This window comes from Halobacillus dabanensis, assembly GCF_900114165.1.
Classification (GTDB): domain Bacteria; phylum Bacillota; class Bacilli; order Bacillales; family Halobacillaceae; genus Halobacillus; species Halobacillus dabanensis.
The window spans coordinates 115,344-173,014 of sequence record NZ_FOSB01000009.1 but is presented as its reverse complement, the minus strand read 5'-3'; the positions used below and the strand labels follow the sequence as shown (position 1 = coordinate 173,014).

Sequence of the window (57,671 nt, the reverse complement as noted above, 5' to 3'; positions counted from 1 at the left end):
CATTAACAAAGGAATGGAAAATTTAACAACACCAATAAGCACAGTCAGTATGATTTTCCCTTTATAGGGTTTCACAAAGCGTAAATATCGTTTAATACTGCCCAAAAAAACACCTTCTTTCTTAAACCATTCAAAAAAACAATGAAGCGCACTTTTTATAAGTGCGCAATCGCTTATCATCTATACGTCAAGTATCTTTCATACCACTGATCAATGAATTCCGGGGAAAAAGGTCCCTTCCGCTGACGAATCCATCTGATCAATATATCGATGTTATTATAGAGGATTCTGTCTAATACATAAGGATAATTCATCCTCTTTTTATGGATCTCATACTCATCCTCATCCAGGATTTTATATGTCATGTCCGGGAATATTTTGACATCCAAATCATAATCAATATATTTGATCGCCTCCTCTTCATAAACAAAAGGAGAACTGATATTGCAATAATAATAGACCCCGTCATTTCTTAACATCCCTATTATATTGAACCAATATTTGGAATGGAAATAACAGATCGCAGGTTCTCTGGTAATCCACCTGCGACCATCACTTTCGGTAACTGTGGTACGATCATTAGCTCCGATGATGACATGTCTTGTCCCTTTCAAAACCGTAGTACTATCCCAAACTCGGTGTAACTGCCCATTATGTTTATAACTTTGGATTTCAATCCGTTTTCCTGCTTCTGGGCCGGGCATAAAATCCCCCCTTCCCTTCTTTATCCGTTGCACCTTCTGTCTATTATAACGACAAATGGGCTGGAATGAAAACAAATTGACCGCTTTAAAATTACAAAATCCCCCTCCCCCACTAAAGCTCCCTATTCTGTAAGACACAGTTTCGAGATGTTTCCGGGGTTCGTTGCCCTGTTGGGCGTCAGGGGTGGTTGGGAAGCTACTCGCTTTCCTGTGGGGGAGCGCCGAGCTCCCTCGGACTGCGTCCTGTGGGATCTCGCCTATCTCCTTCTCCCACGGGAGTCTCCCAGCTTCCCCACAACCCCATCCGATGGAGGTGAGAAACGAACCCCTCTACCAAGATGGGACGTCTTCCCCACTCATAATAAATATAAAGCGCTCTATTTCAAACTGTGACGCTTGTAAAGACCATTGGGGCGATTTATATTATCCCCTTCGCTTGAGCATACAAGCAGAGTTCCCCAGAAGTGGTTTCGAGACACTGATATGGCAAAGAAGCGGAGGGGAATGGCGAGACTCTTGCGGGAAGAGAGTGCTTGGTGAGACCCCGCAAGGCCTGCGGAGGCTCACGGCGCTCCCTCGGAAAGCGAGTCATTCCCCGCAGCCCTACCAACTTACCAAAAAGTCTCGAAACCGAGTCTTCCAGAATACTGCCAGTTAGTTGAAGATGGAGGAAATATGTAAATAAAAAAAGCCGCCCGCTTCAGGGGCGACTTCTTCATTCGGGGGATTGATACAGGCTAATAAAACAGCCTGGCCAACCTACCAACTACTCAGGTTACTTTTTCTTAGCCTGAGACTTTTGGTTCTGCTGCTGTACTTGCTGAGCGTCAGTTTGTTGAGCGAATTCAGCACCGTATTGGGACTTCCCTTGAGCAGCTTGTTGGTTTTGTTGTTTCACGTGATTTACGTCTGTACCAGAAGCTGTTTTGTTTTGTTTCGGTTGCTTAGCCATGTTTATCACCTCCGCAAAAATTATTGTGCGCAGGAGGTCTATATTTCATTCCAAAAAAAATATTTTTTCTCAAAAAGATAAACCGCACCTAAATAAGGAGCGGTTCATTGTTATTAATGGGATAGTCGCTTTGTACCGATGTAACGTTGACTCCAGTAGTTACTGGATAATGAACTGATTTCTACACCGTTGGTAGAACCTGTATGGATAAATTGATTGTCACCAACATAAATACCAGCATGAGATGCACCAGGCTTGTACGTTTCAAAGAAGACGATATCCCCTACTTGGCGATTGGATCCACTTACAGAACTCATACGGCTATCCGCATAAATAGAAGCTACCGTACGTGGGATGCTGACACCCTCTTGAGCGTATACATACTGAAGGAAACCACTGCAATCAAAACCAGCAGGAGATGTTCCAGCCCAACGATAAGGGGTTCCAATATGCTTTTTAGCTTCTTGAATTAATCCATCAACAAATCCTGAGTTTGAAGATGATGTATTCGTGGTAGAAGTATGACTAGAGTCGGAAGAAGAGTTAGAAGAGGAAGCTTCTCCACTCACTTTCAACTTTTGACCAACATAAATGGTGCTGCTGGACAATCCATTTATATTCTTCAAATTTGAAACAGAAGTTCCATGATTATTTGCGATTAACCATAGAGAATCGCCACTCTTCACAGTATACGTACTTGTTTGTGAAGGACTTGCAGAGCTTGAACTATTGCTGGAAGATGATGTATCCGTGCTGTTTGAACTTGATGAACTACCTGTAATAGTAAGCTTTTGTCCGGGATGAATGATGTTACCTGTTAAGTTGTTTAAGCTTTTCAGTTTGGAAACCGACAGGCTGTGACGGTTTGCAATTACCCATAAACTATCCCCCGATTTAACAGTATATGTACTATTAGAGCTAGAAGAATTTGAAGATGAGTTTGACTGAGTTGTAGCTGATGTTCCTTTTTCAACAATCAAAGTTTGGCCAACATATATAATATCTGAATCAATATTGTTCCACGATTTGATTTCTGAAATAGAACCATCATATTGAGAACTAAGTTTCCACAGTGTATCTCCAGACTTCACTTTATGCAATTCATCAGCAAAAACAGAAGTTCCCCACAAAGATGCCCCAATCAAAGCCCCACTGACAGTTGTTGCCAATTTCTTTTTATTCATTTATTTTTATTCTCCCCTATGTATAAATTGTTAAAATTGTTTGGTCAAATAACCTATGTCCTATTATTCCTAAATGCCAACAATTTGTAAATACACCAAATCTTCTACAAATGCCTACAAATTGCCTTAAAACCTTGTCTGATAAGTGTTTACCCCGTTTCGTTACATTTGCGTTACAAGTTTGTTACTTGCAAGCGTGGTATAACTTTTCCAGGTGGCTTCTTTATGTATTAGAGCAGTCTACATACACATATTAACTATGAAGGAGGCAGGAATCATGTATGTAGGAAGAGATTTATCAGCATTGACAATGGAAGCAAAACAAGATTGGAAAGAAAAGGAACTGGGTTATTTCCACTACGCTCTTTCTCAGTCCTCTCCCTATTTAAATGCAGAAGGTATTACCCTTTTAAGGGAAATCAATGAAGAAATAAAGCGCCGTGGTGGCCTGCAGCAGCAAGAAGCTACATGGACCAGCGGCACTCATCCTGTCATTGATTAATATAAGGAATGGGCTTTTTGGTGGGAAACAGGGAATGGATAGTCCTCTATGTCTGAGTTGTTCATCCATTTTGCACGACCATGGTCAAGGTTGCCACTTACAACTTTAGCTTTGACGACTTCCATTTCCCAAATCAAATGAGAGAAAACATGTTTAATCTGTCCCGAAGATTCTCCCAGTTCTATATTTAATCCATATTCTCCATAAAACCAATGAGGGACGGAGTCTCTATCAATGTCTTGTAAAGGGACCATCGGATATTGCCAGAGGCTTGCTAAGAGCCCATCCTCCGGTCTTTGTTCTATTAAGATATCTCCTTTCTCATTCTGTATCAACAGCAATAAATAGGGGGATTTTTTCTGTTTTTTCTTAGATGATTTTACCGGTAACTCGGTTTCTAACCCTTCATCAAATGCGCGGCAATGTGATTGAACGGGACACAACATACAGGATGGTGTTTTGGGTGTACATATAAGAGCTCCTAGCTCCATGAGTCCCTGGTTGAAAGAAGAAGGATCCTCATGTGAAATAATTTCGCGTACAAGTTCTTCAAATAACTTCCTTGTACTTTGCTTGCTTATATCCTCCTCGATACGAAGGACTCTTGATAATACTCTCATGACATTACCATCCACCGCGGGTTCCGGAGTGTCGTAAGCTATACTCAAGATAGCACCTTTTGTATAAGGACCGACACCTTTCAATCCCCCCAGGTCAACAGGGTTCGCGGGGACAACGCCATTATATTCTTCCACTACTTCCCTGACTGCGTTTTGCAAATTTCTTGCACGGGAATAGTATCCTAGACCTTCCCATGCTTTAAGCACTTCCTGCTCATTTGCTTCCGCTAAGGTCTTAAGGTCAGGGAATTTTTCTAAAAAGTGATGAAAATAAGGTATTACAGTATCAACTTTTGTTTGTTGGAGCATAATTTCTGATACCCATACTCGATAAGGATCTTGATTTTCTCTCCAGGGAAGGATTCGCTGTTCTTCCTTAAACCATTTAATAAGGTCCCTGCTGTAAGAGTCTTTATCGAAGTCATTTAAAATAAAATTAACTCTATCTGTTCTTTTCATCTTTCTTCACCTTTCGTGATAAACTACTGATGAACGTCCGGTCAAAGGAGGTATGGTTACTTGGATACTGGAACACATGTTGTCATGGGAGTCGCCTTAGGAGGAATCGCAACGCTTGACCCTGTCGTCAACTCAGACCCCGCTCTTTTTAATGCTGTTCTCATCGGGACATTAGTGGGGTCTCAAGCACCAGACTCAGACACAATACTTAAACTAAAGAATAATGCTGTATATATTCGCCACCACCGTGGCATCACACACTCGATCCCTGCTGTTTTTTTATGGGGGATCAGTATTCCGAGCCTCATTTACCTTTTCACACCAGAAGTAAACTTTTTGCATCTTTGGCTTTGGACTTTCTTAGCTGTCATTTTACATGTCTTTGTAGATGTATTTAATGCTTACGGTACCCAGGCTTATCGTCCCTTTACAAAAAGGTGGGTAGCCTATGGGTTTATCAACACATTCGACCCTTATATTTTCACCCTGCACATCGCCGGTATTGTGGCTTGGAATTTAGGTGCAGACCCTGGGATCATGTGGTTGATCATTTATTTCGTCATTGCGTTATATTATGTGAAGAGGTATTTCGACAAAAGAGAGCTTGTCAGGTTGATTCATGAGTATATTGAGGATGTCGAGCAAATTGCTACCTCCCCGACAATGAAACAAAATGTATGGCGTATCGCGATTACTACGCCAAACCATTATTATGTGGGACGAGCAGAAAATGGTCATATAACAATCCTTGATAAATTCAACAATAAACCGATTGATTACGATGATCCAGTGGTTCAAAAAGCCTTAACGGACCATAACATCAAAGCCTTTTTATCCTTTTCTCCGGTATACCGTTATGAGATGAGTTATTATGATGAATACACAGAGGTAAGGTTCATCGATTTACGGTACCGATCCCGTGGTCGCTATCCATTTGTGGCACTTGCACAAATAGATGATGAACACGGAGACGACTTGAAGGTGCTAAACTCCTATACAGGATGGGTCTTCACCGAAGAGAAATTGCAAAATAAACTTACCCCTGCCAGAGAGTTGGAGTGAACATAAAGAAGGAGTCTCTCACTATTGAGAGGCTCCTTCTTATCGATTCCATGAGCACCTAAGGCGCGGATGGATTTACGATTCACACAACACAGAGATGCTTAATGAAGATATCCTTTCTTTTCAAGCATTTTCTTGTATTTAGGATTTGTAGCTACAAATTCATGTAATTGGGGACCATAATGATCGATCCACTGGTTAACGATTTGTTCTGTCAATTTTTTCCCCTGGTAATCATGTCCCGCTTTTGCGCGAGTGGATTCAAAGTCCTCCCACAACAATTCCACCCATGTTGTCGCCTCTTCAATTGTCATCTGTGGGTTTTTTTTATATAATTTCTCAGCTAGACGCTGGTAGATCTCATTCATAGGACCACTCCATATTTGGCAATGTTTACACAACCATTGTACCACATAGTAATGGTGAATAGGTACACACTAACAATGTCTCTTCATTAGAGACACGAGGAGGATAACTGATGCGTAATAAGGCTAAGAATTTCCCTAATGTGAAGATGACGCATGCCCCGGATGATCAAAGTGAATATCTCGCGCTCCGTCCAAACGGCCAAATTAACAGCAAACCTCAAGAAAGAGCTGCGAGGTCGAGACACCGGGACGTCAACGATGTAGGGAGGAATTACCATGGGTAAGCGTAAATTCAAAGCTAATGCTTTTGCAAACCAATCACACCGAAGCATCAAACATATGAGCAGTCGGGTGAACGGTGAAACAGAACAAACGCAAGCAGACCAAATCACAGAAATCCAAGCACGAAAACGCAACTAATAAAATCGGGCACACCTGTGCCCGATTTATTACTTGATTTTCTCTCCCAGCATTGCAATAGGTAAAGCTTCCTCTTCTTCCCCTACCTTCTCCTTTTTACTATTTTGTCGATACCCCCAGGCAAATACACCATTCATATATTCTATATAAAAACTGTGACCAGGGTCTCTGTCAATAGCATAAGTTTCTCCAGCTTGGAAATCGCCCGGATTTAACATATAAGATCTTGCCATTATAATTTTACGTTCGTGGACCGCAAACTCATTCACCATGCCCAGCTGTTCAGCCTTTTGAGCTTTTTCTGTCAAATCAGCAATTTCATTCCTTAACTCTTCTTGAGTGTATTCACTATATCTTTTTTCCACATTTAAACCTCCTAATATCCTGCTCTCTTTACATTTTAGCAGGGTTTTATCACAATGAATATGAAGATATTGTTTAATTTAAGGAGCGAAAATGATGAAGAATGTTTGGATTACAGGAGCTGGTACAGGGCTTGGACGCGCCTTAGCCCTTACTTATGCACAAAAAGGATATAAAATATTTCTATCTGGAAGAACTACGAAGCAATTACAAATCACTCAGAGTGATATTCACGAATCTGGTGGTAAAGCAGAAGTAATTGTTTGCGACATTACAGAACCTGCTTCCATAAAAGAAGCAATGAAACAGATTGACACCCTCCATGTCGTAATTAACAATGCGGGTCTGGGATATTTCGGAGAGCTAGCCAATTTCACAGAGGCACAAGTGGACCAAATATTAGATACGAATATCAAGGGCACTATTTTAGTAACTCAATATGCCCTCCCATTGCTCGAAAAGTCTAGTGGACGGGTTTTGAATATCATTTCCACCGCTGGCCTTAGAGGGAAAAAGAACGAGAGCATTTATTGTGCAAGTAAATTCGCTGTTCGTGGCTTTACTGAAAGTTTACACAAAGAATGGGAAGAAACGGATATGTCTGCTACAGCGGTTTATATGGGAGGGATGAACACTCCTTTTTGGGCTGATACAGATCATGTGGGAAATCCAGCAAAACTTAAAGGCCCAGAGGTCGTAGCTGAAAAAATCTTTGCCCAGGATGATGGACGTAAAGAAATTTTTATCGACCGTTAAACTAATCTAATATACCTCTTTTCGGGGATAATCCAGGGATACGTTTGCCATATTAGGAGTCAGTAGTGGTCAAGAGGCTACTCGTAATCTATATAAATTTATATACATGAAAGGAGCTTGCCAAATGGCAAGCTCCTTTCATGCGGTAGTCTGGAAATTACTCTCCAAGACCTTCTTCTTTCGCTTTAGCAACAACTGCTTCTACAGCTTCTGCTTCGTCAGAACCTTCAGCTTTGAACGTCACTTCTGCGCCACTTGGAATTCCAAGAGACATAACTCCCATGATGGATTTCATGTTCACGGATTTTCCGTTATATTCTATATTGACGTCAGACTGATATTTACCTGCTACTTGCACTAGAGATGTTGCTGGACGAGCGTGTACACCGTCTGCTGCTGTGATTTTCATTGTTTGTTCTGCCATGTTAAACTCTCCTCTTTATTCTTTAATTTCAATGATATCTGGGTCATTGTGATTAACTTCACCTGTAGCCTTGATGTTTACAGACTGTCCTTCTTGAAGGTTTGTGAAGACAATCGGTGTAACAACGGATGGTGCATTTTCTTTAACGTAATCTAAGTCCACTTCCATTAACGCTTGTCCTTGCTTCACTTCATCACCTTCAGCAATTTTAGCTGTAAACCCTTCCCCTTTAAGACCTACCGTATCTATTCCGATATGGATGAGAATTTCCATTCCATTATCGGCCTCAAGTCCGATAGCATGCTTCGTAGGGAAAACGTTCAAGACTTTACCGTTTACCGGCGAATTAATATTACCATCTTTCGGCTCAATTGCAAAGCCATCCCCCATCATCTTACCAGAGAACACCTGGTCTGGCACTTCTGAAATCGGCATGATTTTACCTTTAATCGGACTTACAAATTCCAAGTCACCTGCAGCCACAGGTGCTTCTGCCTGCTTCTCATCATTCTTGACTTCAGAAGCATCATTTCTGGATCGAGGGGTTTTACCATCGATGATATCTTGCATTTGCCCACGCAAAGTGTCAGAAACTGGTCCGAAAATCGCTTGTATATTGTTACCAACTTCCATTACTCCAGAAGCTCCGAGTTTTTTCAGACGGTTCTTGTTTACGTTTTCCTTATCATTAACAGATACACGTAATCTTGTAATACAAGCATCAAGGTGATCAATGTTCTCTTGCCCACCCATTGCTTCAAGAATTTCAAATGGTAAGTCACCGACTTCTCCGTCTTCTTCATTATCCTGTGCTTCGTCTTCCCGTCCAGGTGTCGCCAAGTTGAACTTGAGGATTGCCCAACGGAAGCCGAAATAGTAAATCACAGAGAAAATCAGACCAACAATGATGACCCACCACCAGTCGGTACGGTTTGGTAATATACCGAACAGAATAAAGTCAATGAGACCACCTGAGAAGGTTTGACCAATTTTAACTCCAAGAATCTCCATAACCATGAAAGAAAAACCTGCAAAGACAGCATGAATCGCAAATAATAATGGTGCAACGAATAGGAAAGAAAACTCAATTGGTTCAGTGATCCCTGTTAAAAATGAGGTCAAGGCAGCTGAAGCCATGATTCCACCCACAACCTTTTTACGTTCAGGCTTCGCTGTGTGATAGATCGCAAGTGCGGCAGCTGGTAATCCAAACATCATGAATGGGAATTTACCAACCATGAATGTCCCAGCAGTGAATTCGACACCATCTTTCAATTGTTCGAAGAAAATCGTTTGGTCCCCCCGAATAATATCACCTGCGGCGTTTGTGTAGGAACCAAACTCAAACCAGAACGGTGAATAGAAAATGTGGTGTAGACCGAACGGAATCAAAGAACGCTCAATTAAACCGAAGAAAAATGCAGAAATTGTCTGATTCCCTTCTAGCATTAAATGGGAAAGAGCATTCAAACCATTTTGAGCAAATGGCCATATCCATAACATAATAATCCCAAGGAACAGGGAACTAAAAGCTGTAATGATTGGTACGAAACGTTTACCAGCAAAGAATCCAAGGAATTGCGGTAATTCGATATCAAAAAATCGATTATAAAGCGAAGCAGCTAATATACCGACGATAATACCACCAAACACTCCTGTTTGAAGTGTCGGTATCCCAAGTACCTCTGCATATGCAGGATCTGAAACCATATCGGCATCGACATTCCCCAGAACCCCCATGACGACATTCATAATCAAATAACCGATTATAGCTGCAAGACCAGCTACTCCATCACCTTTAGCAAGACCGATGGCAACACCGACAGCGAATAGCAGCGGCAAGTTATCAAATACAACTCCACCGGCTTCAGCCATTACCTGGAGCAATGTTTGCACCCATGGAGTTCCGAAAAATGGCACTTTATCAACAAAATTGTCTTGTGCAAAGCTTGTACCAAAGGCTAGTAAAATCCCGGCCGCCGGTAACAATGCGACAGGAGTCATCAAAGCTTTACCGACTTTTTGCAAGGTGCCGAAAGCATTCTTGAACATTTTGTCTCCTCCTTTATTTTGTGACACAACAGTCAACCCCATAAAAACATTTGTCAGAAAAATAAAACGTTTGCAAAAGTAAAAACTATATGCCTGCATATAGACACAACTATGGATGAAAGCAGCGTGACTAACCGGTAAGACGTAAAAAAGACATGAGCACACGAGGTTATTAGTTACTAAAGGATAGACCTATCCCTATGATAACCAATTCACCTTCATGTACTCATGCCTGATCGTGTCAGTAACACGTACGTATTAGGGTTTATGGGTTAAACGTTGCAGATGAATCGTCAAGTAAATAGCTTCCGATTCATCAACAGGTTTATTCAACTGTTTTTGCATCACTTTAATCAATTTCCAGGCTAAATTATAGCATACTGGATATTCTTCTTTCAACATGTTAGCTAAGCGAATTTCATCACCGACGTGTTCATTTTGGTAAACCCGGTCAATTGCACGATGTAAATGTTGAACAAGTCTGTGATAATCAACACTGTTTTTATCTATTGTTATATCCATCGTTTCTTCCACTAGCCGAACGAGATGTGTAATGAGGTAATTGTGTTTGTTTATCTCTCTCAATGTCTTGTCCGTAACTGCACTGTGGATATGGAGGGCAATGAATCCTACTTCTCCTTCTGGGAACTGAATCGCCATTTTATCATAAATCATTGTTACGACTTCCATGGCGATTTGATATTCCTTTGGATAGAGGGACTCTATCTCTAATAAAAATGGATTCGAAAACTGAAGGTCCTGCTTCGCGCGCTTAATGGCAAAAGCCAAGTGATCGGTTAGCGCAACATGAATGTGTTGATTTAATTCCTGCCCCATCCGTGCTTCTATATGCAAAAGAATGTCGTTCATAAAATCAATCAAGTTTTCATCAATATAGGGCAACAAACTCACATACTGTTCTTTCTCCTGCTCATTACTTAACAAAAAGGTTTTATCTGCTTTGTCAAATGAGATTTCATCGCCATGTTTACGATTAAATCCAATGCCCTTTCCAATCAACACCACTTCCTCGTAGGTTGGGTGGGCAGCTATGACAACATTATTATTGAGTACTTTTTTTATCTTTAACTGCTGTTCCATATGGGTCCCCCACTTAATTACATTAAAAGCGTTTTCAGTCATCTCATAATTTATATCCTATATTTGATTTGTATTTTTTACAAGAGGTTAGACTATATAGGAGGCTTTCTCCTTTGTGTGAAAGCGATTACGTCGTGTACAATCATTTAGGTGATTTAAAATCGTCATCTATGGAAGGAGATTTATTATGATTAAACTGTTTGTTACAGACCTTGATGGTACACTACTCGGTGTAGATCATTATATAAAAAATGAAGATATCGACGCACTGAAACGGATGATTGAACAGGGAACTCCTCTCGCAGTAGCATCTGGTCGAATGGACCACGAGATTGCTGAAGTACTTAAGCGTGTAGGGGTTAATGGCCACCGTGTAAGCCAAAACGGTGCATATGTATTTAATAATCAAGATGCACCAATCCATGAAAAGATATTTGAAGATGAATTAGCAAAACGCATCATTGACACGATTGATGACGAACCAATGATCAAAACAGTCTCTACAGCTGACCAGACGTTCACTAAAGAATCAAATGAATTCCTTAAGTTGATTTCTGAACAAATGTTCCATGATATTCTTGTCACTCCTGATTTGAACGACAAAGTCGGTAAAAGTGTAAAACCTTCAAAAATTACATTGCACGGCAAAGAAGAGGATGTCATAAAGGTCGCAAAAAAGGTCAAAGAAACCTTTGGTGAAGAAGTCGACAGTTTCATCTCTCACGAAACATGTGTTGACATCATGCCAAAATCCATTAATAAACAAAGTGGCCTCCATAAATTGATAGAAGGACTAGAAATTAAACCAGAAGAAATCGCTTGTGTTGGAGACTCTTTCAATGACGTGAGTATGTTTGAAATGACTCCACACAGTTATGTAATGTCAACGGCACATGAGGATGTCAAATCACATGCAGGCACAGTCGTTGCTCACGTCCATGAAGCTATCGAGGACCTTGATAAAAAAGGGCTATTAACCAAAAAAGAGCAAGCTGCTGACATCTAAGTCAACGGCTTGTTCTTTTTATATCCTCAAAAATCCAATTCAACTATAGGGCAGTATTCTATAAGACTCAGTTTCGATACTTTTGTGGATGGGGCTGCGGGGATAATATATAAGCCCCTATGGTCATCCAATGCGGGAAAGCATGATATAGAGCGCTTTATATCTGCTGATGAGTGTGGGGAAGGCGTCCCATCTTGGTAAAGGGGTCGTTTCTCACCTCCATCGAATGGGGTGGTGGGGAAGCTGAGACTCCCGTGGAAGAAGGAAGCTCGCCAGTTCCCCCACAGGAAAGCGAGTAGCTTCCCAACACCCCCTGACACCCAACACGGCAACAACCCCCGGAAACATCTCGAAACTGAGTCTTCCACTAAAGGGCCTATATGGAAGAGGGGGATGATAGAGAGTCCTTGTTTTAAACGTCAATATACTCTTCTATAAAACGGTCAATCAAATCAAAGGGAAACCCTTTTCTGTACAATCCAGACTTAACTTTCTGTTTCAACTCATACCCTTCCGTCTTAGGTTGAAACTTACGGAGTAACTTTTCCCCTTGATAAACGACCGCTTCCCATTCCGTATTTTCATCCTCCTCTTCAGGCAGGTTAACAAGTACTTCCTGGATGACGTCCCCCTGGAAACCTTTTTGCATCAAGGTCTGCTGGACATTTTGAATTTGTTGGCGGTAGGATTTCCGCCCATCATTCCTCATTTTTTTTTCCGCAAATTTCAAAGCCTTTTCATACTGTTTGTCAAATGAGTATAGGGTGATGGCTTCGTCTGCCTTTAACGCTGATACCCCTTTATCTAACAACTCTTTCTTTAACAAAAGCGGCCCTTTACTTGAAGTCATGATCCTTGTTCTCACAAGCGAATTTGCAAACTCTTGATCATCAAGCAACCGTTCCTGATGTAATTTTTTTATAATTTCTTCTATATGTTCAGGGTCCGCTTCTTTGTCTTTTAAATAATCACGTATTTCTTTCTCGGAGCGCATACGATAGCTTAAATAATTGATAGCAAGGGTATAGGATTTATGAAGCGTGTCTGTTTGAACCAAGGCATTAATCGTAGCATCATCAAGGTCCATATTTTTCTGAAGCCGATATTTAACGAGAACATCTTCATCAACACTGAAACCATACTCTTCTCCATTGCCTTTATCTAAAAAAATGTTGTAGCGACTTTTGTGCTTTTTCTGAGTAGTTATTTTCGTAAGTTTAGCCATTCGCTTCACCTCTTGTTCATTTTACCATGTGGAAGCGATCGGGCACATGAATAATCACCGTAAAATAATCAAAGGTAGAGTAAAGTGTTGAAAAACTATTACCGCAGGAGGAATGACGATGAAAATAGCAATTACAGGCGGCACAGGCTTTGTGGGTACTGTATTAACGGAGCAGTTAAAAAGAGAGGGACACCATGTGTACATACTGACCAGAAGTCCTGAGGACCACACAAATTCGGAGCAAGTTACGTATGTTGGTTGGTTGAAAAAGGAGCACCATCCTGAGAAAGAACTCCCCGTTTTAGATGCCATCGTTAATTTAGCTGGTGAGTCATTGAACAGCGGACGGTGGACCGAGGAAAGGAAACAATCCATTATCAATAGTCGCATCCAGGCGACTGAAAGTGTAATCGATTTGATTGATGCTCTTCCAGAAAAACCAGAAGTACTTGTAAACGCTTCAGCTGTTGGTTACTATGGCCAATCTAACACAAAGACCTTCACAGAAGAAACAACAGAACCAGGAAAGGATTTCTTGGCAAATGTGGTGGTGGAATGGGAGGAACGGGCTTCCCAAGCAGCTGAAAAAGGTGTGCGGACTGTCTTTGTGAGGTTTGGCATCATTTTAGGCAAGAAGGGTGCCTTACCGAAAATGATGTTACCCTACAAGCTTATGATCGGCGGGAATCTAGGTTCTGGGGAACAGTGGATGTCCTGGATTCATATAGAGGATGTCGTAGGTTTACTGGATTATGCAATTCATAATAAGGATATTAATGGCCCCATAAACGGCACAGCCCCCAATCCAAAAAGGAATAAAGACTTCGGCGAAGCATTAGGTAATGTATTGCAAAGGCCACACTGGCTGACCGCCCCCTCTTTCGCCCTTAAGGCGGCCCTTGGGGATATGAGTACACTTCTTTTGGATGGTCAATGTGTCATCCCTAAAAAAGCAATGGCCCACGGTTATGCCTACCTCTATCCAGAATTAACACCAGCCTTGAAATCTATAGTAAAGGAATAAATGTCGAAAGGAACAAAGCCAATTCTGATGCTTTGTTCCTTTTTAATGCTCCAAACTTTAAAAATCAAGTATAATAAGGATATATTGAAGGAAAGGCTGTATGTCTATGAATACTGTCATAAAAAATGTCCATATCCACCCCATTACATCTGCTTCTATCAAGAATGGCTATGTCCATATCGTCGATGGAAAGATTTATGATTACGGAAAAGATATCAAATTGCCAGAACAGGCTGAGTATATCGATGGTAAAGGACTCGACTTATATCCGGGGTTTATTGATGTCCATACACATCTTGGACTTTATGATGAAGGAACAGGATGGGCAGGGAGCGATGCAAATGAAACGATTGAGGCAATTACTCCTCATCTGAGAGCGATTGATGGCGCCCACCCCCTTGATCCAGCTTTTTTCTCTGCTCGAAAAGCAGGCGTCACTACGGCACATATTATGCCAGGCAGTGCGAACATGATTGGAGGTACAACCTCAGTAATCAAAACCGTAGGCCACACGATTAACCATATGATCCTTAGACAGACAGCGGGGTTAAAGTTAGCTCTTGGTGAAAACCCTAAACGAATTCACTCCCAATCGAAGAATGCATCCATTACCAGGCTTGGAATCATGGGTACATTAAGAGAAACATTTTATGCTGCGATGAAAGATCCTGAACCTAATTTACGGGTCAAACCGATACTTCAAGCTTTAAATAAAGAGATCCCTGTGCGTATTCATGCTCACCGTGCAGATGACATTATCACAGCTTTACGTTTCGCTGATGAATTCGACCTTGATTTAAGAATAGAGCATTGTACAGAAGGGCATTTGATAGCAGATGAATTGGCTGGCAGAGATCTGCAGGTATCTGTTGGACCGACATTCACCCGTGCATCAAAAATCGAACTTCGTAATAAGACGTGGCAAACGTACAAAGTATTGCATGATTACGGTATTCGCGTCTCCATTACCACAGACCATCCTTACACACCGATACAATACTTGAATATATGTGCAGCCTTAGCTGCCCGGGAAGGATTGGACATAGAAGATGCCTTGAGAGGAATCACGATAACTCCTGCTAAAAACCTTGGCGTGGATGATCGTGTCGGGTCCATTGAAAAAGGGAAAGATGCTGACCTTGTTTTGTGGAGCGGTCATCCTTTCGAATATTTATCTAAGCCTATCTGGACGATGATTGATGGAAAAATGGTATATTTCCAGGAATAAAGGAACAACCTAAACACCGGAAAAGCTTCCGGTGTTTTCTCATGTTGGAAAAATTCCATGTCCGTGTTAATAAACAAGAATCAACAAAAAGATTATGCGTGTAAAGGGAATAATATAAAACTTTCCCGATCAACTACTTGTCGGTCATCCGGTTTTTTATCGTTTAAAAAACGTTACCTATTCTACAAAAATTTCCACATAGTTTTTACAAAAATTTCGTTCACTTTTTTTGAGGTTTGGATTATTATAAGTTTAGATGATACTTTATAAGTTTTTCGCGTAGGGAAGGCAAATGGTGCGCCACCAGTAATTACACTGGTTCTAGTGGGTTCGATTCCCACCCCGAATTTTTGTGTGCAATTGATAAAAATTCGAGGGTGGCCAAAACCGGCCAGTAGACGCCTATTTCCTATGCGTTTTGGATCACCCTCCTCATTCAAGGAGGGATTTTTATGCTAAAAAAACGTGATTTACATGACGCCCCGGTTTTATTTGATTTAATGATTCACCCAGAAGTTTTCCCTTATGTACGCCACAAAGCGGCATCAAGCGATGAGTTTTATTTTTTGACTAAACAGACGATAGAAGCAGAAGATCGGGGTGAGCTGATTTCACGAACCATCCTTGATGAGTGGGCACAACCGATCGGCACAATTAATTTATTTGATATTCAAGATAACAAAGGTTTCTTAGCTACATGGATTGGTCGTCCTTTTTTCGGAAAAGGCTACAACCAGATGGCTAAGGAAGCTTTCTTCGAAGAGTTGTTCTTTCAGTTGGGTATTGAAGCGGTATTCATGAAAATTCGCAGGAGCAATATTCGTTCATTGAAAGCAGCATTGAAGATTCCTTATGTATCACAGGGTAATGTCTCCTACCCAGATGTATTTTCGTGGATCAATCGTGACGAAGATGTATATGACCTATATGTTATTACGAAAGACCAATACTTGTTTCATTATTATGGTGAACAAAAAGAGGAAGAAATGTTAGAAGCATAAGCAGTAGCTCATGCTTCTTTTTTAACAAATAAACAGATATACTTTCCCGTGCTTTCTCATGTCACTTACAAGGAACCAATATGAATCAATAGGTTAAATCCTATTGGATGATGTAAAAAAAGGAACCGTACTCCTATCAATATTCCACCTGTGGATAAGTAGTGTAAGATGGTAAAGGCGCTTCCTTTTTATCCATCTCCTCCTTTAATATTCCTTTTAACGGAATTGGTATTTCCGGTGTGCCATGTACCCCTGCCGCTACTTCAAACTTGTTAAACACAAGAACGATTTTATCATCCTCCAAATAAAAAGCGGTATTGTCACGAACACCGGCAAATGGCTCCTTTGAATACAAATCAGGATCGGTTTCCAACACCTTTTTCACTTCCTTATTGAGACGATCGATGTGAACGATATCTGCCAATTTCTTAACGGCTCCCCCTCTTTCATCATTAAAATTGATGGAAGTGACCGTTGAATTATAACGCTCCCCTCTTGATATATGAGAGGTCATGACGACAGAATAAAAATCTTCCTCCTTAAAAACAGAGGTCTCTTCATAATAAAGATAAGGCATCCCCATCATTTCCCCCGCTCCCCTCTTCACTCTTCGGAAAGTTTCTTCAAGTTTTTGAACAATTTGATGATTTACTGTATCTTGAAGATCCTTACTTTCCAGACCTTCAAATAACGGATAATCCACATGAACTTCCCAATCTTCAGCTACTTGATCTTTATGGACAATTTTATATGGATTAACTGCTGCCACCGGTTGAGACTGAATGAAAAGCATCGTAAGTGCCACGAAAACAATAAACCAAGGTTTCAATGCTTATCCCTCCTGTACTTGTTAGTCTCACCTATTTATTGAAAACTAATGGGCTGGAAGGAGAATTTTTTCGAGGCTTTTTCCAACGTTTTTATATTACAACTAAGGGAATTTCGGATAAATCCCTCGAAGGTTTATTTCCGATACATTAAAATGCCCGCCTTATTTCACTTTGCATTGCGCAATAGAGAGGTTTAAAAATCGGTTTTGAAGGAGTCAAGAAAAAAAGCCTTCACTAATTAAGGCAAAAAAAAAGAGACGAAAGGAACACCTTCGTCTCTTTTTCATTTATTCTTCGATGAAACTTGTATCTACAAGCCCAGTCAAATCAGGCTTTTCCTTCAAAAATTCAAGGTCATAAGAGGAGTTAGCAAATTCTTGCAAGTGTTCTTCCTGCACATCATAAGTGAAGTTGATTCTCTCCCATGCATTGTCAATAACTTCTTTAGAAAGTTCTTGGTCTGTTATATCCTTGATTTTATCAATAGCGATTTGTTTAGCTTCTTCTGGGTTTTCATTAATAAAATCTGTCGCTTTTTTATGTGCTCCTACAATACTTTCAACAAGTTCTGGATCTTCATCCACCAACTTTTGTGAAGTAACGAAAACAGCTGCAGGCAACGTCTCACCATAAGCTACATCAGGAGTATCCACAAGGACTTCACCGCTGCCTTGTGCTTCAATGGAGGAGGCCCATGGTTCCGGGACTGTGGCTACATCGACATTACCTGTTTCAAACAAGCTTGCATATGTCGCAGGTTTTCCAGTTACATGCTTCATTTCGCCACCAATACGATCAGAAGTCAATCCGTATTCTTCTTTCATCATCGTTTCAAATTGCACATCATGGGTACATCCGACACGCGGAGACACAAATGTTTTACCAGCTAAGTCTTCAGGAGAATCAACCCCCGCTCCTTCTCTAGCCATGATCACAGTACCACCAGTAGAACCAGCCGCCACGACATTTATTTTCGCACCGCTCGTGAAGTGGTTCATCGCAGGTCCAGGTCCAACAAGCCCGCCTTGAATATCTCCGGTTTCAATCGCTGTCATGAAAGAAGAACCATCAGGAAAGTATTGATACTCCACTTCGGTTCCATCTGGTAGAGTTTCTGTATACAAATCCTGTGTTTCGGCAACCATACCTGCTACGTGGTTAATATTTGGGAAGTATCCAATGGTAATCTTATCTCCCTCTTCACTTTCTTCTGATGCACCTGCATCACTGCCACAAGCAGCCAACACCAAACTTAACAAAGGTATAGCTAAAAAGGACAACCATTTTTTCATTTCTCCTCATCTCCTACTTTATGATTTCGCTAATCCCCAACGTTTTCTAACATTTCTCTCAAGTCGTGAAAAGACAATCTGATCGACGACCGCACCAATGACACCAATTATGATAATGATGGCAATAACTTGATCCATACGAGCGTAATCCTGGGCATAACGTAAAGAGTATCCCAGTCCAGGGCCATTACTTAATAGTTCCCCTGCCATAAGCGCTCTCCAACTGAACGCCCACGCTAAGCGAATTCCAGTCATAAAATAAGGTATACTGGAAGGGATCTCCACACGGAAAAACAATGGAATCCCGTTCGTCCCCATGGTTCTTGCCGCGCGGACCAATTGTGGAGGGACACTGTGAATCGCTGTTCGAACATTCAGAGCCATAACGAATGTACCACCTAGCACAACAACAAAGACGACAGCGAATTCCGAAAAACCGAAAAGCATGATAGCAAGTGGCACCCATACAATGCTCGGTATACTTTGTAAAGCAATCAGGTACATCCCCGCTGTTTCATCAGCCTGTTTCGATTTCCCCAGAAGAACACCTATTATCGTCCCAAATAAAATGGCTAGGGATAACCCCATAAACAAATGTCGGAAACTGGCTCCTAAAGCCTTCATAAAGTCACCATCTACAAAACCTTCATAGAGCGCAGTAGAAACTTTTACTGGTGAAGGGAACACGATATCTTCAAACACCCCAGCAGAAAAAACCAACTGCCAAATGCCTAATATAATGACTAAAAATGCAATTCTCTTAATGGCTAACTTCATGACTAAGTTCTTCCTTCAAAACTTTATTGATTTCACCTTCAAGCAAATCCATCACTTTCCGCTCCATTTCGATGACTTTTTCATCGTCACGCTTTCGAGGTCTCGGTATATCAATGTAAAAATCAGCAATAATGCGACCTGGACGAGTTCCCATTACGATAACTCTGTCTGATAATTTGATGGCTTCTTGAATACTATGTGTAACGAATAAAATCGTTTTTTGAGTTTCCTGCCAAATCTTCATCAATTCTTCATGAAGAATATGTCGCGTCTGTTCATCAAGGGCACCGAACGGTTCATCCATTAACAGAACTTTAGGATCCATTGCAAGCGCTCTTGCAATAGCAACTCGTTGTTGCATTCCCCCAGATAGCTCATGCGTGTAGCTCTGTTTGAACCTACTTAAATGAACCATTTGTAAAAAGCGGTCAGCCCGTTCCTCACTCTCTTTTTTTGACCATTGTCCCTTAAGGGGGAAAAGAACATTTTCTTTCACATTCAGCCAAGGAAACAACGATGGCTGCTGAAACACCATCCCACGGTCAGGTCCTGCCTTTTTGATAGGATTTCCTTCTAATTTAATCGATCCTGAAGTGACTTCTTCTAGTCCCGCAACCATTGACAACAGTGTTGATTTTCCACAACCCGACGGACCAAGCAGTGACACAAATTGGTTTTCTGAAATATCTAGATCAATTCCAGAAAAGACCTCAAAGCTTTCCTTTTGTTTATCGTTAAAGGTCTTTCCGACTTCCTCCATCTTTAAAAACAATATGCCACACCCTTATCAACATAATTCCTATCGAAATAGTATGCTTTATATTTATATTATTAAATTATACAGTTGGGCAGAATAATGTGTCAATGTAATTGTGGTGTTTCCATCTCTACCCTTTATCTCTTACACGTTTCAACTCCTTTATTATGTGTTATACAAATAATAAGAAAAGAACAGAAGGGTGGTTATCACATGGATCAAATTATTTTTATTCAAACAGGTACTGGTATTGATGTCCACGGTCAAAATATTACAAAGGCATCCGTTCGTGCCATTGAGAACGCAATCCATTCAAACTCTATGCCGGGTGTTCAGGAAGCTTTACCAGAAAAGTCTATGGAGAATATGAAAACCACTGTTAAACTGGCCTTGCCTTGCGATCTTGATGAATTAGATCACACAAAAGTCAAAGAAGCTATTCCATATGGAGAAGTTGAAGTTGAGTTATTGGATGGTGGAATGCGCACGACAAGTGGGGTCGCTTTAAATGAAGAGGGAGACCATAACGATCAAATGTATATCGTCAATGCTTCCGTAGAAGTAGGGTACTAACCAAACACAAGCCAGGGATTAGCCCCCTGGCTTTTATTTTTTGTCGCTAAAATGATACTACATCAAGGAAGGTGCAGTTCACTGTGATATTATGAAGAAAAAGAAAAAGGTGGTATTAAAATGGAAAAATTAATGTTTATTCAAACTGGAATGGGAACCGATGTCCACGGCCAGAATGTGACAAAAGCTTCCGTAAGGGCTATCAAAAATGCGATACATACGAATTCCATGCCTGGTATCCGATCTGTACTTCCTGAACAATCATTAGACAATATGAAAATAAACGTAAAATTGGCTGTGCCTTGCGACTTAGACAAAATTGATTACGAAAAAGTGAAAGGGGCTATTCCATACGGAGAAGTGAACATTGAAGTGATGGAAGGCGGTATGCTCACAACGAGTGGAATTGTCTTAGAAGAAAAAGAAGATAAAAACGACTTGATGTATATTGTCAACGCAGCAGTAGAAGTGGGCTATTAATAGTAAAATTATTCAACAATATGGCAGTATTCCGGAAGACTAGATTTCGAGACTTTTATTGCGAATAAGGGTTACTCGAAATCGCCTAACAATAACCCTCCCATAAGTAGAGGGAGAATAGCACTTCAAGCTTGTGATTACCGCATTTTCAATTACATCATGCTGCTTCCTTTACTTGAAGAAGGTTTCGAGATACTTATCATGGAAAGGGGGCGGAGGGAAACGGTGAGACTCCTGTGGGATCTGCGGGACAGGTGAGACCCCGCAGAGGCTTTAGCTCGAGGAGGCTCACCGCCCGCCCCACGGAAAGCGAACCTTTTCCCGTAGACCCTAAACTCCCCCTAAAGTCTCGAAACTGAGTCTTCAAGAATAGGGAGCTTTTGTGGGCAGAAGAGTGCAAAACGCCAGGGCAATTGTCCTGGCGTTTTGTTTGTTAGTACGTTTCTGTATCTTCTGCTTCATCTTGACTATCCATGTATTTATCATAATGCTCATTGCGTTGAAAGCTTACTCTGTCAGAGCCTGTGTAACCGTGCATATCCGTAGAGACAAAAGGCTCGAATTCTTCTACATAGCCAACACCATCCTGGTTATCCATCAAAGATGAATCATCATAAGTCATGCTGCTCTGATTAAAAGAAGCCACTTGCTCATACACATTCTGCTCATTGTATTCAGGATCGTCTGCGTCACGACCATAGTTATTTTCTAAATCGGTAAGCACCTCTTCTTCCACTGGTCGATCACCTGATATATCTTGATTCGATGAAGCCTTCGCAATTGTCCTTGCAGTCGGAATAGCATCCAATCTATCCTTTGGAATCTGTTTCCCCGTTTCTTCACAAACCCCATAGGTTCCTTTCTGCATTTGTTTTAGTGAATATTGAATGTCCGATAATTCCTCTTTCAAATGTCCGAGCAAAGCAATATCTTTTTCCCGCTCATAAAGTTCCGTACCTGAATCAGCCGGGTGGTTATCATATTGCGACAATTCCCCTGATGCCATATCACTGGCAAACCCTGTTTCTAAACCAAAATGATTATTATCAATCAACCGTTGTTCAATCTCTCTTTTACGCTCTTCCAATTGCTTTTTATAATGTGTATAGTCCATTTATTTTTCACTCCTGATCGGTTTTCCTTTCTAGTTTGCTCAGGCGATCAGGACCTATGCAAAAAGGAGCACTAACGTAAGCCAGTGCTCCTCCAACATTATTTTCTTAGTGCCTGTAAAAAGTCTTCCTTTAAATCCTCGATATCTTCAAGACCAATGGATACACGAACAAGTCCATCGGTAATACCAAGCTCTGCTCGACGCTCTTTCGGAATCGAAGCGTGAGTCATCATGGCTGGAACAGAAATCAAGCTTTCGACTGCACCTAAGCTTTCTGCAAGTGTAAAATATTTCACGTTTCTAAGGACCTTGTCAGCTTTTTCGCCACTTCCGACGTCAAAGCTGATCATACCACCATTTCCCCTAGCTTGTTTCTGGTGGACATCATTACCCCTATGATTTTCAATCCCTGGATAGTAAATGTTTGTTACTTCCGGTAAACCTTCTAAGAACTCTACAAACTTACGAGTGTTCTCCTCAATTTCTTCCATGCGAATCCCTAATGTTTTGATTCCTCGCATTAAAAGCCAGGAATCTTGAGGTCCGAGGATACCCCCGGATGAGTTCAAGACGAAGTGTACGTCTTCCGCCAGTTGTTCAGTATTGACAACAACTAAACCGGCTACTACATCACTATGACCACCGAGATATTTCGTAGCACTATGCAAGACAATGTCTGCACCAAATTCGATGGGATTTTGCCAATATGGTGTACTGAATGTATTATCAACGATGAAAGTTAAATCCTTTTGTTTCGCGAGCTCTGATACTTTTTCAAGATCAGTGATTTTCAGAAGTGGGTTCGTTGGCGTCTCTACATAGATAGCTTTCGTTCGATCTGTAATCGCCGCCTCAATATTTTTCACATCACTTGTGTCCACAAAACTTGCTTCAAGACCGAACCGGTTGATGATTTTCGATACGAGACGGTATGTCCCGCCGTATACGTCATCTGTAAAAATCACATGATCTCCGTGGTTAAAAGTCATAAGTACAGCAGTAATTGCAGCCATACCTGAACCGAAGGCAAACCCTCTATGTCCTCCTTCCAATTCTTTAATCAGCTCTTCCAATGCAAAACGAGTAGGATTACCTGTGCGTGAATATTCATAACCGCGGTGTTGGCCTACCCCATCCTGTGCATATGTGCTGACTTGATAAATGGGGACACTGACTGCTCCCGTTTTTTCATCCCCTGTAATTCCACCATGAATAAGCTGTGTTTTTTTTCTCATCTTTTCACTCCTCGTAAATTCCCTGACTTAAATACCGCTCACTACTATCCGGGAAAATTGTGACAATATTAGCTCCAGGCTGTGCTTGGGACGCTTCCCTTAAAGCCGCTTCAAAAACAGCCCCTGACGAACTCGCCACAAGTAAACCTTCGTTCAGAGCCAGCTTCTTAACCTGTTGGAAAGCATATTCATCTGAAATGGTATGAATGGCATCAAAGTACTTAGTGTCCATATAGAAAGGAAGAAATTCCATTCCTATCCCCTCTGTCCTATGAGAACCTGGTTCTCCTCCATTCAGAATCGATCCTTCCGGTTCCACGATCACTGTTTTGATGCCATTATTTTGTTCTTTCAAATATTTGGAGACTCCCATGAATGTACCACCAGTTCCAGCTCCTGCTACAAAAATATCGATGTCTCCATTTAAATCTTTGTAAATTTCAGGACCAAGCGTTTCATAGTAGGCGGCAGGATTTGCCTGATTATTAAACTGTTGCGGACTAAAGGAATTAGAAGTATTTCGGGATAGACGTTCTGCTTTCTTAATCGCACCTTTCATCCCTTTTTCCGTAGGTGTATTGATTACTTGAGCTCCTAGAGCGCGCATTAACATTTGCTTCTCCTGGCTGAACTTCTCAGGTGTTACGAAAATGACACGAAATCCTTTACCTATAGCAGCAAGAGCCAAACCAATCCCTGTGTTCCCTGCCGTCGGTTCTATTATTGTCCCGCCAGGCTCAAGTAATCCCCTCTCTAAGGCATCCTCAATCAGTTTTAAACCCAGGCGGTCTTTGATACTACCACCTGGGTTCATAAATTCAAGCTTGGCAAAAATCCTCGCTTGATTCGGGATCTCCGAATGAGTGAGTTCGATCATCGGTGTCTGACCAATCAATGACTGTATGTTCTTCACGTAACCCATCGCATTCTCATCTCCCGTTTTTATTGAAAAACTTCTGTCCATTCATTACGTTTGTCTAACAATTCTTCAGCAAGCTTCTTAGCTCCTTCTAAACTGTGACTAGCTGCAAAACCACACTGTACTTCGTTACAAGCAGGTACTTCATCTGCTTCCAGGACATCTTTCAGCGTGTTTTCAATCACATTCAACACATTTTCATAGCTATCGTCATTCAGTACAGCTAAGTAGAAGCCTGTTTGACACCCCATTGGACCGATATCAATGATACGATCATGATGATTACGGCTATTTTCGGCCATCAAATGTTCGAGAGAGTGGAGTGCAGGCATATCCATATACTCTTGGTTCGGTTGTTTAATACGGAGGTCGTATTTATAAATTTTATCTCCATGCTCTCCTTCAGTCACTCCGACAAGGCGCACATAAGGAGCTTTTACTTTTGTGTGGTCAAGATTGAAACTTTCTACGTTCATTTTCGGCATATGATCATTCCCCTTTTCTGGCTTGGATTAACCAAGCGTATTTGTTTAGTTGTTCAAAAGTTACCTCAAAGGCTTCTTCTACAAAGATCTCTTTTATATCTTCGAGATAAGGATAGTATTCTTCCTGCAAATCTCTAGCTAAATTTAAAAAACCTTGCTTTTCAGCATCTTGGATTAATGCTTGTTTATGTGCTTCATCTTTGAATAGTGTATCGATGAAAATCACTTCTCCATCATCTTCCAAATGTTCACGGAACTTTTGGAGTGCTTCTCTTTTTTCATCAGAAGTCAAATGATGGAAAGCGAAAGAACTGATAATTGACCGAATCGGTGTTAAGAGAGAAGGGTACTCCAGGAAATTCCCATCATAAATGGCTGCTTCCGGACATTTCACTTTAGCAATCCGTCGCATCTCTGACGAGGGTTCTACTCCTAAAACCACTTTATTCTGCTCAATCATTTTTCTTGTAAGATTAGCGGTTCCGACGCCGAACTCCATAACCGGGGATTTAGAAAGATTAGCGAGACGCTCTAACATCTCCTCATAACCCTCAAATACTTCCCGGTACTCTGGATCTTTTCCAGCGACTGTATCATCATACGAACTCGCCCATTGGTTAAATAGGTCGACGAATTCCATCCCCATTATGTTCATCTCTCCTCATTATTTATAATTCCAATGTGTTAACTCGGAATTACACTATATAATGTATCATATTTCATATCATAGCTCAACGTTATTGTTTTCTAGAAATTTATTAAATAGATGATGACTCTTTTTTCCGCTTTGGTCCTGTCATTGAAATGATGGTGAAGAAAAACAGCCAGCAGTCACTTTTCGTAACGCTGGCTGTTTCTCTGTTATTTTTCACTTCTCTTTCTTCTTTCGGGTGAATCTCCTTCTCTCTTTCCGGGAGAGAGGTTTGCAACTGTCCTTCTTTCCAACTTCTGTTTGATATGTTTTTCTATCTGTTGAAGTGCTTGTTTATCTTTTGGTGCCGCAAAGGTAATCGCGAGTCCTTTTCCTCCCGCGCGACCTGTCCTGCCTATCCTGTGGATATAACTCTCTGGATCCTGTGGAATATCATAATTGAATACATGGGTAATCCCCTCTACATCCAATCCTCTTGCCGCGACGTCTGTCGCAACTAGGTATTGAATCTTCGCATCACGAAAGCGTTGCATTACTTTTTCACGTTTGGCTTGAGAAAGATCACCATGAAGTTCTTCTGTTTCATAACCCTTCGCTACTAATGCATCATTCAGTTTTTTGGCCCTTCTTTTTGTACGACAGAAAATAACTGCTAAAAATGGACGATGTTTTTCCATGATTTGCAATAACGTTTCCTGCTTAGCACGATCTGTCGTTTCATATAGCAATTGTTTAATATTCGAAACAGTGACTTTTTCTTCTTTGATTTCAATCCGTTTAGGGTTTTTCAGGATTTTCTTAGCAAGAGTCTGAACTTGTTGCGAAATAGTTGCTGAAAATAACATCGTTTGTCGTTCTTTGGTCGTTTGGGCGAGAATATCTTGAACATCCGGCAGAAAACCTGCTTCAAGCATTTGATCAGCTTCATCAAGGACAAGATGACGGACATGATCAAGGCTTATTGTCTCTCTTCTCAAGTGATCCAATAAACGACCAGGGGTCGCAATAACAATATGGGCTTTGCCATTCAGTTTATTTGCTTGTTTCGCTACATCCTGACCGCCATAAACGGCCAATACATGTGTATCTTTGTTCTTCAGTTTGTTCACTTCATTTGTGATTTGCAAAGCCAATTCCCTTGTAGGTGTAATGATTACCGCTTGGACCTCATTGGAAGTAGAATCGACTTTTTGTAAAATCGGTAAAACAAATGCGAAGGTCTTCCCTGTTCCAGTTTGTGCTTGAGCAATAAGATCTTCGCCGTTCATTAGAGGTGGAATCGCCTTGTTTTGAACAGGTGTAGGAGACGCAATACCCTCTCGCTTTAACATGTCCGCTAATTCCTTCGATACGCCTAGTTTTTCAAATGGTTGCATTATTACCACACTACTTTCCTTATAATAAAAATTTTTCTTAGACTACTACCCAAAACCGATCCCTTCAAATAATCCATTACGCCTTATTGTACCTAAAAAAACAACCTTATGTAGGAAATGGTGAAATATAAGGTCAGCCTTGTTTGTTTCATCTTCCTCATAACCTTTCCATATAATTTTAATAAGGACTGTAAAAGGAGGTCTTGTTTTTGGACATCAAAGTTCGAAATGGTGATTCATTATGGTATTATTCCAATCTTTTTAATGTTCCTTTGGATTTAATTGTCGATTCTAATCTTGATGCAGATCCTTCCTCATTGCAAATCGGTCAGACGATACGGATTCCCGGGTATCAAACGAGTCGGTATCAAGTCCAAAGTGGTGATACATTTTGGAAAATAGCGAGTGAACGAAGAATTTCGCTGGATTCCATTGCCCTATTAAACCCTTCTGTCAATCCGAGAAAACTTCAAGTGGGGCAGACCATTGTCATTCCCGTTCAAGTCACATATCGAGTTGTAGATGGAAATCGACCCTATGACTTTAATATATTGACTAATGATCTCAATGAATTGTATGAACTTTATCCTTTTATACGCCGCCAAACCATTGGTAATAGTGTAATGGGGAAAGATTTAGATGAGATACAAATTGGAAGAGGGGGAAAAATAGTACATTGGAATGGGTCTTTTCATGCCAATGAATGGATTACATCTGCTGTGATAATGCAGTTTCTAAATGAGTATTTACTTGCTTTGACGAACAAAGAAACCATTCGAGGGTTGGAAATGAATCCTTTTTATAATCAAGTTACCCTCTCTATCGTTCCTATGGTCAACCCAGACGGAGTGAACCTGGTGTTGAATGGACCTCCAGAAGGGAACTTCGGAGAGGAAGCTTCACGCATCAACTCAGGAAGCACAGACTTTTCTGGGTGGAAAGCCAATATTCGTGGTGTTGATCTCAACAACCAATACCCTGCTAAATGGGAAGTGGATGCTGCAAGGAAGCCGACAGAACCTTCACCTAGAGATTTCCCTGGATATCAGCCACTAACTGAACCGGAAACGGTTGCGATGGCGGAATTGGCAAGGGATCGTAACTTTGAAAAGATGCTAGCTTTCCATACACAAGGAGAAGTCATTTTTTGGGGATACGAGGGGCTCGAACCTCCCCGGTCAATGACGATCGTGAATGAATTTGGTAGGGTGAGCGGTTATGAACCGATTCGCTATGTCGATAGTTTCTCAGGTTATAAAGACTGGTTCATCCAAGAATTCCGGCAACCAGGGTTCACCGTTGAATTAGGGGAAGGAGTCAACCCTCTCCCCCTCGATCAATTCGATGAAATATACCAAGAAACCATTGGCATCTTCTTAGCCAGCTTATATATGTAAATCAAAACAAAAAACGCTTAGTAGCCTTACATGCTAAAGAACGACCATGAAGAAGAAAACCCTGTGAGGTCATTGATCCTTACAGGGTTTTCTTCTTTCATTCAAGATCCATCCGGTTCATGTGTCCCTCATGTTCCTCTATGACTCGGATAGCACGGTCATATTCTTCTTCTTTCACTGAAAAATGGAGAACATGAGTCAAATGCTTTTTGTCAGAAAGAGCACTATTCCGGTCATGGTTTGGTGTGACGACTTCTGTGAAATTAAAAGTCCCTCCGCCTGTATTCGTTGAACCTGCCACAGGAACGATTGGTGCCAAATCCGTATCCTCTGGGATTACTTCTACTGTATCCTGTTTGACGGACAAGGATTGCAACGATGCTTTTGCACTTTCTGCATCATTTTCTGTCGGAAAATATGCTTGAATAGTTTTCATACGACCATCCCCCTCCATAAAGGTTTGTACAGTTATAATCCCCTTCTGAATATGGGTTCAAACCTCTGGACGATGAACTATTTACCCCCCCACTAAAAAAGCACCTCTCTTAGGAGAGATGCTCTTTGGCTAGCTGAATTTGATTTTCCACTTGTTTGAAACCTGTTCCACCTTCACTATTTCTCGCAGCAACTACTTGATCAGGCTGAAGTTTTTCGAAAATGTCCGATTCAAATAGTGTAGAGAACTGTTGATACTCCTCTAAGGATAAATCAAGGAGATACTTTTCTTGTTGAATAGAATAAAGAACAATTTTTCCGATCACTTCGTGCGCTTCACGGAAAGGCATGCCTTTGACAGCAAGATAGTCGGCAATATCGGTGGCATTCGAGTAGTCTTCTTTAACGGCATTCTTCATTTGGTCGCCCTTTACTTGCATAGAGGCAAGCATCGGAGCGAGCAATGACAATGCTCCTTCAAGTGTCTCAACTGTATCGAACATTCCCTCTTTGTCTTCCTGCATATCCTTGTTGTAGGCAAGAGGTAATCCTTTCAATAATGTGAGCAGCCCCATAAGATGACCATAAATCCGTCCCGTCTTCCCACGTAAAAGTTCAGGGACATCTGGATTTTTCTTTTGTGGCATGATACTCGACCCTGTACAGAACGCATCATCCAATTCAACAAACTGGAATTCCTGGCTCCCCCACAAAATCAATTCCTCTGACAACCGCGAAATGTGTGTAATCATAATAGAAGATATAGATAAGAACTCAAGGATGAAATCACGATCACTGACAGCATCCAGGGAGTTCGGATAAGGTTGATCGAACCCCAGGGCGTCAGAGGTTGCTTTTCTATCTATAGGGTACGGCGTCCCAGCTAATGCAGCTGCCCCTAGTGGGGACCAGTTGATGCGTTTCATACTGTCTTGCAGGCGCTCTTTATCTCGTTCGAACATCCAAAAGTATGCCATTAAGTGATGGCCGAACGATACCGGTTGGGCCCGCTGCAGGTGCGTATACCCTGGGAGGATCGTTTCCATATGCTGTTCCGCTTGCTCTACTAAGGATGATTGAACGGCCTCTACAAGTTCAATCAACCCTTCTGTTTTTTCACGCAAATACAAATGCATATCTGTCGCTACTTGATCGTTCCGGCTCCGACCTGTGTGTAATTTACCGCCAACAGGACCGATTTCCTCGATTAGCAGTTTTTCAATATTCATATGGATATCTTCATGTTCCACGGAAAAAGTGACTTCCTCTTTTTTAACTTTTTCTTCAATGGAAAGAAGACCTTCTTTGATTTTCCATACTTCATCCATTTCAAGGATATTACAAGAACCCAGCATTTCGACATGCGCGATACTACCCTTAATATCCTGCAAAGCTAATTTTTGATCAAAGCTGATGGAAGAAGTGTACTCTTCCACCAGCTTATTTGTTGGTTTTGTAAAACGTCCGCCCCATAACTTAGTCATGTTGTGTCACCACAGCTTGCTCGAGTAACTTCTCCCCTTTATGAACATCTGCATGGACCTTTGTAGGTAACCCCCAAAGCTTGATGAAACCAACGGCAGCATTATGATCGAATGCATCCTCTTTAGAATAAGTGGAGAGCTCTTCATTATACAAACTTACCGGCGATTTTTTACCGATAACTGTGTGGTGTCCTTTAAACAGTTTCACCTTGACTGTTCCAGTAACGACGGATTGAGTAGCATCAACGAACGCAGACAATGCTGGTTGAAGAGGCGAATACCATAGACCATCATAGATGATTTTAGCAAGTTGTTGATCGACATTTACTTTGTACTGAGAGACTTCTCTTGTCAAAGTCAAAAATTCCAATTCCTTGTGAGCATTGATCAAAATCATGGCTGCTGGATTCTCATAAACTTCTCTTGATTTAATACCAACAAGGCGATTTTCCGTATGATCGATTCTTCCGATGCCATGTTTGCCGCCAAGCTCATTTAAATACTCGATAAGAGGGACTAAATCCATCTTCTCTCCATTCAACCCGACTGGCTTCCCTTCTACGAAATCGATCTCAATAGTATCGGCTTGATCTGGTGTTTCTTCAATTGGATTGGTCCAGGCATAAGCTGCTTCCGGTGCTTCTTTCCATGGATCTTCCAGCACACCCGCTTCACATGCACGTCCCCATATGTTCGCATCAATGGAAAATGGATTATCCAGATTGACAGGTACTGGTATTCCTTTCTCCTCTGCATATATGATTTGTTCATCGCGTGTCATTCCCCACTCACGGACAGGGGCAATTACTTCAAGATCTGGATTCAGAGCTTGAATGGAAACTTCAAAACGCACTTGATCATTTCCTTTTCCTGTACAACCATGTGCGACCGCAACTGCTCCTTCTTGTTCAGCGACCTCCACGAGTAATTTTGAAATCAAAGGACGAGATAATGCAGATGATAATGGGTATTTCCCTTCATAAAGAGCATTGGCTTTCAGTGCTGGCATCAAATACTGTTCCGCCAGAAGTTCTTTAGCATCAATCATAATGGCTTTAATGGCTCCAACATCCAAAGCTTTTTTTCGAATCGTTTCCAGGTCTTTCCCTTCCCCGACATCGAGCCCTAATGCAATCACATCATAGCCGTACTTTTCTTGTATCCATTTAATTGAAATTGATGTATCCAGACCTCCGGAATAAGCTAATACTACTTTTGGTTTTGTCATATTGATTACCTCCTTATAATTGTCCATAAAAAATCCGCCTCCTACTTTAGGTAAGAGACGGATTTAATCATCCGCGGTGCCACTCTCATTGCCTGTATATCCAGACCAACTCGAAACTGATAACGGGTGCTCCCGGTTCTGGCTACTTTATTTCACCAAACTTCTCAGAAGTGCGTTTCCGTATTAAACGAATACCGGGCTCCCACCGTCCCCAGTTCGCTGTGATCGAATTCATACGTACTCTCTTCATCCACGAATGTGTATTTTTATAATATATTACTCATAATTATACAAAAACGTGCGTAAAAGTCAACAGATTATTTTAATTCATAGAAAAAGTTTTTGAGTTTAAGATTTTCATAACCTCTCACCTCCTACTAAAGCTCTCTTACCTTGAACACTCAGTTTCGATATTTTTGTGAGTATAGACGCTGCGGGAAAAAGTCGCTTTCCGCGAGGCGGGCGCTGAGCCCCCTCACTCTTTGGCTGAACATCAACATAAAGACTTTTCAGGGCTTCCCTTCCTACTTGTACTCATGTTACAATTATCGGGATAAAGATTATATAAAGTCTGCTTCATAGCAGGAGAGGTTCTAGCAACACCCTCTATAAAAAACTAAGGATGGAACTATACCTTACCTTAGGTATGGTTTTTTTAATGGTTTTGGGTGTATAGAATTCTCTTTTTCGATAATGAAAGGAGAATTTTTTTATGGAAAAAAACAATAAAGCTGTCGTTGTATTCAGTGGAGGTCAAGATAGCACCACCTGCCTATTTTGGGCTTTAAAAAAATTTGATTCTGTAGAAGTCGTTACCTTCGATTACAACCAACGGCATAATGAAGAGATAAATGTTGCCAAAGAAATCGCGGAAGATATGGATGTCCGTCATCATATCCTCGATATGTCCTTGCTTAACCAATTGGCTCCGAACGCACTGACAAGAGACGATATTGAAGTAGAGGGTGGAAATGAGGGAGAACTTCCTTCCACTTTTGTACCAGGAAGAAACTTATTGTTCTTGTCATTTGCAACAATTCTGGCCCGTCAAATCGGTGCAAAACATATCGTTACAGGCGTATGTGAGACAGATTTCAGTGGGTATCCAGATTGTCGTGACGTCTTTGTTAAATCATTGAACGTCACATTGAATTTGTCGATGGATGATGAATTTGTCGTTCATACTCCCCTCATGTGGCTCGATAAAGCAGAAACATGGGAAATGGCTGATGAATTAAATGCCTTCCAATACGTTCGCGAGAATACATTGACTTGTTATAACGGTATCCGCGGGGATGGTTGCGGCAACTGCCCAGCCTGCGAACTCCGCAAGAATGGTCTGGATACTTACTTAGCTAATAAAGAGGTGTCAGGATAATGTACGACTTCACGATTGTTGAGAACTTACAAAAAATCGACCAGGACATAAAACGTCATGAATTGAAATACCATCAAAAGCGTGTTCTTGTTAGCAAAGAGTTCACTTTCGATGCTGCACACCATTTACATTGCTACGAAGGAAAATGTAAGAACCTGCATGGGCATACGTATAAAGTCATTTTCGGAGTTAGCGGTTTTACTGATGATATTGGCCTTGTCATTGACTTTGGGGATCTCAAGAAAATTTGGAAAGAGAAGATTGAAGTCCATTTGGATCATCGTTATTTAAACGACACACTTCCTAACATGAATACGACGGCAGAGAATATGGTCGTTTGGATTTATGAAAAAATGAATGAAGCGCTAAAAGGGAATGCAAATGATTGCCGGGTCGAATTCGTAAAACTTTACGAAACACCGACAAGTTATGCGGAAGCAAGACGGGAGTGGATGAATTGTGAATAAGTATCCTGTACTGGAAATCTTCGGCCCGACCATTCAGGGAGAAGGTATGGTCGTTGGAAGAAAAACAATGTTTGTCCGTACAGCGGGGTGTGACTATAGTTGTGCATGGTGTGACTCTGCATTTACCTGGGACGGAAGCGCGAAAGAAGAAATAGAACGATTAACGGCAGAAGAGATCATCAATCGATTGATCAATACAGGTGGCAACCAGTTCGACCATGTCACGATCTCTGGTGGAAATCCTGCCTTATTAAAGAACTTAGACGAACTCATCGCCCCTTTACATGAAAAGGGGATTGAAGTCGCTCTTGAAACACAGGGCAGCCGCTGGCAAGACTGGTTCCCTGAAATCGATGATTTAACAATTTCACCCAAACCCCCAAGTTCAAAAATGACAACAAATTGGGACGTCCTTGACGACATTATTCAACGCTTAAGAACTGCAGGCCGCATCGATAACACAAGCTTGAAAGTCGTCATTTTCAATGAAAGTGACTTAAGTTATGCAGAAAAGGTTCATCAGCGTTACTCTGATATCCCTTTCTTTTTACAAGTCGGTAATGATGATTTAGAAGAAAATGAATCTAACACACTAGCAAGTCACCTGCTTCATCAATATGAATGGTTGATCGATAAAGTCGTAGAATCATCTAAGCTTAACCGTGTACGTGTCCTTCCACAAGTGCACGCCCTGGTGTGGGGAAACAAACGAGGCGTTTAAAAATGAAAAGGCCTGAGAGAATCATGTTCTCTCAGGCTTTTTCATTATAACCTTTTCTTTTCATCATAATGACTTTTAACTACGACCGCCGCATGGACTGCCCCTGGTACATAAAAGATCATGGTCAAAATTAAATTAAGCAGGGCCTTCATAGGTTTCCCTGTAAACAAAACAGCTAATGGCGGCAAAAAAATCACTAAAATATATAACACTAGAACCACTCCTCTTTCGATTTATATTTTTTCTTTTTGGGTATCAATCTTCAGCTGGCGCCTCCGCTGATTCCAAATGGTTATTTCCAATGCCGCTATACATATGAGCAACCAAGTAAGACCAAATAGAAACCCACCTAAGACATCTGATAAAAAGTGCACACCTAAATATACCCTCGATAATCCAACCAAAAGGATCAGTAATCCTAATACCGAATTGATTAACAACTTCCAAGCTTTCTTCAATGGACTGACGACAATCACGTAGATCAGGAAGCCATAAAAAACAACAGATCCGGTTGTATGACCACTTGGAAAGCTGAATCCAGTTCCATCATACTCAGCTAGAATTTCAGGACGTTCACGCCCAAAGGTGACTTTTAAAAATGTGGTCAGTGAACTGATTCCGATCATATTAATCGCAAAATATATACCGACCCACCTACTGAATGGAGAAAAGAAGAATAAATACACAAATAAAACGATCGATGCTATGGTAATGAATATAACTGACCCTAATTCAGTAATCCAAGCCCACATACTATCCAAAAAGGGTGTACTGATCCACCTAACAAAATCAGTCGCGGCTTGATCAATTGCGAATTTCTCTTTTTCCAGTACATCTTCTGCAATCTCTTGAAAAAAGTATACCGCTCCCCCAAGGAGTGTGAAACCCACTAAGATTAATATAATGGATGCTTTCGATAAATCCGAAAGCTTTGTACCAGAAAATAACAACCTCCATCCTCCTTACTGCATAAATGATTACAATAATCCCTTCCCCTACGCGATTAAGATTAATCCTATAATATACAGTTCAAGAGAGTGACTCTCCCTATATCATTAAATGATTCTGCAAAGCTTTATACACATCTTCAACTCGGGTAAAGTTACGTATATGCTCATCCCTGCTCCAGGTCCTAGCTAACTCTACAGCAAAGGGGTGATTTTTTTCTATATTTAGTATGCACGAGAGGACCTTTTTAAAACAAAACTCGGGTTCCCATTAGGGAGTCCCGAGTCTTCAATCATATCCAACGTTGCTTTTTACGATAAGCTTTCACTTCTCTGTAATTTTTACGACCTTCTTCACTCATGCCGAGGTAGTGTTCTTGGACCTCCTGATTCGTTAATAACTCCGAAACAGGAGCTTCCATGACCGAACGTCCATCTTCTATAATATAACCGTAATCCGCAATAGATAAGGCAACATTCGCATTCTGTTCTACAACAAGTATGGACATTCCTTCTTCTTCATTAATTTGTTTGATGTTTTTAAAAATTTCTTTCACAAGTAAAGGGGCGATTCCAAGCGAAGGCTCATCTAATAACAACATCTTCGGTTTGGCCATTATGCCCCTTCCTATCGCCAGCATCTGCTGTTCTCCACCTGATAACAATCCTGCATGGCGAGAATTCAAATCCTTTAACTTTGGAAAATAGTGATAAACTCGTTCCATATCTTTTTTGATATTCCGACGATCTTTCCTTGAATGGGCACCTGCCATCAAATTTTCTTCAACGGTTAAATGCTTGAAAACGCGCCTTCCCTCCATACTTTGAAAGACCCCTTGTTGAACTATTTTATCAGGGCTCCATGCTGTAATATCTTTCTCCTCATAGACGATTTTCCCTTTTGTCACTTGTCCACCATCTCCACCCAATAAACCGGAAATCGCCTTTAGTGTCGTTGATTTACCCGCACCATTACTTCCAAGCAAGGCGACAATCTTACCGTCAGGAACCTGAAGGGACATCCCTTTCAACACGAGTATCATTTTCGAATATACTACTTCTATATTATCTACATGCAGCATAACGTTCTTCCTCCCTTAGTTCAAAAAAGGAGTCCCGTGGCGAGACCCCTTTTAATCAATCTTCATAACTGAAATAGTCTGTAATCACTTCAAATTGTCCGTTTTTCACTTCTGCTAAGCGAACTTTATTCGTTCCTGCATGATTGTCTTCAGAAAAACTGACAGGTGCAGCAAGACCACCTAAATCCAAGTCCTTGATTTGTTCAATTCCTTTTCGAATCCCTTCACCATTCAACTCTTCAGCATTGCTAATACCTTCAGACATAATCTTGGCAGTCACCCATCCCTGGATGAACTTTTGGCTGACATCTTCCAGACTTTCCCCTTTCGATTCAAGATACTCTTCGATTTCAGAGAGTCCTTCTAAATCTTCATAAGGAAAGGCATGTGTAACCACACCTATCATTCCTTCCGCAGCATCTCCTGCAATTTCGACGACCCCTTCACCAGTCGCCCAGTTTAAACCGATGAATTGTGTATCACTACCTAAAGTTTGGGCTTCTCTTAAGATGGTGGCTGTCGCTCCCCATGTTTGCTGTATGATTGCATAGTCTGGATTTTTCTCTTCCATATTCAACATTTGAGATTGAGCTTCTGTTGCCGTGACAGGAATGACCTGCTCATCGACGACTTCTACCCCTACTTCTGCTGCATATTCTTTAATATCCTCAATAGGTGATTGTCCGAAGGCGGTATCATTATATAGCAGGGCAAGCGTAGGATTGCTTCCTTCATGATTCTCGCTAATCCACTTTAAGACAGCACGGCCTTGATCAGAATACGTTGCAGCTGTCAAAAAGTTGTAAGGGCTTTCATCCAAATCCTTCAAGTTTTCAGAATAAGATGCAGAGAAGTATGGCAATTTGTCATTCGCAACTTGTTGACGTAAAGCCTCCGTATCTGCTGTACCCCATCCAAGAATTGCTGAGACCTTGTCTTTGTCTCGTAATTCCTGATAGAGGCGCTGACCTTTTGCCATATCATAAGCATAATCATCACCACTAAGATCTACATGAACCCCGTCAATACCGCCCTGGCTATTCAAATATTCAAAAAATGCCTTTTCTCCATCTGCATAAGGAGTTCCTACGTCTCCGGTCCCACCGGTAATGTCAAATAGGGCACCAATTTTTACTGTATCGCCATCAGAAGCCTCCGCGTCCCCTCCACTTGAACTTGCATCCTCACCACAAGCAGCCATTATTCCCAACATAAACACTACACTCAAGAACAACAGTGTCACTTTCGCATACTTGTTGATCATTTTCTCGACTCCCTCTCCAATAATGTTTATTTTAGAGCGAAACATCCAAAGACCCTTCACTCTTCTCGCTAATAAGAAAATGGCCAAAGTTTAAAGTAATTCTTAATGTTACTCCAAATATGTGCTAAACCTCCGGGTTCGAAAATTAAGAACAAAATAATTGCAGCACCGAAAGCAAGCTCTTGGAAGGCTGCCAATGTATTCTGCATGTCAGGCATATATACAGCGAACTGATCGACAAACATCCCCAGACCGACAGGTAGAAGGGTGATAAAAATAGCTCCAAGTACAGCACCAAGTATACTCCCCAAACCACCGACTAAAATCATGGCCAGGTATTGAATAGAAACCGTGATACTATAAAGTTCGGGGCTGACAATCATAGTATAATGAGCTAACAGAGCACCTGCTACCCCCACAAAAAACGAACTGATGGCAAAAGATAATACTTTGTATGTGAATAAATTTATACCCATAATTTGAGCAGCAACGTCCCGGTCACGGACGGCTAAGAATGCCCGACCTGTCCGACTTCGAAATATATTCAATGAATAAACGATCGTAAACAAAAGAATCATTAAGCACAGATAATAATAACTACTAGCTGACATAAGAGAAAAACTACCGATCGAAGGTCTTTGCAACACCATCCCCGATGTCCCTCCTGTAACACCGGTCCATCTGCTTATGACAAAAAGGATAATGAACTGTGCAGCCAATGTAGCAATAGCCAAATACAGTCCTTTCAATCTCAAGGAAGGAATTCCGAATAAAGCTCCGACAGAAGCTGTCACAATTCCGGCGACAGGTAAAGCAATCCAAAAGCTCCATCCTAAAGTGCTCGTCAATATTGCTGATGTGTATCCTCCCACCCCCAGAAAAGCACCGACACCTATCGATATTTGTCCTGTAAAACCCGTTAGAATATTGAGTCCGATGGCCCCGATCGATGCAATAGCACAAAGGGTAGCAAGACCGATAATGTAACTATCTGCAAGAAGCGGGAATAAGAATGCTAGCAGCGTAAGGGTTAGCATTCTCACCTTCACACGTTTTGTAGAGAAAATAGCCATATCTTTGTCGTAACGAGTTTTGTAATTACCACATTCCATGACAAATGGATTTTTCACCAACTCACACCCTTTCCATACCACCTTTTCCAAAAAGACCATACGGCTTAAACATGAGAATAAGAATGACGATGAAGAACGGAAAGACTTCTTTCAGCCCACCACCAACAAGTGGGTCCAAATATCCTCCGGCAATACTCTGAAGAATTCCAATGATGAAGCCACCAACGATGGCTCCTGGAATGCTGTCCAACCCTCCCAGGATAACGACAGGTAATACTGTAAGACCGATGACACTCATGGTTGCATTGACACCATTAATATTTCCGAGCAACACACCACCGACAGCAGCTACAATACAGGCAATTGCCCATGTGATAGCGAATACCCGTTTCACATTAATTCCCATGCTAGCAGCTGCTTGCAAATCATCTGCTACCGCACGCATGGCTACTCCCATCTTTGAATATTTAAAAAAGACAGTAAAAACGATCAGTAATAGCATAACGATGATGAATGACCATAAGTAGACAGGTGTAATGAGAACACCCCCGAACGTTACAGGAGTATCAGGGAATAAATTAGGGTACACCCGCGTCTGGTGCCCCCATACCATGTGGACGAGACCTGCCAATAAATTCCCAAGCCCGATGGTAGCCATAATGATGGAAATCGTCGGTGCATTTAACAACGGTCGTAAAACAACTCTTTCTACCATCAAGCCCAGAACGGCACAAACACCTAGAGTAATCAATAACGCTACTAAAAATGGAAGTTGTAAAGCAGTCACAAGTGTTAAACAGATATAAGATCCAATTAGGACAAACTCTCCGTTCGCTAGGTTCAGAGCGTCACTAGCCTTATAAATAAGCACGAATCCTAGCGCAACTAACGCATATATACTCCCAACAACAATCCCACTAACGAGCATTTGCAGAAAAAACGTCAACTCAGGCCACCCCCTGCGATCTTTCTAGCGTAATGATCGGAATATCAAATCCGCGCCCGTTATCTTCTTGGTCAGAGATTGGACGAGCGAACGTATCAAATTGCCCTTCATCGTTATATAATGCTGCTAAAAAACGTTTATAATTTTCACCAACTTTATGGCGGACAACTTTTTGTGTAGATATCATCTCCCCTTTAGCAAGTTGAAGTTCTTCTGGAAGAATGACAAAACGCTTGATCTTTCTATCATCAGGATGAGGAGCAATTATTTCCATTACTTGATCCCGAATTAGTTGCACCACTTCAGGTTTTGTCGTCAAATCACGATAATTCGTATAAGTGATTTGATTCTTCTCCGCCCAGCGCCCGACACTATTACGATGGATCGTAACCATAGCGGTAAGATAAGGGCGACCTTCCCCGAAGACTACCACTTCTTGAAGGTAAGAACTCTTTCTCAATTCTGTTTCAATCTCACTTGAAGCAATGGCATCGGTAGAATCAAGAGCTAGTTTTTCATCCATCCTTCCTGCTATTTTCCATTCACCGTCGGCTAGCACAGTCCCATAATCACCAGTCGAAAAGCTTTCCGTTGCTTTTTCGCCAAGGTAACCAGCGAAAACTTGGAGACCCTCTGCCTGGATCTCTCCCCGTGAAGTTATCCCCATGGATAAACCTGGCAAAGGCTTGCCTACACCAACAGTAGTCAGTTCTTCATCTCTTTGGATGGTGGCATAGCCGGTAGTTTCGACCGTTCCATAAGTTTGTTTTACATTCACTCCTAACCCTTGAAAAAAAGCGTAGGCATCTTCATTCAGCTTCCCTCCGGTAACATAGGCTCTCTTTAATCGAGCTAACCCTAAATGATCTCGGATAGCACTAAACATGAACAAGTCACCGAAATAGTATGAAAGCCTCGAAGAAAAGGAGACCGAACGGTTGCTCAATTTCAACCATGCGTTTTTCTCCCTAGTTGGTTTTGTTAATTTGTACATTTTCTTCTTTACGCGAGTAGAATCATTGATTCGAACTTGAAAGCGGGTCCGAATGTTCTCAAATGTCCGTGGAGGGGCCTGGATTATGTGTGGTCCTATTTCTCTTAAATCGTTCAAAACAGTGGAAGGCTCTTCAGGAAAGTTAATCGTCAACCCCCTTGTCAAGGAAAGCCCCACCGCCATTACTTGTTCACAAATCCAAGCTAGTGACAGGAAGGATAAGTAGTCATCTTCTGGTTGAATTAAATCAACTTCATTGATGGATGTAGCGGTTTGTATGATGTTGGTATGTGTAAAGGTTGCGGCTTTTGGTTCACCGGTTACCCCTGAAGTAAAGGAAATGAGTGCCAAATCCATTGGCTTCCGTTGTTTAATACATTCTTCAAAGTATGCAGGGTCTTCACTTGCAAGATTCCCCCCTCGAAAATGGAGATCTCTTATATCAAATAACTTCGAATGGGAATATGTCCGTAACCCTTTTTCATTGTAATAAATAATTGCCTCTATATTCGGAAACAGATCGATAATTTCCAATAGTTTATCTACCTGCTCTTGGTCTTCAACGACCAATAGCCTCGGTTCACTCACTTGTAAGTAATGAACCAGTTGGGGGACTGCTGCATCCTGATAGATTCCAATAGGTATAGCTCCGAGTGACTGAGCAGCTAGTTCAGCGATGAGCCACTGCGGTCGATTGTCACCGATAATTCCAACCCGGTCGTTAGGATGTATGCGGAACTGATCTTTAAGACCTAGTGAGAGTGCTTCTACCGCTTTGTAATATTCACGCCAGGTCCATTCCTTCCATATCCCCAAGTTCTTTTGGCGGAAGGCAACTCTCGTTCCTTGTTTTTCCGCTTTTTCAAGTAAAAGGTGGGGCAAAGTCCGTTGAGTCATTCAACCCTCTCCTCCTTATGTGGTCACTTCTTGCTCTCCAAGGTACGCTTTGATCACATCCGGGTTCTCCTGAATTTCTTCCGGTGTACCAAAACCGATTCTTTTACCGAAATCCAGGACAGCGATTTTATCAGAAAGATCCATAATGACTCCCATATCGTGTTCAATTAAAAACACAGTGATTCCATTCAACTCATGCATATCTAATATAAATCGTGCCATATCTTCCTTTTCCGAACTGTTCATTCCAGCCATCGGTTCATCCAGCAGAATGACTTCGGGTTCAAGAGCAAGGGCTCGTCCCACTTCCACCCTTTTCTTTAAACCATATGGAAGAGTTCCGACTGGAGTATGACGAATATCCTGCATCTCAAGAAACTCGATCACCTGTTCCACAGAGTGACGGTGATTCACCTCTTCTTTTTCTGCCGCTCCCCAATAAAGGCCACTGGAAAACAACCCTGCCTTCATTTTCACATGACGTCCCAATTTCAAATTGTCAAGGACAGACATATGCTCAAATAAAGCAATATTTTGGAAAGCACGTGCGATTCCTAAGGAAGTTCTTTTATAGGGTTTCATCCCAATAATTTCCTGACCCTTGAAACGGATGGAACCACTTGCTGGTTTATACAAACCGCTAATACAGTTGAGCATACTCGTTTTCCCGGCTCCATTGGGTCCGATCAAAGAGAAGATCTCTCCCTTTTCAAGCTTGTAAGAAACATCATCCAGCGCTTTTACTCCACCGAATTGTATCGATACATTTTCAACTTCTAAAATGGACAAAAGCGGTAACCCCCTCCTATGTAAGCGTTAACATCTTTATAAAAGTATTATATATCCTGTCCTAAAGAAGTCAATACAATTTTCCTAATTTTAAGAATATTATGTATATTGTAATATCCTGTCAACTCACATTAGTTTTGATACGGTAGGTATGGTATCGCTTCCTCCACAAGAAAATTTAAATAGAAATATATTTTATGATGATGCTCACAATTTAATAGGAATTCTACTAAATAACCCTTGATTTTCATGCCTCCTAAAGCTAAAATAATAATTGTCGAAAAAAATATGGGGCATTAGCTCAGCTGGGAGAGCGCTTCGCTGGCAGCGAAGAGGTCAGCGGTTCGAGCCCGCTATGCTCCACTTTGCAAGTTCAATCATTTTCATGAAGTGTCAAAAAGCTTGGTATAACAAGTTTTTGACACTTTTTTTATTTCAGTGGATTTCATCAAATTTCATTTAAGCGTAGTCAAAAACGTAGTCAATTTGATGTCATTTTTTATAAATCTATATAGCTTGAAAATTTTTGTATTGCCTGTTCTTGGGCTTTGTCAGTAACGTGTGTGTATATATTCATAGTGGTTTTTATGTCACTATGCCCAAGTCGATCTTGTACTTCTTTTAAAGTAGCACCAGCTTCAAATAACAGTGAGCAATGCGTATGCCGTAAACCATGTGTCGTTACTCTCATTAAATGGTACTTCTCTTGCACGTATATAATCCAATCACGAGTTTTGTTAGGTTGTAGTAGTTCATTCTCTTTATTGCTGAAAACAAGTTGAGTTGGCTCAGAGGTATCGAAACCTAGTTTAAAATATTCATCTTTCTGTTTCTTTTTCCACTTCTTTAATACGTCCATTGTTTTTTCATCCATCTTAATCGATCTCGCTTCATTCGTTTTTGTTGTCTTAACGTAAAGTTTATTGGCTTGTCCCCGAGAAATGGCTTTATTTATCCTTATTTCATTAGTATTAAATCTTATGTCATTCCAGGTAAGCGCAAAGGCCTCCCCTTTTCTCATTCCACTAAATGCGAGTAAACGGAAAAATACGTGTGCTTTGACGTTTGTTTCGTTTTCAAGGCATGAAAGAAATTCAATAAGCTGTTCCCGTGTGTAGAAGTTCTTCTCGTCTGTTTCATCCGGTTGTTTATTCTTTTTTCTTGGGACTTCAACTATATCAAATGGGTTTTTTTGAATATAATCACGTTTTATAGCGAAGTTAAATACTCGCGATGTATATGCCTTAACTTTGCTGATGTTTTTGATTTTTTCCGCCCAATCGTTGACAGCTTTTTGACACCTATCAATGGTAATTTTTTTGATTTTATAACCCCCAATATTTGGAAGTATATGGTGTTCAAATAAGCTAACTGTTTTTACAAATGTGCTTTGTTCAACGGTATTCTCATATTGAGGTAACCACAACTCATAAACTTCCTTAAATGTGTCAGCACGCTCTTTACGATATTCCCCATTGTTAACCTGCAACTTAAGTCTTGCCAATGCAAGCTCTGCTTCTTTTTTGGTTTTAAAGCCCCTTCTTGTCGTCCGCATTTGTTTTTGAGTTGAATCATCTGTACCAATATAAATTTGAAATTGATACCTTACCTTCCCGTTTTTTAAGGTATATTTTTTGATCATTGAGTAACCTCCTAAAATCAATTGCGGGGGCAAATGATAAAAAGAGGGTTTACCTCACAATTATTATACCTAAGTTGTAAGGTAAACCCACAATTTTCTAATAGCTTTGCTCTTGTAAGAAACGGTCGATCTCCGATTTTTTCACTCTTTTAATACCGTCAATTTCAGCAACTTTCAAACCCAATGTGCGGAATTTAATAAATGTGTTATAGGATACGTTTGCGTATTTTGCGGCAGATTTCAGGTCAAGCCATTCCTGTTGCTCGTTTATATAATTGAAGTATTTTTCGAATTGTTCTTTGATCGTTTTTAAAATATCATGCTCACCTGGTTGCATTGCCTATTTCACTCCTTGGTTTTATACATCCATATTTTCATTGATGAATTTATTGCGGTATCAATTTTGGGTACTCCAGAATGTATAATGCATTATTTTTAAGGTGGGGAAGCTCTTGAACCTCTGTCAAATTAGAGAGGTTTCCTTTATTTGGATCCCCTTTTCCTTTCGTTATCTAATTCAAGCTGTAGATTTGTGTAACGGGCTTTGAACAGCCTGAACTGGTAATTTACCTTATTAAATAACTCATCGTCGGACAGTGTGAAATTATCAACTCGTCCTAGATTCGCATAAATGTATGCCTCAATAGTGTCCATGTTTGCTTTAAGCTCTTTTAAATGGTGTGAAATATGGTTAATTCGCATGTGTATCATCCTTTCCCCAAGGCATTCCTTGAGTTAAATAATATGGTTTATATTTATTTATCCACGAGATATGATCATCGTTAGGCTCAAACCCCTCATAATATTGGGTGTACAAAAACTCTATTAATTCTTGCGCTGTATTATTGCCCCATATTTGTTGAACTTTCCACAATGTGGGGAGAAGGCCAGAACCTTTAATTAAATGGTCTATTGATTGTTCTAACAGATTGTTACGTGGAGATGGTGACTCAAAATGGAAATCCTTTTTATCTAGCAAATCAAGCATCAATCTAGTTATCTTATGAGGTCGATTAGAATTAGTATAAAAGAACATATAGCGATCAATTAGAGAACTAATAATGATATTTTTTAATTCTTCATCGCAGTTACATTCTTTAATTACATTTGTTAATTGATGTGCGTATTCACCAGAAAATTCTGCTTCGACACGTGTCCAGTCATCTACTTGTTTGGCAATATGGCGCATATGCTTCATGATAGTTGTTCCTCTTTTTTATCATAAATACGTAAATGGACTTTAGTGTTTCGCCCTTTTGCACCTATATACAAAGTTTGTGCTTGAAAGTCTTTGGATACATCGGACAATTTTGAGTTGTTCTTCTTATAAGGTTTTTCTTTGTTATCTTCAATAACTTTTTGGAGATAGCTTTTATTAATATTTCCCATAACGCAATTCAGTCCTTCCATCCTCTATGGAACGTTTTAATTTAGCAATGTCAATGTTCTCATTTAAAAAGTCACAGTACATGTCGATTCGTGAAAGTCTAAACTCATAGTCATCTGATTCAATCAATTGGAAGAAGTTGTGTAAATGAATTGGCTCATTAAAATTCTCCGCATATCGCTTTCGATACTCGTGCCATGCGTATGCACTGAATTTAACAATCACGCCCATTTTAGAAAATGCTTCATGGTATGCGATGCAAAAGTAAAAAGGTGCATTAATTAGTGAATAGCCTACAGTGTAGCCTTCTGGCAGTTTAGTGTCGGATTCACCTAATTCGTCGAATAGCATATGCATTTTAGAGTTTATTAAGAATGTACTAACTATGTTTTTTGCAACCCATTCACGCCATTCATCAAAGTCGAATACATCCGTTGTTTGTAGCACGAGTGTAAATTGATCAATGTCTGGTTTTATCATGTACTTTTCACTCCTTAATATATAAAACTTTCGGAATAGTTTTATAAGGTTCATAGCCTATTAGGACAGGCTTGGTTATGGTTTTTGCTCCTAACTGGAGCTGGGGTGATTACCTGCACCCCAGCTCTCCTAAAGGTTGTAAAGCACGGAGCGGAACCTTCCCCGCCTAAACGGCGGGTCCCCTTCCACTCTCTGTGCCGGCATTCCTTAAGGAAAAACTAGGTTCCCTAATTCAAAAAGCTACAGTATGGCACTGTCAACAACCGTGGTTTTTCCGTGCCTGCTAATCCTGGATAGCTATAAATTCCTTGACCAGCAGTAAACAGAACTGGCGGTATCTCTACACCAGAAGAAAACAGAGTTCTATATGTTTGCTCATCACTATCACCTAAAGCAATCTTTAAAACGAGCTGTTCTCTAATCGCTGTGGGCATCGTCTGTGCATTCATTTGTTGCGTAGCGACCCATAGAATACACCCTAGTTGACGGCCCATGAAAGCAACGTCAGACAGTATGCTATCGACTTCATCACGTTCCTTTTTTGCTAGAGTCTTCCATGACTCTCTTAAGGCACCGAACTCATCAATAAGCATGAATAAGGCGGGTAAGCCAGCATCCTTGTAAGTTTTGTTACGGTTTGATTTGAAATACTCCTGTAACTCATTTTGTCGTTTTTTCATTCGGTCATGAAATTGTTTGATCAAATTAATAGAGTTGGTTTTATCGGCAGTATGATCAATACCTATTGTGAATTTAGCCATTTGGTAAACGTCTGTGCGCTTCGGATCAATAATGAATAACTCATGATCTACCTTTTTTTGAAAGTACTTGTTCAACTAGCATTTGGATAAAAAACGATTTACCACTACCTGTTTGCCCGACTAACCCCATATGATGAAACGGTACAGTTGCACGTTCATCTAAGCGTAAGGCATAATCGTCTGATGTCTTGTTTGACCATTCAATCAATTTCTCTGCTGACTTAATCTCAAGTTGTTTCTGCGCTCCAATAGAATAGAACTCGTACACATACCAATCACGATCTTGTGATAAATATTGACGTTCACTAACGAATCCTTTTAATGCTGCATCAATTCGCATATCCTCAAGCTTTTTATCAAAGTTAATAGAATTCTGTATTAGCACTTTTCCAGTTGTCCTAATTCGATTATCATCGAATACAATCTTTATCTTTGGTAATCTCACTAAACGGTTGTCAAATTCCCGTTCATCCTCAAAACGTGCATCTTTTATTTGCCTTCTTAACCTTTTAGTTATTGAGTAATAGCTGATGGCAAAAGACAGACCTTTCCAGCATTTATTACGAATTCCCCAGCAAATAAATAAGCAGCACGTTACTGATCCAGCAAGTACTAAGAAAATTTTCGATTCAATGTTCGGCAATTGGATGACTGTAGCTCGCTCAATCAATAATGGATAGTATTTATTAAAAAACAGCCAAAAGATTAGGGAAATGATTATGATTGAAAACGAGAAAATGCCGCGTTGCATCCTATATGTTTTCTTTTTCATGTAATTTCACTCCCCGCATACTTTTATTCCGCCTTCGCTCTGCTTCGGCGGTCACAGCTATTAAAGAGTAAATTGATAAGATGAAGGGGGCTCATTGCCCCCTAAGCTATTAATTATGGTTGAATGTCAACGTCATCAGCTTGTACGCTTAATTCGGATTGGAACGTGCCATAAACGGAAGCGGTTGGATTTACAAAAGTGATCTTGCTAAACTTCTTATACTTCTTAGGCTGTTGTGATACTTTTACATCAATTTGTTCTCCAGCATTTAAATCTGGTGATACGTCTTTACCTTTGTATTCAGTTCTGTCTGTTGCAACCACACACTTGTACTTTGTTCCTAACTGTTCCGTTCTTTCTCCATTGTCATAACCAAACCAAGGCTCGTGCGCCATCACCCTTACATCCTTATCCTTGAAAAACGCTTCACAATCAAACTTGTTAAACTCTCTCAGCTTCTTCATACGCAAACTCATCTCCTCTGTACAAATTTTATGGAAGAACTGCTTTTTTCTTTTCTTCCTTGATTGAACTTTACCACAGCGACAATGATAAATAATGATATTCAATAGATTTATTGCTTGATTTGGTTGTATTTCACATTCACAACGTTCTGTACAAATAAAGTGTTATAATAAATATGGGATCTAATGGAAGGGAATGATTTGGATGAGCAATCAGGATAAAGTAGATATATTTGATATACTTACGATGTTTAATGAAGAAGTGGGTTTTAAGGGATTAGATAATACAGATAAAACCACCGATGAACGAGATGATGTAATTAGTCGACAAACATTTAATAATTGGCTTAGAGAATATAATGAAACACATTCTGGACAAATTAAAAGTAAGAAGGTTAATCAATATCAAAACGAGTGGTTCAAAAGTGATATTCAAAAATTGATTAAGAATAATAGAGTACAAAAAAACCTTCATAAGGCGTATATAAGAAATACTGTTCCATTATTTGAACATTGGGAAAGTATTTCATCTTTATCAAGTAAGAGAGTTTCAAAGAAGTATAAAAATGTACAAGAGGATCTCCGAAATAAAAGTAACAGTGAATCTCTAGGTGAATTAATTGAGATGACAATGAATCAGTTAATAGATGAAGTAATTGAAAAATACTTCACAGTAACTTTCGGAGATACTCAAATAAATCAGACATTCTATTTAGATAGAGCAAAAATTCTTGAGGATTTTATTGATACAGAAAAAATAGAAAACGAAGCGTTTAAAATAGTAGATAATTATTATGGAACACCAGAATATGACGAACAAGGTGTACTAGTTAACATACATTCTTTTATGGAAAGGCCTAAAACAGACTATTATTTAACCTGAAGGTTATAATATACGCCAATTTAATTTGATATAAGCATAAAATGGGTGCGTGAAAAAGCTTAAATTGCTTTTTCACGCACCCTAATTTATTGCATTTCAAAGAATGTGTTCGGAGATAATTTGTTTTTATAAAGGTACAATAGATATAGTACAATAGAAACGGTATATTGTTAGAAAGTTACTTTTAAGTTACATTGATGTAAATAAACTAATGGGGGAATTACTATGTTTCAATCTGGTACCGAGTGGATAAGAGCGGATTTTCATCTTCACACAAAAGCAGATAAGGAGTTTTCTTATTCTGGAGAAGAGGATCGTTTCGTAAGTGATTACGTAGAAAAACTAAAAAGAGAAAACATTAAATTAGGGGTCATTACAAATCATAATAAGTTTGATTTAAGCGAATACAGAGGTTTGAAGAGAAAAGCAAGGAAAGAAAACATTACCCTATTACCTGGAGTGGAACTATCGGTTAAGGAAGGTGCTAATGGTATCCATTGCTTAATAGTCTTTAAAGACGAAGATTGGATTAATGGGAAAAGCGAAACTATAAATCAATTTCTTGATGAAGTCTTCAAGGGTATTGAAAATAGAGAAAATGAAAATACACGTTGTAATAAAGATTTAGCTGGAACAATTGAAACTTTAGATTCTTATAACAAGGACTACTTTATCTTAATGGCTCACGTTGAACAAAAAAGTGGTTTTTTAAAAGAATGTAATGGAGGTCTAATAGAGTCACTCAGTAAACAAACTTGGTTTAAGGATAAAGTACTTGGATTTCAAAAAGGGCGTACTAGAGATAAGATGAACCAGCTTGAAGAGTGGATGGGGTACAAGCTACCTTTCATTGAAGGTTCAGATTGCAAAACCATTGAGCAAATAGGTAAAGGAAAAGAGTCGTATATAAAGATTGGGGATGGAAGCTTTGATTCAGTCATACTTGCATTAAAGGATCATCAAAATCGGACTTCACTATCTCAAAAAGAATATAACCATGGATACATAAAGTCTGTCGAGTTGATTGGAGGGAAAATGCATAGCCAAAAAATCAACTTATCACCAGAGTTAAATAGCTTAATCGGAATACGAGGTAGTGGTAAGTCAAGCATAATTGAAGCTATTAGGTACAATTTAAATATGCTACCGTCAACAGCTGATGAAGAGTATAAAACAGATGTAGTAAAGAATCTTCTTGAATCAGGTGGGCAGGTAATCATTGAACTCCAGGATAATCACGGAAAAAACTATAAAATTAAAAGGATTTTAGGAGAAGTCCCGCATATTCTTAATGAAGACGGTGAGGAGATTGGAGTTACAATTAACTCTATTCTTCAAACTCCATTATATTTTGGACAGAAAGATTTATCTTATATGAAAAATGGTTTTGAACTAGATTTATTAAGTAAATTAGTTGGAAGGAAAACAAAATCTTTTCAAGGGGATTTAATTAATAAAAACGATCAATTGGGCAAACAAATTAGTGAATTGTTTCAATTAAAAGATAAAGTTGAAACTCTTCCTGATCTTAGAGGAAACTTAAGGGATGTAAAGCATAAGATAAAAATATTTGAGGAAAAGGGATTATCTGAAAAGCTTTCTAAACAAGTTAATTTCCAGAAGGATGAAAGAAACATAAAAAATGTTTATGAACTCGTTGATAAATTTAAGGTGGAGTTGGAAAATTTACTGACCTCTAATAATCTTAGAGACCTCAATGAACTAAGTGATCAAGAATCTTCAGAAGTACCAGAGCTATTTGTTAAGTTATCAAAAGAAGTATCTTCGGTAGTTGCTGTAAAAAAAGAACTTCAAGATATTATAGGAAAAATTGATTCAAGTTCCAAGCAAGTTAAGGAGTATTTAGAAGAGATCAGAGGAATTATAAGTTCACTTGAAGAAGAATTCGCTGAGATTAAAAGGGAAATTGATATACCAAATCTAAATCCTGATGACTTTGCGAAGCTGAAAGTCAATGAGGATAAGTTAAAAAAGGAAATTGATCAAGTCACTAAACAAGAAGAAAACAAAGGAGTAATCGAATCTCAAATTCGAGCAACTTTAGACGATAGAAATCAACTGTTATTGAGAGAATTCCAAGTTTACAAAGATGAAATAGAAAAGATTAATACAAATCAGAACTCGTTGGAGTTGAGTATCGAATTTAAAGGTAATAAAAAATCTTTTCAGGATGATTTAAAACAGTCATTTAAAGGTTCTAAAATAAATCAGAATACTTACCAATCTATAAGCGAAGCTCATTCTGATTTTGCAGCGCTTATAGTCGATGTCTTATTAGAAGAATCTAAAGTAACTTCTAACTTAGTTACTGAAGCACAATTATCAAAAGTAAAAGAGATAATCAAAGAAAACTATAATGAACTATTAAAGCTTAGAACTCCTAACAAAATTGAAATAAAGTATCATGGAAAACCTATAGCCAAACACTCTATTGGACAAAGAGCTTCAGCATTAGTTCTTTTCATTTTATCTCAAAAAGATAATAATCTGATAATGATAGATCAACCTGAGGATGATTTGGATAATCAAGTGATTTATAACGAAATAATTAGAAAGGTAAAGGAAAGAAAACCCGAGGTTCAGTTCATTTTTGCCACACATAATGCAAATATTCCGGTTTTAGGTGACTCGGAGCAAGTGATCGCTGTTTCTTATGATGAAAAGCAAATAAGTACAGAAACTGGGAGTGTTGACAATAAAGACATTCAAACTAAAATTGTCGATATTATGGAAGGTGGGCAAGAAGCATTCAATAAAAGAACCCAAATATATAACTTGTGGAAAAATGAATAGTCCCTTATCAAAATGGTTCAAATAAGAGCATATCCATAATATTTACTTAATTTTTTCATAAACGTAGTCAAACGCGTAGTCAAAAATATCAAATGCCCCCGCAGATATTGATAGTATAGTGTTTTCGGATGATTTAGTTCGAGCCCGCTATGCTCCACTACTTAACTACCACCAATTCACTACTGTGAAATTGGTGGTAGTTTTTTATTTGAAACACTTACCTTTTAAAAAATTTCAAAGACTCTTAAAAATCCCCTATTATAAGCCGATGAATGTGTAGAGGAACGTTGCTATTCAGCAACCCAGAATTTACATAAACAATCGGAGGTACAAAATGTTTAGAAAAAGAAAGCAAAACAAAAAAGGATCTTTTTTCAACCGCACTTTGCAAAGGCAAATTTTAATCCCCTTCCTGACACTGATTGTCGTAGCAGGCATCATAATTGGATATGCCAGTTATACATTCGGTGTCTCGATTACCACAGATGAATTGACAGACAATGTGGAGAAACAGATGAACACATTGAGTGATTCGTTCGATCTTTTCTTCCAGACCCAAGAAGACATCGTCAACCATTATGCCGAACAACAGGCTTTCATTAATTATTCTACTGAGCAAGACCGAGTCATTCGTCGTATGGATGATGTTCGTTCTTCCAATGAAATGATAAAGAATGCGTATATGGGAATTGAAGAGTCTGGGAATACGATTACAGATTCCTCGTTAGATTTACCTGATGATTTTGATCCAAGAACACGCCCATGGTACCAGGATGCAGTAGATAATCAGGGAGAACTCATTTGGACAGAACCATACCTTGATACAAATACAAATGAAATGATCATGAGTGTGGCTAAAGCTGTAGTCGACGGTGATGAAGTGCAAGGAGTCTTCTCCATTGACATTAATATGAATTCACTCATCGCTCTGGTTGAAGGAGTTCAAATTGCGGATACGGGGTATGCTGCTATTTTTGATGATAATGGTACCTTCCTATCTCATCCAGACCTTGAACTCGTCGGGACGGATGTTTCAGAGGAGGATTATTATTTGAAAATCATGGAACAATCCTCCCCATCTGGTGTTATCGAATATGAGTATGAGGGCGATGATAAAACGTTGGGTTACTCCATCAATGAAACAACCGGCTGGATTATCATCGGAACCGTCGACAAAGCAGAACTAGAAGAAAAAGGAGCTGCCGTACTTCTTCCAATCACAATTACAGTTTTAGTGATCCTCATTCTTTCTGTTATTGTATCCATCCTTATTGCACGACGCATTCGAAAACCAATTGCTGAATTGCAAGAAGATATGAAGAAAGTAGAAGACGGTGACCTCACTGTAGACCTTCTTCAAGAGCGACAGGACGAAATCGGCCAATTATCTGCTTCCACTCATGAAATGAAGGAAAGCATTAAGAGGATTATTGAACAATTACAAGTAGCCACTTCAGAGGTTTCTGAACAAAGTGCAGGTTTGAAACAATCTGCAAATGAAGTTCGAGAAGGAAGTGAACAAATTGCTTCCACGATGGAAGAACTCTCCGCAGGATCAGAATCCCAGGCGAATAGTTCATCACGACTTTCGGAAATGATGGATGCTTTTGTTTCAGAAATCCGGGAAGCCCATCAAAACGGCCAGGAAGTATCAGATTCATCGACCCAAGTGTTATCCATGACAAACGATGGCAGTGAGATGATGCGTCATTCTGTTCAACAAATGCAGAGCATAGATCAAATTGTCAAAGATTCCGTTGAAAAAGTCCGTGGGTTGGACAAGCAATCTCAAGAAATCTCTAAACTAGTCCAAGTTATTCAGGACATCGCAGAACAAACAAACTTATTATCTTTAAATGCTGCCATTGAAGCTGCCCGTGCTGGCGAGCATGGAAAAGGATTCGCAGTAGTAGCTGATGAAGTTAGAAAACTAGCTGAACAAGTGACGAATTCTGTAGATGATATTACAGCAATCGTATCAGGCATACAAACCGAATCGGCGACTGTGGTGGACACATTACAACATGGGTATCAGGAAGTAGACCAAGGTACTAAACAAATGAAAATAACTGGGGAGACTTTTGATAAAATTGAACAATCTGTCACTGATATGGTGACGAAGAGTAAAGAAATCTCTGAAAAACTTAAAAAGATTTCAGAAGATAGTTATGAAATGAATGCTTCGATTGAAGAAGTAGCATCCGTGTCCCAAGAATCCGCTGCAGGTGTGGAACAAGTCACTGCAGCAGCACAGCAATCCAACAGCTCCGTAGAAGAAGTTTCTCACAGTGCAGATGAGTTATCTTCGTTATCCGAACAATTAAATGAGCAGGTCAAACACTTTAAAGTCAAAGGATAAGTATAAATATAAGTTATTATTTCCTAGCCAAAGAGAAAGAAAGCCTCCCGAACCAGAAGATTCGGGAGGCTTTTCTATGATTTATGAAGTTTGGGTTTCCGCTTGATATACAGATCCTTTTTCGGTCGTCATCAAAGTTGCTACAATCAATACAATCACAGCGACAGGAACAGCCACTACTACACTGTTCACTTCAAACGGTTTTTGCAAGATAACTTCCCATGTCAATGTTGCTACAACACCAGCAATCATGGATGAAACGCCACCAATAGCATTTACGCGCTTCCAGAAGAACACCGCTAGAATAGCTGGTGTAAGCCCAGCACCATAGACGGTATAAGCATACATTTGCACGCTTAACACTGTCGGGAAATAAGTGATGATTACGAATGCAAATATACCGAGTGCAACAATGAAAATTCTCGTCATTGTAAGCAACTTTTTATCGGACGCTTCTTTATTTACATACTTTCCATAAAGATCATAAGTCAAGTTCGTTGCTGCAGAAAGCAAGTAAGAGTTCCCTGTCGTAATGATGAACGACGCAGCCGCAGCTAGCAAAATTCCACCAATTGCTATAGGCATCGCGACAGTAGTTGCCATTAATGCCATCCCTGGATCAATATCAGGGAACAAGGAACGGGAAGCAAAGGCAATCAAAGAAATCGAAGGTGAAATCACTATCATTGCAATCAACCAGCCCATTTGAGCTCGTTTGGCTGATTTATTTCCTTTGGAAGAAGCTAGACGTTGATACATGTTTTGGTCACCAAGCAAAAGAAACAAGGAAGGCAGCAAGTATCCAATCATTTGAATTGTCGTCAATCCTCCAGTGGCACTCATATGCGATTCTGGGACATTAGCGACAATTTCGCTCCATCCTCCAGCTACCATGATAATGGTTGGAACCGTTATAATTAATCCTCCAACCATCAAAAAACCACTGATGGCATCTGTTTGCGACACAGAACGGAGTCCACCAATCATCGCAAGGAAAATAATCATTGCTGCACCAATCATCGTTCCTGCTTGTACTGTCATCCCTGTCGTCAAATTAAGGATGAAACCAAAACCTTTCATTTGATAAGATACAATTCCCACATAAGCTAAAATGATAATAACACTCGCAATGTTACGGGATGTTCGCCCATATTTCGCTTCTAAAATACCCGCGACAGTAAATTTTCCTTGTTCACGTATTTTAGGTGCGACAACATAAAGAATAATAATTCCGACTAACGTTGGGAGCATCATCATCAAGGACGGCAGAATACCGTAAGAGAAGGCCATCGAGGTTTCCCCACCTGATATACTTCCACTACCTGTCCACGTAGCGAGAAGTGTCCCCATCAATACAAAAGGACCAAGACTTTTACCAGCTAATACGAAATCTTCGCTGCCAGCTACTTTTTTCGACATGAATACGCCGATTCCGATCATGATAATACCATAGATTGCTATAAACCATAGCAGAGTTGGATCTTGTTGAAGTTCCATAACTACTAAATCATCTCCTGATGTTTTTTGTTGGCTGGTTCTAGATGAGCGATATTAATTAAACACCGGCCGATGTATATTTGCCCGACGAACACAACAATAATTAACCTAACATAGATTTTTAATTTGTGAAAATAGCTTAATAGAAGTTGAAAAGGGTCTATTTCATGCGTTTTTTCCCAATACCATTTTTTCACATACTTCTTTGAAAGCGATAACGGCGACACTTCCGAGAATTGCGCTATTCTTACGAAGATTCCGTCAAATCATTTATTACCGACAGAATTTTGTAGTAAAATTAGTTCTTTACACCTATGATGGGTAGATAGTTTTTTCTATTAAACTAGACTTTTTACTTTCCTATGGCTATCCACCCCTATCTATCAAATCAATAGCATACTAGAAATAAACCCCAAGTTCCTCGCGCTCACCCGTGCCAAGCTTAAGTTAAATACTGTCGTGGGATATTTATCACAGAGAGGGTTACCTCAATACCTATAAGGTGGAGGCGCTGGATGAAAAAAGCAAAAAGCTGATATCCATTATAATGGATATCAGCTCGACCTTTATATGAGTACTCTGATACGATTCTCAATTATGTTTTTCAACAACCTCTTTCCATCATCTGTACCTATCGATTCGGGATGGAATTGGACACCTTCAATTGGAAAATCGACGTGCCGGATTCCCATGATTTCCCCGTCCACCGTTGAAGCTGTCACTTCAAAGCATTCAGGTAAATCGCTAAGTTCAACAATAAGTGAATGGTACCGCATCGCCTTCATCGGGTTGTTCAGCCCGTGATAAATTCCTTGTCCGTCATGGAAAATACGCGAAGACTTCCCATGCATCAGTTTTTCTGCTCGAACAACACTCCCACCAAATACTTGTGCAATTGCCTGATGTCCGAGACAAACACCGAATATTGGCTTAGCCTCTTTAAAGTGATCGATTACCTTCAATGTAATCCCTGTCTCATCAGGTGAACATGGCCCTGGTGAAAGGAAAATAAGGTCAGGATCCAGTTCAATGATTTCATCTATTTCAACTTCATCATTTCTCCTTACAACAACCTCTTCACCTAGTTCCCCCAAATATTGGACAAGATTGTATGTGAAAGAATCATAGTGGTCGATCATATAAATCACTCATCTCCACTCCTCTCTGCTCTTAACCTCTCTATTGAATGAGTTCTCTTATGCTTTGAGTGAAGTTCTCAAGCGCAGTATGAGGGTCCTCATTTTCAATGTTCTCAAGCTCGTCTTCAATCAATCGGATAATCTTACTACCGATTATTACCCCATCTGCGTAATTGCGGACAAGATTCACATGATCATTCGTTGATATCCCAAAACCGACAGCGACAGGAACCTTACTATGTTCCTTCACTTTTTCAATAAAGGTTTGAACATCTGAGGAGATATCTTTACGTTCACCCGTCACCCCCAGGGAAGAAACACAGTAAAGAAACCCTTTAGCATTCTCCGCGATCTGCTTGATTCGCTGATCGGAGTTGGGAGCGACAAGGGAAATAAACTCTATCGCTTTTTTTTCTGCCAGACTGCGAATTTCTTCACTCTCTTCAAAAGGAAGATCAGGAATCAATACCCCTTCAACCCCGTTATCTTCTAATAGGTCAAAAAAGTCTTCATGACCGATTTGCAGGACAGGATTATAGTACGTAAAAATGACAACCGGAATTTCTAACCCCTGCTTTCTAAGCTCAGGGACCAGCTGGATTGCTTTTCTTAATGACATACCGGCATTCAAGGCTCGCTTTGCCGCTCTCTGAATCGTTGGTCCATCTGCCAATGGATCAGAATAAGGGACGCCAAGTTCAAGGATATCTGCTCCTTCTGCTTGTAAGCGTAAAGCAAACTCTACCGTATAATCAGGCGTCGGGTCTCCTGCCACTATAAAAGGGATGAAGAGGTTTTCTGTCTTTGTCAGCTTTCCTTGGAATGAAGTTTTTGTCAGCATGTTAAACCTCCTCCTTAAAATGGTCCATCAATGTTGCCATATCTTTGTCCCCTCGGCCAGACAAGTTGATCAGAATGGTTTCCTCATTGGACATCTTCTCCGCTTCCTTGAAAGCTTGCGCTAGTGCATGCGCACTCTCTATTGCGGGGATAATCCCTTCTGTTTGAGTTAGCAGCTTCAAAGCATTCAACGCTTCTTTATCTGTAATTGCTTCATAACGTACTTTTTTCGTCTGATAAAGATGGGCATGCTCAGGTCCTATTCCTGGGTAATCTAATCCAGCTGAAATAGAGTAAGGCTCAGTGATTTGTCCGTTTTCATCCTGCATCAAGTAAGTCATCGATCCATGAATGACCCCTGGAGTCCCTTTAGAAAGTGTTGCTGCATGTTCTGGGGTATCGATTCCTTTACCAGCAGCCTCTACACCAATCAATTCACTGTTATCCTCAAGGAATGGGTAAAACATCCCCATGGCGTTACTCCCACCGCCTACACAAGCATAAATGTGATCAGGAAGCTCTTTTTCTACTTCTAAGAATTGGCGTCTCGATTCATCGCCGATAACTCGTTGGAAATCTCGGACCATACG

Annotated in this window: 61 protein-coding genes, 1 tRNA gene, 1 pseudogene, 1 riboswitch and 1 other annotated feature (2 of these 65 cut by a window edge); of the genes and pseudogenes, 19 read left to right on the top strand and 44 right to left on the bottom strand. The window is 40.2% G+C overall.

All coding sequences use genetic code 11. The annotated features are described in order from the left end of the window. From BMZ58_RS15600 to BMZ58_RS15585, 4 genes are all read right to left on the bottom strand, one after another. A protein-coding gene (locus tag BMZ58_RS15600) for an ABC transporter ATP-binding protein (RefSeq protein WP_075037481.1) crosses the window boundary here: on the bottom strand, positions 1-105 show its start. 1,668 nt of this gene lie to the left of the window's left edge; the window shows 105 of its 1,773 coding nt (coding positions 1-105); its start codon is at positions 103-105; the stop codon falls past the left edge of the window. 71 nt (positions 106-176) lie between these two features. Further along, positions 177-704, bottom strand: coding sequence for a nucleoside tri-diphosphate phosphatase (gene ntdP, locus BMZ58_RS15595; protein ID WP_075037480.1), 528 nt, complete (start codon positions 702-704; stop codon positions 177-179). A gap of 775 nt (positions 705-1,479) precedes the next feature. Next, positions 1,480-1,656, bottom strand: coding sequence for a gamma-type small acid-soluble spore protein (locus tag BMZ58_RS15590; RefSeq protein ID WP_075037479.1), 177 nt, complete (start codon positions 1,654-1,656; stop codon positions 1,480-1,482). Between the two features lie 113 nt (positions 1,657-1,769). Then, the gene (locus BMZ58_RS15585) at positions 1,770-2,840 is read right to left on the bottom strand and encodes a C40 family peptidase (RefSeq protein ID WP_075037478.1); all 1,071 of its coding nucleotides are present in this window, start codon (positions 2,838-2,840) and stop codon (positions 1,770-1,772) included. Positions 2,841-3,117: 277 nt separating this feature from the next. Here BMZ58_RS15585 and BMZ58_RS15580 point away from each other — a divergent pair, with 277 nt between their 5' ends. Then, entirely contained in the window at positions 3,118-3,342 is a 225-nt protein-coding gene (locus BMZ58_RS15580; RefSeq protein ID WP_075037477.1) for a cytosolic protein, read from the top strand. Here BMZ58_RS15580 and mutY read toward each other — a convergent pair. Next, positions 3,339-4,421: an A/G-specific adenine glycosylase gene (gene mutY / locus BMZ58_RS15575; protein WP_075037476.1), complete on the bottom strand. Its 1,083-nt coding sequence runs from the start codon at positions 4,419-4,421 to the stop codon at positions 3,339-3,341. The genes BMZ58_RS15580 and mutY overlap by 4 nt on opposite strands. 60 nt (positions 4,422-4,481) lie before the next feature. Here mutY and BMZ58_RS15570 point away from each other — a divergent pair, with 60 nt between their 5' ends. Next, positions 4,482-5,483: a metal-dependent hydrolase gene (locus tag BMZ58_RS15570; protein WP_075037475.1), complete on the top strand. Its 1,002-nt coding sequence runs from the start codon at positions 4,482-4,484 to the stop codon at positions 5,481-5,483. A 101-nt stretch (positions 5,484-5,584) separates the two neighbouring features. Here the strand turns inward: BMZ58_RS15570 and BMZ58_RS15565 are convergent, their stop codons facing one another. Beyond that, positions 5,585-5,851, bottom strand: coding sequence for a YfhJ family protein (locus tag BMZ58_RS15565; protein WP_075037474.1), 267 nt, complete (start codon positions 5,849-5,851; stop codon positions 5,585-5,587). Positions 5,852-5,961: 110 nt separating this feature from the next. Between BMZ58_RS15565 and sspK the strand changes: the two genes are divergently transcribed. Both sspK and BMZ58_RS20840 read left to right on the top strand, forming a co-directional pair. Continuing rightward, positions 5,962-6,135, top strand: a complete 174-nt coding sequence (gene sspK / locus BMZ58_RS15560) for a small acid-soluble spore protein K (RefSeq protein ID WP_083412827.1) — start codon at positions 5,962-5,964, stop codon at positions 6,133-6,135. Further along, complete coding sequence (locus BMZ58_RS20840) at positions 6,128-6,271, top strand: YpzG family protein (protein ID WP_139207358.1); 144 nt, start codon at positions 6,128-6,130, stop codon at positions 6,269-6,271. Before sspK ends, BMZ58_RS20840 begins: the two co-directional genes overlap by 8 nt. 29 nt (positions 6,272-6,300) lie before the next feature. Here BMZ58_RS20840 and BMZ58_RS15550 read toward each other — a convergent pair whose 3' ends face one another. Continuing rightward, positions 6,301-6,636: a YfhH family protein gene (locus BMZ58_RS15550; protein ID WP_075037473.1), complete on the bottom strand. Its 336-nt coding sequence runs from the start codon at positions 6,634-6,636 to the stop codon at positions 6,301-6,303. A 94-nt stretch (positions 6,637-6,730) separates the two neighbouring features. Between BMZ58_RS15550 and BMZ58_RS15545 the strand changes: the two genes are divergently transcribed. Further along, on the top strand, positions 6,731-7,390 hold the full coding sequence (locus tag BMZ58_RS15545) for an SDR family NAD(P)-dependent oxidoreductase (protein WP_075037472.1): 660 nt from the start codon (positions 6,731-6,733) through the stop codon (positions 7,388-7,390). 157 nt (positions 7,391-7,547) lie between these two features. Here BMZ58_RS15545 and BMZ58_RS15540 read toward each other — a convergent pair whose 3' ends face one another. The 3 genes from BMZ58_RS15540 to glcT all read right to left on the bottom strand — a co-directional run bounded on the left by BMZ58_RS15540 (position 7,548) and on the right by glcT (position 10,967). Continuing rightward, the gene (locus BMZ58_RS15540) at positions 7,548-7,814 is read right to left on the bottom strand and encodes a phosphocarrier protein HPr (RefSeq protein WP_075037471.1); all 267 of its coding nucleotides are present in this window, start codon (positions 7,812-7,814) and stop codon (positions 7,548-7,550) included. Between the two features lie 15 nt (positions 7,815-7,829). Further along, positions 7,830-9,866 (bottom strand): glucose-specific PTS transporter subunit IIBC, encoded by a 2,037-nt coding sequence (gene ptsG / locus BMZ58_RS15535; RefSeq protein ID WP_075037470.1) that lies wholly within the window; start codon positions 9,864-9,866, stop codon positions 7,830-7,832. Between the two features lie 258 nt (positions 9,867-10,124). Continuing rightward, positions 10,125-10,967, bottom strand: coding sequence for a glucose PTS transporter transcription antiterminator GlcT (glcT, locus tag BMZ58_RS15530; protein ID WP_075037469.1), 843 nt, complete (start codon positions 10,965-10,967; stop codon positions 10,125-10,127). A gap of 187 nt (positions 10,968-11,154) precedes the next feature. Here glcT and BMZ58_RS15525 point away from each other — a divergent pair, with 187 nt between their 5' ends. After that, on the top strand, positions 11,155-11,973 hold the full coding sequence (locus BMZ58_RS15525) for an HAD family hydrolase (protein WP_075037468.1): 819 nt from the start codon (positions 11,155-11,157) through the stop codon (positions 11,971-11,973). 412 nt (positions 11,974-12,385) lie between these two features. Here BMZ58_RS15525 and recX read toward each other — a convergent pair whose 3' ends face one another. Further along, complete coding sequence (recX, locus tag BMZ58_RS15520; protein ID WP_075037467.1) at positions 12,386-13,198, bottom strand: recombination regulator RecX; 813 nt, start codon at positions 13,196-13,198, stop codon at positions 12,386-12,388. A 118-nt stretch (positions 13,199-13,316) separates the two neighbouring features. Here recX and BMZ58_RS15515 point away from each other — a divergent pair, with 118 nt between their 5' ends. The 3 genes from BMZ58_RS15515 to BMZ58_RS15505 all read left to right on the top strand — a co-directional run bounded on the left by BMZ58_RS15515 (position 13,317) and on the right by BMZ58_RS15505 (position 16,451). Next, entirely contained in the window at positions 13,317-14,222 is a 906-nt protein-coding gene (locus tag BMZ58_RS15515) for a TIGR01777 family oxidoreductase (protein ID WP_075037466.1), read from the top strand. 106 nt (positions 14,223-14,328) lie between these two features. Beyond that, entirely contained in the window at positions 14,329-15,450 is a 1,122-nt protein-coding gene (locus BMZ58_RS15510) for an amidohydrolase (protein WP_075037505.1), read from the top strand. Positions 15,451-15,902: 452 nt separating this feature from the next. Beyond that, the gene (locus BMZ58_RS15505; protein ID WP_075037465.1) at positions 15,903-16,451 is read left to right on the top strand and encodes a GNAT family N-acetyltransferase; all 549 of its coding nucleotides are present in this window, start codon (positions 15,903-15,905) and stop codon (positions 16,449-16,451) included. 136 nt (positions 16,452-16,587) lie between these two features. Here BMZ58_RS15505 and BMZ58_RS15500 read toward each other — a convergent pair whose 3' ends face one another. From BMZ58_RS15500 to BMZ58_RS15485, 4 genes are all read right to left on the bottom strand, one after another. Continuing rightward, a complete protein-coding gene (locus BMZ58_RS15500) occupies positions 16,588-17,280 on the bottom strand; it encodes an RsiV family protein (RefSeq protein ID WP_075037464.1) in 693 nt (230 codons plus the stop codon). A 288-nt stretch (positions 17,281-17,568) separates the two neighbouring features. Further along, positions 17,569-18,573 (bottom strand): ABC transporter substrate-binding protein, encoded by a 1,005-nt coding sequence (locus BMZ58_RS15495; protein ID WP_075037463.1) that lies wholly within the window; start codon positions 18,571-18,573, stop codon positions 17,569-17,571. Positions 18,574-18,591: 18 nt separating this feature from the next. Beyond that, positions 18,592-19,350, bottom strand: a complete 759-nt coding sequence (locus tag BMZ58_RS15490) for an ABC transporter permease (RefSeq protein WP_075037462.1) — start codon at positions 19,348-19,350, stop codon at positions 18,592-18,594. Then, complete coding sequence (locus BMZ58_RS15485) at positions 19,334-20,122, bottom strand: ABC transporter ATP-binding protein (protein ID WP_075037461.1); 789 nt, start codon at positions 20,120-20,122, stop codon at positions 19,334-19,336. Before BMZ58_RS15485 ends, BMZ58_RS15490 begins: the two co-directional genes overlap by 17 nt. A 198-nt stretch (positions 20,123-20,320) precedes the next feature. Between BMZ58_RS15485 and BMZ58_RS15480 the strand changes: the two genes are divergently transcribed. After that, positions 20,321-20,680, top strand: a complete 360-nt coding sequence (locus tag BMZ58_RS15480; protein WP_075037460.1) for a Lin0512 family protein — start codon at positions 20,321-20,323, stop codon at positions 20,678-20,680. A 120-nt stretch (positions 20,681-20,800) separates the two neighbouring features. Continuing rightward, the gene (locus BMZ58_RS15475) at positions 20,801-21,160 is read left to right on the top strand and encodes a Lin0512 family protein (protein WP_075037459.1); all 360 of its coding nucleotides are present in this window, start codon (positions 20,801-20,803) and stop codon (positions 21,158-21,160) included. A gap of 433 nt (positions 21,161-21,593) precedes the next feature. Here the strand turns inward: BMZ58_RS15475 and BMZ58_RS15470 are convergent, their stop codons facing one another. The 6 genes from BMZ58_RS15470 to BMZ58_RS15445 all read right to left on the bottom strand — a co-directional run bounded on the left by BMZ58_RS15470 (position 21,594) and on the right by BMZ58_RS15445 (position 26,941). Next, positions 21,594-22,274, bottom strand: a complete 681-nt coding sequence (locus BMZ58_RS15470) for a TraR/DksA C4-type zinc finger protein (RefSeq protein ID WP_075037458.1) — start codon at positions 22,272-22,274, stop codon at positions 21,594-21,596. A 98-nt stretch (positions 22,275-22,372) separates the two neighbouring features. Next, on the bottom strand, positions 22,373-23,509 hold the full coding sequence (locus BMZ58_RS15465; protein WP_075037457.1) for a bifunctional cystathionine gamma-lyase/homocysteine desulfhydrase: 1,137 nt from the start codon (positions 23,507-23,509) through the stop codon (positions 22,373-22,375). A gap of 4 nt (positions 23,510-23,513) precedes the next feature. After that, complete coding sequence (locus BMZ58_RS15460) at positions 23,514-24,431, bottom strand: PLP-dependent cysteine synthase family protein (protein WP_075037456.1); 918 nt, start codon at positions 24,429-24,431, stop codon at positions 23,514-23,516. 20 nt (positions 24,432-24,451) lie between these two features. Further along, positions 24,452-24,913, bottom strand: a complete 462-nt coding sequence (locus BMZ58_RS15455; RefSeq protein WP_075037455.1) for an S-ribosylhomocysteine lyase — start codon at positions 24,911-24,913, stop codon at positions 24,452-24,454. A gap of 4 nt (positions 24,914-24,917) precedes the next feature. After that, entirely contained in the window at positions 24,918-25,559 is a 642-nt protein-coding gene (locus BMZ58_RS15450; RefSeq protein ID WP_075037454.1) for a class I SAM-dependent DNA methyltransferase, read from the bottom strand. Between the two features lie 215 nt (positions 25,560-25,774). Next, positions 25,775-26,941 (bottom strand): DEAD/DEAH box helicase, encoded by a 1,167-nt coding sequence (locus BMZ58_RS15445; RefSeq protein ID WP_075037453.1) that lies wholly within the window; start codon positions 26,939-26,941, stop codon positions 25,775-25,777. 209 nt (positions 26,942-27,150) lie between these two features. On the opposite strand from BMZ58_RS15445, the gene BMZ58_RS15440 reads away from it, so the two are divergent. After that, the gene (locus BMZ58_RS15440) at positions 27,151-28,338 is read left to right on the top strand and encodes a M14 family metallopeptidase (protein WP_075037452.1); all 1,188 of its coding nucleotides are present in this window, start codon (positions 27,151-27,153) and stop codon (positions 28,336-28,338) included. 97 nt (positions 28,339-28,435) lie between these two features. Here BMZ58_RS15440 and BMZ58_RS15435 read toward each other — a convergent pair whose 3' ends face one another. The 3 genes from BMZ58_RS15435 to BMZ58_RS15425 form a co-directional block, all read right to left on the bottom strand. Beyond that, positions 28,436-28,774, bottom strand: a complete 339-nt coding sequence (locus BMZ58_RS15435) for a hypothetical protein (RefSeq protein WP_075037451.1) — start codon at positions 28,772-28,774, stop codon at positions 28,436-28,438. 109 nt (positions 28,775-28,883) lie between these two features. Continuing rightward, a complete protein-coding gene (gene argH / locus BMZ58_RS15430) occupies positions 28,884-30,257 on the bottom strand; it encodes an argininosuccinate lyase (protein WP_075037450.1) in 1,374 nt (457 codons plus the stop codon). Then, entirely contained in the window at positions 30,250-31,485 is a 1,236-nt protein-coding gene (locus BMZ58_RS15425) for an argininosuccinate synthase (RefSeq protein WP_075037504.1), read from the bottom strand. Before BMZ58_RS15425 ends, argH begins: the two co-directional genes overlap by 8 nt. A gap of 50 nt (positions 31,486-31,535) precedes the next feature. Continuing rightward, positions 31,536-31,747, bottom strand: a binding site (T-box leader). 319 nt (positions 31,748-32,066) lie between these two features. Then, positions 32,067-32,111, top strand: a riboswitch (PreQ1 riboswitch). An 86-nt stretch (positions 32,112-32,197) separates the two neighbouring features. Here BMZ58_RS15425 and queC point away from each other — a divergent pair. The 3 genes from queC to queE are packed head-to-tail and all read left to right on the top strand — an operon-like array spanning position 32,198 to position 34,051. Then, positions 32,198-32,863 carry a 7-cyano-7-deazaguanine synthase QueC gene (queC, locus tag BMZ58_RS15420; protein ID WP_075037449.1) on the top strand — a complete coding sequence of 222 codons (666 nt, stop codon included), beginning with the start codon at positions 32,198-32,200 and terminating at the stop codon, positions 32,861-32,863. Beyond that, a complete protein-coding gene (queD, locus tag BMZ58_RS15415; RefSeq protein ID WP_075037448.1) occupies positions 32,863-33,330 on the top strand; it encodes a 6-carboxytetrahydropterin synthase QueD in 468 nt (155 codons plus the stop codon). The genes queC and queD overlap by 1 nt, the downstream gene beginning before the upstream one ends. Beyond that, positions 33,323-34,051 carry a 7-carboxy-7-deazaguanine synthase QueE gene (gene queE / locus BMZ58_RS15410; protein ID WP_208601425.1) on the top strand — a complete coding sequence of 243 codons (729 nt, stop codon included), beginning with the start codon at positions 33,323-33,325 and terminating at the stop codon, positions 34,049-34,051. Before queD ends, queE begins: the two co-directional genes overlap by 8 nt. Before the next feature lie 44 nt (positions 34,052-34,095). Here the strand turns inward: queE and BMZ58_RS15405 are convergent, their stop codons facing one another. The 8 genes from BMZ58_RS15405 to BMZ58_RS15370 all read right to left on the bottom strand — a co-directional run bounded on the left by BMZ58_RS15405 (position 34,096) and on the right by BMZ58_RS15370 (position 42,043). Next, positions 34,096-34,263, bottom strand: a complete 168-nt coding sequence (locus BMZ58_RS15405; RefSeq protein WP_075037446.1) for a YqaE/Pmp3 family membrane protein — start codon at positions 34,261-34,263, stop codon at positions 34,096-34,098. Positions 34,264-34,284: 21 nt separating this feature from the next. Beyond that, a complete protein-coding gene (locus BMZ58_RS15400) occupies positions 34,285-35,001 on the bottom strand; it encodes a phosphatase PAP2 family protein (RefSeq protein ID WP_075037445.1) in 717 nt (238 codons plus the stop codon). 290 nt (positions 35,002-35,291) lie between these two features. Continuing rightward, complete coding sequence (locus BMZ58_RS15395; RefSeq protein WP_075037444.1) at positions 35,292-36,080, bottom strand: ABC transporter ATP-binding protein; 789 nt, start codon at positions 36,078-36,080, stop codon at positions 35,292-35,294. Between the two features lie 55 nt (positions 36,081-36,135). Beyond that, positions 36,136-37,344 (bottom strand): ABC transporter substrate-binding protein, encoded by a 1,209-nt coding sequence (locus BMZ58_RS15390; RefSeq protein WP_075037443.1) that lies wholly within the window; start codon positions 37,342-37,344, stop codon positions 36,136-36,138. A gap of 68 nt (positions 37,345-37,412) precedes the next feature. Continuing rightward, positions 37,413-38,474 (bottom strand): branched-chain amino acid ABC transporter permease, encoded by a 1,062-nt coding sequence (locus BMZ58_RS15385; protein WP_075037503.1) that lies wholly within the window; start codon positions 38,472-38,474, stop codon positions 37,413-37,415. A 4-nt stretch (positions 38,475-38,478) separates the two neighbouring features. Further along, the gene (locus tag BMZ58_RS15380) at positions 38,479-39,363 is read right to left on the bottom strand and encodes a branched-chain amino acid ABC transporter permease (RefSeq protein ID WP_075037442.1); all 885 of its coding nucleotides are present in this window, start codon (positions 39,361-39,363) and stop codon (positions 38,479-38,481) included. Position 39,364: 1 nt separating this feature from the next. After that, positions 39,365-41,254 (bottom strand): AMP-binding protein, encoded by a 1,890-nt coding sequence (locus BMZ58_RS15375; protein ID WP_075037441.1) that lies wholly within the window; start codon positions 41,252-41,254, stop codon positions 39,365-39,367. A 15-nt stretch (positions 41,255-41,269) separates the two neighbouring features. Continuing rightward, the gene (locus BMZ58_RS15370; RefSeq protein WP_075037440.1) at positions 41,270-42,043 is read right to left on the bottom strand and encodes an ABC transporter ATP-binding protein; all 774 of its coding nucleotides are present in this window, start codon (positions 42,041-42,043) and stop codon (positions 41,270-41,272) included. Positions 42,044-42,333: 290 nt separating this feature from the next. Between BMZ58_RS15370 and BMZ58_RS15365 the strand changes: the two genes are divergently transcribed. Continuing rightward, positions 42,334-42,406, top strand: a tRNA-Ala gene (locus BMZ58_RS15365). Between the two features lie 136 nt (positions 42,407-42,542). Here the strand turns inward: BMZ58_RS15365 and BMZ58_RS15360 are convergent. From BMZ58_RS15360 to BMZ58_RS15325, 8 genes are all read right to left on the bottom strand, one after another. Further along, positions 42,543-43,685, bottom strand: a complete 1,143-nt coding sequence (locus BMZ58_RS15360) for a site-specific integrase (RefSeq protein ID WP_075037439.1) — start codon at positions 43,683-43,685, stop codon at positions 42,543-42,545. 97 nt (positions 43,686-43,782) lie between these two features. After that, positions 43,783-44,022, bottom strand: coding sequence for a MerR family transcriptional regulator (locus BMZ58_RS21360; protein WP_075037438.1), 240 nt, complete (start codon positions 44,020-44,022; stop codon positions 43,783-43,785). 354 nt (positions 44,023-44,376) lie between these two features. After that, positions 44,377-44,883 (bottom strand): hypothetical protein, encoded by a 507-nt coding sequence (locus BMZ58_RS15345; protein ID WP_075037436.1) that lies wholly within the window; start codon positions 44,881-44,883, stop codon positions 44,377-44,379. Continuing rightward, a complete protein-coding gene (locus BMZ58_RS15340; RefSeq protein ID WP_075037435.1) occupies positions 44,880-45,074 on the bottom strand; it encodes a hypothetical protein in 195 nt (64 codons plus the stop codon). The genes BMZ58_RS15345 and BMZ58_RS15340 overlap by 4 nt, the downstream gene beginning before the upstream one ends. Then, positions 45,061-45,552 carry a hypothetical protein gene (locus BMZ58_RS15335; protein WP_075037434.1) on the bottom strand — a complete coding sequence of 164 codons (492 nt, stop codon included), beginning with the start codon at positions 45,550-45,552 and terminating at the stop codon, positions 45,061-45,063. The genes BMZ58_RS15340 and BMZ58_RS15335 overlap by 14 nt, the downstream gene beginning before the upstream one ends. Before the next feature lie 227 nt (positions 45,553-45,779). Beyond that, complete coding sequence (locus BMZ58_RS21355; protein WP_208601424.1) at positions 45,780-46,313, bottom strand: hypothetical protein; 534 nt, start codon at positions 46,311-46,313, stop codon at positions 45,780-45,782. A 40-nt stretch (positions 46,314-46,353) separates the two neighbouring features. After that, positions 46,354-47,085, bottom strand: a complete 732-nt coding sequence (locus tag BMZ58_RS21350; RefSeq protein WP_208601423.1) for a helicase HerA domain-containing protein — start codon at positions 47,083-47,085, stop codon at positions 46,354-46,356. A 113-nt stretch (positions 47,086-47,198) separates the two neighbouring features. Next, a complete protein-coding gene (locus tag BMZ58_RS15325; protein WP_075037433.1) occupies positions 47,199-47,549 on the bottom strand; it encodes a hypothetical protein in 351 nt (116 codons plus the stop codon). A gap of 205 nt (positions 47,550-47,754) precedes the next feature. Here BMZ58_RS15325 and BMZ58_RS15320 point away from each other — a divergent pair, with 205 nt between their 5' ends. The 3 genes from BMZ58_RS15320 (at position 47,755) to BMZ58_RS21475 (ending at position 53,605) form a co-directional block, all read left to right on the top strand. Next, a complete protein-coding gene (locus BMZ58_RS15320; RefSeq protein ID WP_075037432.1) occupies positions 47,755-48,432 on the top strand; it encodes a hypothetical protein in 678 nt (225 codons plus the stop codon). 225 nt (positions 48,433-48,657) lie between these two features. Continuing rightward, positions 48,658-51,246, top strand: coding sequence for a TrlF family AAA-like ATPase (locus BMZ58_RS15315; protein ID WP_075037431.1), 2,589 nt, complete (start codon positions 48,658-48,660; stop codon positions 51,244-51,246). 334 nt (positions 51,247-51,580) lie between these two features. Then, complete coding sequence (locus BMZ58_RS21475) at positions 51,581-53,605, top strand: methyl-accepting chemotaxis protein (RefSeq protein WP_244151607.1); 2,025 nt, start codon at positions 51,581-51,583, stop codon at positions 53,603-53,605. 81 nt (positions 53,606-53,686) lie between these two features. Here BMZ58_RS21475 and BMZ58_RS15305 read toward each other — a convergent pair whose 3' ends face one another. The 4 genes and pseudogenes from BMZ58_RS15305 to trpB all read right to left on the bottom strand — a co-directional run. Beyond that, entirely contained in the window at positions 53,687-55,102 is a 1,416-nt protein-coding gene (locus tag BMZ58_RS15305; protein WP_075037430.1) for a sodium:solute symporter family protein, read from the bottom strand. A gap of 566 nt (positions 55,103-55,668) precedes the next feature. Beyond that, a complete protein-coding gene (locus BMZ58_RS15300; RefSeq protein ID WP_075037429.1) occupies positions 55,669-56,250 on the bottom strand; it encodes an anthranilate synthase component II in 582 nt (193 codons plus the stop codon). Positions 56,251-56,281: 31 nt separating this feature from the next. Beyond that, entirely contained in the window at positions 56,282-57,082 is an 801-nt protein-coding gene (gene trpA / locus BMZ58_RS15295; protein ID WP_075037428.1) for a tryptophan synthase subunit alpha, read from the bottom strand. 1 nt (position 57,083) lies between these two features. Further along, positions 57,084-57,671 (bottom strand): annotated as a pseudogene (gene trpB / locus BMZ58_RS15290) (tryptophan synthase subunit beta); it runs 606 nt beyond the window's last position.

Coding starts and splice junctions, on each gene's coding strand:
- BMZ58_RS15360 (WP_075037439.1), bottom strand. CDS start 43,685: ATGATCAAAAAATATACCTTAAAAAACGGGAAGGTAAGGTATCAATTT.
- BMZ58_RS15515 (WP_075037466.1), top strand. CDS start 13,317: ATGAAAATAGCAATTACAGGCGGCACAGGCTTTGTGGGTACTGTATTA.
- BMZ58_RS20840 (WP_139207358.1), top strand. CDS start 6,128: ATGGGTAAGCGTAAATTCAAAGCTAATGCTTTTGCAAACCAATCACAC.
- BMZ58_RS15325 (WP_075037433.1), bottom strand. CDS start 47,549: ATGAAGAAGCTGAGAGAGTTTAACAAGTTTGATTGTGAAGCGTTTTTC.
- BMZ58_RS15320 (WP_075037432.1), top strand. CDS start 47,755: ATGAGCAATCAGGATAAAGTAGATATATTTGATATACTTACGATGTTT.
- BMZ58_RS15450 (WP_075037454.1), bottom strand. CDS start 25,559: ATGGGGATGGAATTCGTCGACCTATTTAACCAATGGGCGAGTTCGTAT.
- BMZ58_RS15540 (WP_075037471.1), bottom strand. CDS start 7,814: ATGGCAGAACAAACAATGAAAATCACAGCAGCAGACGGTGTACACGCT.
- sspK (WP_083412827.1), top strand. CDS start 5,962: ATGCGTAATAAGGCTAAGAATTTCCCTAATGTGAAGATGACGCATGCC.
- trpA (WP_075037428.1), bottom strand. CDS start 57,082: ATGCTGACAAAAACTTCATTCCAAGGAAAGCTGACAAAGACAGAAAAC.
- BMZ58_RS15335 (WP_075037434.1), bottom strand. CDS start 45,552: ATGATAAAACCAGACATTGATCAATTTACACTCGTGCTACAAACAACG.
- BMZ58_RS15390 (WP_075037443.1), bottom strand. CDS start 37,344: ATGATCAACAAGTATGCGAAAGTGACACTGTTGTTCTTGAGTGTAGTG.
- BMZ58_RS21350 (WP_208601423.1), bottom strand. CDS start 47,085: ATGAAAAAGAAAACATATAGGATGCAACGCGGCATTTTCTCGTTTTCA.
- BMZ58_RS15435 (WP_075037451.1), bottom strand. CDS start 28,774: ATGAAAACTATTCAAGCATATTTTCCGACAGAAAATGATGCAGAAAGT.
- BMZ58_RS15340 (WP_075037435.1), bottom strand. CDS start 45,074: ATGGGAAATATTAATAAAAGCTATCTCCAAAAAGTTATTGAAGATAAC.
- BMZ58_RS15510 (WP_075037505.1), top strand. CDS start 14,329: ATGAATACTGTCATAAAAAATGTCCATATCCACCCCATTACATCTGCT.
- BMZ58_RS15495 (WP_075037463.1), bottom strand. CDS start 18,573: ATGAAAAAATGGTTGTCCTTTTTAGCTATACCTTTGTTAAGTTTGGTG.
- BMZ58_RS15345 (WP_075037436.1), bottom strand. CDS start 44,883: ATGAAGCATATGCGCCATATTGCCAAACAAGTAGATGACTGGACACGT.
- BMZ58_RS15460 (WP_075037456.1), bottom strand. CDS start 24,431: ATGGGTTACGTGAAGAACATACAGTCATTGATTGGTCAGACACCGATG.
- BMZ58_RS15465 (WP_075037457.1), bottom strand. CDS start 23,509: ATGAGAAAAAAAACACAGCTTATTCATGGTGGAATTACAGGGGATGAA.
- BMZ58_RS15315 (WP_075037431.1), top strand. CDS start 48,658: ATGTTTCAATCTGGTACCGAGTGGATAAGAGCGGATTTTCATCTTCAC.
- mutY (WP_075037476.1), bottom strand. CDS start 4,421: ATGAAAAGAACAGATAGAGTTAATTTTATTTTAAATGACTTCGATAAA.
- BMZ58_RS15490 (WP_075037462.1), bottom strand. CDS start 19,350: ATGAAGTTAGCCATTAAGAGAATTGCATTTTTAGTCATTATATTAGGC.
- BMZ58_RS21475 (WP_244151607.1), top strand. CDS start 51,581: ATGTTTAGAAAAAGAAAGCAAAACAAAAAAGGATCTTTTTTCAACCGC.
- ptsG (WP_075037470.1), bottom strand. CDS start 9,866: ATGTTCAAGAATGCTTTCGGCACCTTGCAAAAAGTCGGTAAAGCTTTG.
- BMZ58_RS15480 (WP_075037460.1), top strand. CDS start 20,321: ATGGATCAAATTATTTTTATTCAAACAGGTACTGGTATTGATGTCCAC.
- glcT (WP_075037469.1), bottom strand. CDS start 10,967: ATGGAACAGCAGTTAAAGATAAAAAAAGTACTCAATAATAATGTTGTC.
- BMZ58_RS15525 (WP_075037468.1), top strand. CDS start 11,155: ATGATTAAACTGTTTGTTACAGACCTTGATGGTACACTACTCGGTGTA.
- ntdP (WP_075037480.1), bottom strand. CDS start 704: ATGCCCGGCCCAGAAGCAGGAAAACGGATTGAAATCCAAAGTTATAAA.
- queD (WP_075037448.1), top strand. CDS start 32,863: ATGTACGACTTCACGATTGTTGAGAACTTACAAAAAATCGACCAGGAC.
- BMZ58_RS15545 (WP_075037472.1), top strand. CDS start 6,731: ATGAAGAATGTTTGGATTACAGGAGCTGGTACAGGGCTTGGACGCGCC.
- BMZ58_RS15585 (WP_075037478.1), bottom strand. CDS start 2,840: ATGAATAAAAAGAAATTGGCAACAACTGTCAGTGGGGCTTTGATTGGG.
- BMZ58_RS15305 (WP_075037430.1), bottom strand. CDS start 55,102: ATGGAACTTCAACAAGATCCAACTCTGCTATGGTTTATAGCAATCTAT.
- BMZ58_RS15375 (WP_075037441.1), bottom strand. CDS start 41,254: ATGACTCAACGGACTTTGCCCCACCTTTTACTTGAAAAAGCGGAAAAA.
- BMZ58_RS15395 (WP_075037444.1), bottom strand. CDS start 36,080: ATGCTGCATGTAGATAATATAGAAGTAGTATATTCGAAAATGATACTC.
- BMZ58_RS21355 (WP_208601424.1), bottom strand. CDS start 46,313: ATGGCTAAATTCACAATAGGTATTGATCATACTGCCGATAAAACCAAC.
- BMZ58_RS15565 (WP_075037474.1), bottom strand. CDS start 5,851: ATGAATGAGATCTACCAGCGTCTAGCTGAGAAATTATATAAAAAAAAC.
- BMZ58_RS15470 (WP_075037458.1), bottom strand. CDS start 22,274: ATGGACTATACACATTATAAAAAGCAATTGGAAGAGCGTAAAAGAGAG.
- BMZ58_RS15590 (WP_075037479.1), bottom strand. CDS start 1,656: ATGGCTAAGCAACCGAAACAAAACAAAACAGCTTCTGGTACAGACGTA.
- BMZ58_RS15455 (WP_075037455.1), bottom strand. CDS start 24,913: ATGCCGAAAATGAACGTAGAAAGTTTCAATCTTGACCACACAAAAGTA.
- BMZ58_RS15445 (WP_075037453.1), bottom strand. CDS start 26,941: ATGCAACCATTTGAAAAACTAGGCGTATCGAAGGAATTAGCGGACATG.
- BMZ58_RS15475 (WP_075037459.1), top strand. CDS start 20,801: ATGGAAAAATTAATGTTTATTCAAACTGGAATGGGAACCGATGTCCAC.
- BMZ58_RS21360 (WP_075037438.1), bottom strand. CDS start 44,022: ATGCAACCAGGTGAGCATGATATTTTAAAAACGATCAAAGAACAATTC.
- BMZ58_RS15425 (WP_075037504.1), bottom strand. CDS start 31,485: ATGACAAAACCAAAAGTAGTATTAGCTTATTCCGGAGGTCTGGATACA.
- BMZ58_RS15505 (WP_075037465.1), top strand. CDS start 15,903: ATGCTAAAAAAACGTGATTTACATGACGCCCCGGTTTTATTTGATTTA.
- BMZ58_RS15580 (WP_075037477.1), top strand. CDS start 3,118: ATGTATGTAGGAAGAGATTTATCAGCATTGACAATGGAAGCAAAACAA.
- recX (WP_075037467.1), bottom strand. CDS start 13,198: ATGGCTAAACTTACGAAAATAACTACTCAGAAAAAGCACAAAAGTCGC.
- queC (WP_075037449.1), top strand. CDS start 32,198: ATGGAAAAAAACAATAAAGCTGTCGTTGTATTCAGTGGAGGTCAAGAT.
- argH (WP_075037450.1), bottom strand. CDS start 30,257: ATGACTAAGTTATGGGGCGGACGTTTTACAAAACCAACAAATAAGCTG.